General features: G+C 67.8%; 38 protein-coding genes. 27 read left to right on the top strand and 11 right to left on the bottom strand.

What is annotated here, in order from left to right:
* Positions 1 to 194 precede the first annotated feature (194 nt).
* Complete coding sequence (locus tag GORHZ_RS04555) at positions 195 to 1,796, bottom strand: flavin-containing monooxygenase (RefSeq protein ID WP_006330785.1); 1,602 nt, start codon at positions 1,794 to 1,796, stop codon at positions 195 to 197.
* Between the two features lie 580 nt (positions 1,797 to 2,376).
* Between GORHZ_RS04555 and GORHZ_RS04560 the strand changes: the two genes are divergently transcribed.
* The 14 genes from GORHZ_RS04560 (at position 2,377) to GORHZ_RS04625 (ending at position 23,547) form a co-directional block, all read left to right on the top strand.
* Positions 2,377 to 3,627 (top strand): ABC transporter ATP-binding protein, encoded by a 1,251-nt coding sequence (locus GORHZ_RS04560; RefSeq protein WP_040530198.1) that lies wholly within the window; start codon positions 2,377 to 2,379, stop codon positions 3,625 to 3,627.
* A 2-nt stretch (positions 3,628 to 3,629) separates the two neighbouring features.
* The gene (locus tag GORHZ_RS04565; RefSeq protein WP_006330787.1) at positions 3,630 to 4,436 is read left to right on the top strand and encodes an MlaE family ABC transporter permease; all 807 of its coding nucleotides are present in this window, start codon (positions 3,630 to 3,632) and stop codon (positions 4,434 to 4,436) included.
* Positions 4,437 to 4,438: 2 nt separating this feature from the next.
* On the top strand, positions 4,439 to 5,311 hold the full coding sequence (locus GORHZ_RS04570; RefSeq protein WP_006330788.1) for an MlaE family ABC transporter permease: 873 nt from the start codon (positions 4,439 to 4,441) through the stop codon (positions 5,309 to 5,311).
* A 3-nt stretch (positions 5,312 to 5,314) separates the two neighbouring features.
* Positions 5,315 to 6,643: an MCE family protein gene (locus GORHZ_RS04575; RefSeq protein ID WP_006330789.1), complete on the top strand. Its 1,329-nt coding sequence runs from the start codon at positions 5,315 to 5,317 to the stop codon at positions 6,641 to 6,643.
* On the top strand, positions 6,640 to 7,722 hold the full coding sequence (locus GORHZ_RS04580) for an MCE family protein (protein ID WP_006330790.1): 1,083 nt from the start codon (positions 6,640 to 6,642) through the stop codon (positions 7,720 to 7,722). Before GORHZ_RS04575 ends, GORHZ_RS04580 begins: the two co-directional genes overlap by 4 nt.
* Before the next feature lie 3 nt (positions 7,723 to 7,725).
* The gene (locus GORHZ_RS04585) at positions 7,726 to 8,808 is read left to right on the top strand and encodes an MCE family protein (protein ID WP_006330791.1); all 1,083 of its coding nucleotides are present in this window, start codon (positions 7,726 to 7,728) and stop codon (positions 8,806 to 8,808) included.
* Positions 8,805 to 10,106, top strand: a complete 1,302-nt coding sequence (locus GORHZ_RS04590) for an MCE family protein (RefSeq protein WP_006330793.1) — start codon at positions 8,805 to 8,807, stop codon at positions 10,104 to 10,106. The genes GORHZ_RS04585 and GORHZ_RS04590 overlap by 4 nt, the downstream gene beginning before the upstream one ends.
* Positions 10,106 to 11,488 carry an MCE family protein gene (locus GORHZ_RS04595; protein ID WP_051998755.1) on the top strand — a complete coding sequence of 461 codons (1,383 nt, stop codon included), beginning with the start codon at positions 10,106 to 10,108 and terminating at the stop codon, positions 11,486 to 11,488. Before GORHZ_RS04590 ends, GORHZ_RS04595 begins: the two co-directional genes overlap by 1 nt.
* Before the next feature lie 55 nt (positions 11,489 to 11,543).
* Positions 11,544 to 12,785, top strand: a complete 1,242-nt coding sequence (locus GORHZ_RS04600; RefSeq protein WP_006330795.1) for an MCE family protein — start codon at positions 11,544 to 11,546, stop codon at positions 12,783 to 12,785.
* A 75-nt stretch (positions 12,786 to 12,860) separates the two neighbouring features.
* The gene (locus GORHZ_RS04605) at positions 12,861 to 13,481 is read left to right on the top strand and encodes a hypothetical protein (protein ID WP_006330796.1); all 621 of its coding nucleotides are present in this window, start codon (positions 12,861 to 12,863) and stop codon (positions 13,479 to 13,481) included.
* Positions 13,481 to 14,374, top strand: coding sequence for a hypothetical protein (locus GORHZ_RS04610; protein ID WP_006330797.1), 894 nt, complete (start codon positions 13,481 to 13,483; stop codon positions 14,372 to 14,374). The genes GORHZ_RS04605 and GORHZ_RS04610 overlap by 1 nt, the downstream gene beginning before the upstream one ends.
* A 316-nt stretch (positions 14,375 to 14,690) precedes the next feature.
* Positions 14,691 to 18,179 (top strand): DNA-directed RNA polymerase subunit beta, encoded by a 3,489-nt coding sequence (gene rpoB, locus GORHZ_RS04615; protein WP_006330798.1) that lies wholly within the window; start codon positions 14,691 to 14,693, stop codon positions 18,177 to 18,179.
* A 43-nt stretch (positions 18,180 to 18,222) separates the two neighbouring features.
* Positions 18,223 to 22,179, top strand: coding sequence for a DNA-directed RNA polymerase subunit beta' (locus GORHZ_RS04620; protein WP_006330799.1), 3,957 nt, complete (start codon positions 18,223 to 18,225; stop codon positions 22,177 to 22,179).
* A gap of 249 nt (positions 22,180 to 22,428) precedes the next feature.
* Positions 22,429 to 23,547, top strand: coding sequence for an epoxide hydrolase family protein (locus GORHZ_RS04625; protein WP_006330801.1), 1,119 nt, complete (start codon positions 22,429 to 22,431; stop codon positions 23,545 to 23,547).
* Positions 23,548 to 23,646: 99 nt separating this feature from the next.
* Here the strand turns inward: GORHZ_RS04625 and GORHZ_RS04630 are convergent, their stop codons facing one another.
* The 4 genes from GORHZ_RS04630 to GORHZ_RS04645 form a co-directional block, all read right to left on the bottom strand.
* The gene (locus GORHZ_RS04630; protein WP_245551347.1) at positions 23,647 to 24,564 is read right to left on the bottom strand and encodes an AlbA family DNA-binding domain-containing protein; all 918 of its coding nucleotides are present in this window, start codon (positions 24,562 to 24,564) and stop codon (positions 23,647 to 23,649) included.
* 103 nt (positions 24,565 to 24,667) lie between these two features.
* The gene (locus tag GORHZ_RS04635) at positions 24,668 to 25,792 is read right to left on the bottom strand and encodes an amidohydrolase family protein (RefSeq protein ID WP_006330805.1); all 1,125 of its coding nucleotides are present in this window, start codon (positions 25,790 to 25,792) and stop codon (positions 24,668 to 24,670) included.
* 4 nt (positions 25,793 to 25,796) lie between these two features.
* The gene (locus tag GORHZ_RS04640; protein ID WP_006330807.1) at positions 25,797 to 27,128 is read right to left on the bottom strand and encodes a type I glutamate--ammonia ligase; all 1,332 of its coding nucleotides are present in this window, start codon (positions 27,126 to 27,128) and stop codon (positions 25,797 to 25,799) included.
* 202 nt (positions 27,129 to 27,330) lie between these two features.
* Complete coding sequence (locus GORHZ_RS04645) at positions 27,331 to 27,705, bottom strand: VOC family protein (protein ID WP_006330809.1); 375 nt, start codon at positions 27,703 to 27,705, stop codon at positions 27,331 to 27,333.
* Between the two features lie 142 nt (positions 27,706 to 27,847).
* Here GORHZ_RS04645 and GORHZ_RS04650 point away from each other — a divergent pair, with 142 nt between their 5' ends.
* Genes GORHZ_RS04650 through GORHZ_RS04665 form a run of 4 tightly spaced genes read left to right on the top strand, consistent with a single transcriptional unit; the run spans position 27,848 to position 32,446 of the window.
* The gene (locus tag GORHZ_RS04650) at positions 27,848 to 29,509 is read left to right on the top strand and encodes a flavin monoamine oxidase family protein (RefSeq protein ID WP_040530211.1); all 1,662 of its coding nucleotides are present in this window, start codon (positions 27,848 to 27,850) and stop codon (positions 29,507 to 29,509) included.
* A gap of 5 nt (positions 29,510 to 29,514) precedes the next feature.
* Entirely contained in the window at positions 29,515 to 30,315 is an 801-nt protein-coding gene (locus tag GORHZ_RS04655; RefSeq protein WP_006330813.1) for a carbon-nitrogen hydrolase family protein, read from the top strand.
* 50 nt (positions 30,316 to 30,365) lie between these two features.
* Positions 30,366 to 31,484: a DNA polymerase IV gene (locus GORHZ_RS04660; RefSeq protein WP_006330815.1), complete on the top strand. Its 1,119-nt coding sequence runs from the start codon at positions 30,366 to 30,368 to the stop codon at positions 31,482 to 31,484.
* Positions 31,481 to 32,446: an esterase/lipase family protein gene (locus GORHZ_RS04665; RefSeq protein WP_040530200.1), complete on the top strand. Its 966-nt coding sequence runs from the start codon at positions 31,481 to 31,483 to the stop codon at positions 32,444 to 32,446. Before GORHZ_RS04660 ends, GORHZ_RS04665 begins: the two co-directional genes overlap by 4 nt.
* A gap of 14 nt (positions 32,447 to 32,460) precedes the next feature.
* Here GORHZ_RS04665 and GORHZ_RS04670 read toward each other — a convergent pair whose 3' ends face one another.
* The 3 genes from GORHZ_RS04670 to GORHZ_RS04680 form a co-directional block, all read right to left on the bottom strand.
* On the bottom strand, positions 32,461 to 33,738 hold the full coding sequence (locus GORHZ_RS04670) for an HNH endonuclease signature motif containing protein (protein WP_040530202.1): 1,278 nt from the start codon (positions 33,736 to 33,738) through the stop codon (positions 32,461 to 32,463).
* Positions 33,739 to 34,045: 307 nt separating this feature from the next.
* Positions 34,046 to 34,534 carry a SixA phosphatase family protein gene (locus GORHZ_RS04675; protein ID WP_006330828.1) on the bottom strand — a complete coding sequence of 163 codons (489 nt, stop codon included), beginning with the start codon at positions 34,532 to 34,534 and terminating at the stop codon, positions 34,046 to 34,048.
* A complete protein-coding gene (locus GORHZ_RS04680) occupies positions 34,531 to 34,809 on the bottom strand; it encodes a hypothetical protein (protein ID WP_006330830.1) in 279 nt (92 codons plus the stop codon). The genes GORHZ_RS04675 and GORHZ_RS04680 overlap by 4 nt, the downstream gene beginning before the upstream one ends.
* Positions 34,810 to 34,869: 60 nt before the next feature.
* On the opposite strand from GORHZ_RS04680, the gene GORHZ_RS04685 reads away from it, so the two are divergent.
* Positions 34,870 to 35,919, top strand: coding sequence for a DMT family transporter (locus GORHZ_RS04685; RefSeq protein ID WP_006330832.1), 1,050 nt, complete (start codon positions 34,870 to 34,872; stop codon positions 35,917 to 35,919).
* Here GORHZ_RS04685 and GORHZ_RS04690 read toward each other — a convergent pair.
* A complete protein-coding gene (locus GORHZ_RS04690; protein WP_006330834.1) occupies positions 35,894 to 36,355 on the bottom strand; it encodes a flavodoxin family protein in 462 nt (153 codons plus the stop codon). The two genes, GORHZ_RS04685 and GORHZ_RS04690, sit on opposite strands and share 26 nt — an antisense overlap.
* A 193-nt stretch (positions 36,356 to 36,548) precedes the next feature.
* Between GORHZ_RS04690 and GORHZ_RS04695 the strand changes: the two genes are divergently transcribed.
* From GORHZ_RS04695 to mmsB, 3 genes are read left to right on the top strand one after another with little or no spacing between them, the layout of a single operon-like run.
* Positions 36,549 to 38,081 carry a CoA-acylating methylmalonate-semialdehyde dehydrogenase gene (locus GORHZ_RS04695; RefSeq protein WP_006330836.1) on the top strand — a complete coding sequence of 511 codons (1,533 nt, stop codon included), beginning with the start codon at positions 36,549 to 36,551 and terminating at the stop codon, positions 38,079 to 38,081.
* A gap of 7 nt (positions 38,082 to 38,088) precedes the next feature.
* The gene (locus GORHZ_RS04700) at positions 38,089 to 39,255 is read left to right on the top strand and encodes an acyl-CoA dehydrogenase family protein (RefSeq protein WP_006330838.1); all 1,167 of its coding nucleotides are present in this window, start codon (positions 38,089 to 38,091) and stop codon (positions 39,253 to 39,255) included.
* Between the two features lie 22 nt (positions 39,256 to 39,277).
* A complete protein-coding gene (gene mmsB / locus GORHZ_RS04705; RefSeq protein ID WP_006330839.1) occupies positions 39,278 to 40,147 on the top strand; it encodes a 3-hydroxyisobutyrate dehydrogenase in 870 nt (289 codons plus the stop codon).
* 72 nt (positions 40,148 to 40,219) lie between these two features.
* Here the strand turns inward: mmsB and GORHZ_RS04710 are convergent, their stop codons facing one another.
* Complete coding sequence (locus GORHZ_RS04710) at positions 40,220 to 40,723, bottom strand: MarR family transcriptional regulator (protein WP_040530205.1); 504 nt, start codon at positions 40,721 to 40,723, stop codon at positions 40,220 to 40,222.
* An 82-nt stretch (positions 40,724 to 40,805) separates the two neighbouring features.
* Complete coding sequence (locus tag GORHZ_RS04715; protein WP_006330841.1) at positions 40,806 to 41,453, bottom strand: TetR/AcrR family transcriptional regulator; 648 nt, start codon at positions 41,451 to 41,453, stop codon at positions 40,806 to 40,808.
* Positions 41,454 to 41,686: 233 nt separating this feature from the next.
* Between GORHZ_RS04715 and GORHZ_RS04720 the strand changes: the two genes are divergently transcribed.
* From GORHZ_RS04720 to atzF, 5 genes are all read left to right on the top strand, one after another.
* A complete protein-coding gene (locus GORHZ_RS04720; protein WP_040530216.1) occupies positions 41,687 to 43,228 on the top strand; it encodes an amino acid permease in 1,542 nt (513 codons plus the stop codon).
* Between the two features lie 125 nt (positions 43,229 to 43,353).
* Positions 43,354 to 44,193: an urea amidolyase associated protein UAAP1 gene (locus GORHZ_RS04725; protein WP_006330843.1), complete on the top strand. Its 840-nt coding sequence runs from the start codon at positions 43,354 to 43,356 to the stop codon at positions 44,191 to 44,193.
* A gap of 30 nt (positions 44,194 to 44,223) precedes the next feature.
* On the top strand, positions 44,224 to 44,895 hold the full coding sequence (locus GORHZ_RS04730) for an urea amidolyase associated protein UAAP2 (protein WP_006330844.1): 672 nt from the start codon (positions 44,224 to 44,226) through the stop codon (positions 44,893 to 44,895).
* A 40-nt stretch (positions 44,896 to 44,935) separates the two neighbouring features.
* A complete protein-coding gene (locus GORHZ_RS04735; protein ID WP_006330846.1) occupies positions 44,936 to 46,999 on the top strand; it encodes a 5-oxoprolinase/urea amidolyase family protein in 2,064 nt (687 codons plus the stop codon).
* Positions 46,996 to 48,657, top strand: coding sequence for an allophanate hydrolase (gene atzF, locus GORHZ_RS04740; protein ID WP_006330848.1), 1,662 nt, complete (start codon positions 46,996 to 46,998; stop codon positions 48,655 to 48,657). The genes GORHZ_RS04735 and atzF overlap by 4 nt, the downstream gene beginning before the upstream one ends.
* The last annotated feature ends 220 nt before the right edge of the window (positions 48,658 to 48,877 follow it).

The following is a 48,877-nucleotide window of genomic DNA, read 5'->3' on the forward strand; positions in this document are numbered from 1 at the left end:
GATCGGTGGTCCGACGGCCGCGACCCAGAGCGTTCCGCGGAACGCTCTGGGTCGCACTTGCCGAGTCCCAACCTCAAACCACGCCCGGGTGCGCACGCTCGACGCTGTGGTGCGCACGGTCGACGCTGTGGTGCGCACGGTCGACGCTGTGGTGCGCACGCTCGACGGTCTGGTGCGCGCGGTCGACGCTGAGGCTAGGTGGCGATGGTGAAGCCCTCGTACCCCTTGGCGGCGACGTCGTCGCAGATCTCCCGGTAGAGGTTGAGTCCGCCCACGTAGGACATGATCACGCGCGGTTTGCCGGGGATGTTGGCGCCGGTGTACCAGGAGTTGCCCTCGGGGTAGAGGGTGCCGTCGGCCAGCTTGATCGCCTGCTCGGTCCATTCCTTGGCCGCCGACTCCCGGGGTTCGAAGGCCGTCGCGCCGACCGCTTCGAGGTGTGCGATGGCCTCGGAGGTCCACTCGACGTGCTGCTCGATGGCGCACACCACGTTGGTCAGGACGTTGGGGCTACCCGGGCCGGTGAGGGTGAACAGGTTGGGGAACCCGTGCACACCGACGCCGAGGTAGGTGACCGGGCCGTCGGCCCATGCCTCGCGTAGCGACTGCCCGTCGCGACCCCGGATGTCGATGCTGAGCAGAGGTCCGGTCACCGCGTCGAAGCCGGTCGCGAAGACGATGGCGTCGAGCGCGTACTCGGCGTCGGCGGTCTTGATGCCGTCCGGGGTGATCGCCTCGATCGGGGCGTTCTTGACGCTGACGAGGGACACGTTGTCGCGGTTGTAGGTCTGGAAGTACCCGGTGTCCAGCGTGATCCGCTTGGCGCCGAGCGGGTAGTCGCGCGGCGACAATTGCTCGGCGAGTTCCGGATCGGTCACCACGTCGCGGATCTTGCCGCGGAAGAACTCGGCGATCGTGTCGTTGGCCGCACGGTCGGTGAACAGGTCGGGATAGGAGGCGATCAGGTCGATGGCGCGATGACGATTCCACCGTTCCTCGTAGACCGCGTTGCGCTGCTCCTCGGTGTGATCGAGGGCGTTGACCTCGAGGGTGTCGGTGAACTGGCCGCTCCCGGACTGCCGCGAGAGCACCTTGAACTCCTCGATGTTCTCCTTGAAGTCGAGCTTTTCGTCCTCGGTCAGCGGACGATTGCCGCAGTCAAGACTGAACGCAGGGGTGCGCTGGAAGACAGTGAGATGCTCGGCCTGATCGGCGACCTTCGGGATCACCTGTACGCCGGAGGACCCCGTACCGATGACGCCGACGCGCATGCCGGAGAAATCGATGCCCTCGCGGGGCCAGGCGCTGGTGTGGATGGTCTGTCCTCGGAACGAACCGATGCCCGGGAAGTCGGGTGTGGACGACGTCGACAGGCACCCGGCCGCGGTGATCAGGTACTTGGCGGTGACCGTTTCACCGGTGTCGGTGACCACCGACCACAGGCCGGTCGCATCGTCGAAGTGGGCGGAAACCACCCGGGTGTTGAACGAGAAATGACGCTTGACGTCGAGCTTGTCCGCGACGAACTCGATGTAGCGCAGGATGTCCGGCTGGGCCGGATAGCGTTCGGTCCACTCCCACTCGGCGATGATCTCGGGATCGAAGGTGAACGCGTACTCCATGCTGATGCAGTCGCAGCGCGCGCCGGGGTAGATGTTCCAGTACCACGTGCCGCCGACCGTCGGGGCGGCCTCGAAACCCTTTGTGGTCAGACCTTGTTCGCGAAGCTTGTGCGTCATGTAGACGCCGGAGAAACCGGCGCCGATGACGACGGAGTCATAGTCGGGAGCTGTCATCGACCTGTCCTTTCGGGCATGGGGATACCGCGGCGCGAGGGTCGTCGCGCCGGTGAGGGTGGGTGGGAGCGGGTCCTGGGCCGCGTGATCCGGGGTGATCCACCTCACCATAATTCGTGATAATCATTCGGCGCAACTTGATTGTGAGATCTGCATCGCTTCGACTACTCGAAATGCGGTAGGTCACTGCATTCCGGGCTGGCCGCTTCGGGCCGAAGCCGGCGGGCGGCCACACTCGGGGGTGCCGTCGGCGGGGAACCGGGTGCTGTCGGCGAGATCCTGGGTGCTGTCGGCGGGATTTCGGGTGCTGTCGGCGGGGAGCGGGGGTGGGTGGTGTGACCGCCTGGTCGTCTTTCATCCCGGAGTGGGATGGGCTACGCTCATCGTCGAACAAAGTTACCGGCGGGTAAGAAGCCGGACGCGCGGTCTCGGGGGAGGCCGGTGGAGCGTCCAGGTTGCTGGTGAGGTGGCGGTGGTGGCAGGTGAGGGTCGGCTAGAGTGACCCCTACCACAAATGCCACCGGTTCGTGTGTGGTCACACCGACCGCCGCAGGGGGCAGCGACTGTCTGGGAGGAAACAGTGGGTGTAGAAGTCAGCGTGGAGGGGCTCACCAAATCGTTCGGTTCGCAGAACATTTGGCGCGACGTGACCTTGACCCTGCCGGCCGGTGAGGTGTCGGCGCTGCTCGGACCGTCGGGTACCGGTAAGTCGGTGTTCCTCAAGACCCTGATCGGCCTGCTGCATCCCGAGCAGGGTTCGGTGATCATCGACGGCACCGACATCACCAAATGCTCGGCCAAGGAACTCTACGAGATCCGCAAACTCTTCGGTGTGCTGTTCCAGGACGGTGCGCTGTTCGGCTCGATGAGCCTGTATGACAACATCGCGTTCCCGCTTCGTGAGCACACGAAGAAAAAGGAGAACGAGATCCGCGAGATCGTGATGGAGAAGATCGACCTCGTCGGTCTGGCCGGTGCCGAGGACAAACTGCCCGGCGAGATCTCGGGCGGTATGCGCAAGCGCGCCGGCCTGGCACGGGCGCTGGTGCTCGACCCGCAGATCATCCTGTGCGACGAGCCGGACTCCGGTCTGGACCCGGTGCGCACCGCCTACATCAGCCAGCTGCTGATCGACATCAACGCGCAGATCGACGCGACGATCCTCATCGTCACCCACAACATCAACATCGCCCGCACCATCCCCGACAACATCGGCATGCTGTTCCGCAAGGAGTTGGTGATGTTCGGGCCGCGTGAGCAATTGCTCACCTCCGAACAACCGGTGGTCAAGCAGTTCCTCTCCGGTGACCGGTTCGGTCCGATCGGGATGTCCGAGGAGAAGGACGAGGCCGTCGCCGCCGCGGAGGCGGCGATGCAGGCCGCCGGCATCTCCGGCGGCGGCACCAAGGACGACTTCTCCGAGATCATCCCGCAGGTGCAGCCCAATCCCGGGATGCCCGAACGCAAGGCGGTCGCCCGCCATCGGGCGCGGGTGATGGAGATGCTGCACACCCTGCCGCCCAACGCGCAGGAGGCCATCCGCCGCAGCATGGAAGAAGAGGACAGGCTGCGCGCCGAGGCCCACGCACACGCCCAGGAGACCGTCGCGGTCGGTGCCGGCGCGGTGGCGGCGGGCGGTCGAGGTGGGGACGAGTGGACCTCGGCCGAGGCCCCGGGCGGCGACTACGATGCCAACGCCTTCGACGGCAACGAATACACCGGCAGCGACGCCCCCACGCAGAACTGGTCGGCGCCGCAGGCCGACAACGCGGCCACCGAGCCGATCCACACCGGTGACTACGCCCCGCCCCACGACGGTCGGGGCCGGTAGGGATGGCCGGTGCCACCTCGCGTGGCGTTGATCGGATAGCTCAGGCCGGTACGGGTGCACTCGCACAGACCGGCAACATCGTGCAGCTTTTCGTCGATGTCGCCCGTCAGTCCTTCGTGCGCCCGTTCCAGTGGCGGGAGTTCATCCACCAGGCCTGGTTCATCGCGAGCGTTACCATCCTGCCGACGGCGCTGATCGCGATCCCGTTCGGCGCGATCGTGTCGCTGCAGACCGGGTCGCTGATCAGACAGCTCGGCGCCGAGTCCTACACGGGCGCGGCGAGCGTGCTCGTCGTGATCCAGCAGGGCTCACCGCTGGTCACGTCGTTGCTGGTGGCCGGGGCCGCCGGGTCGGCGGTGGCCGCCGACCTCGGTTCGCGCACGATCCGCGAGGAGATCGACGCGATGGAGGTGCTCGGCATCAACCCGATCCAGCGTCTGGTGGTGCCGCGGGTGCTGGCGATGGTGCTGGTGGCGATGCTGCTCAACGGGCTCGTCGCTGTCGTCGGCATCGGCGGCGGGTACTTCTTCAACGTGGTCGTGCAGGGCGGCACCCCCGGCGCGTATCTGGCGTCCTTCGGGGCGCTGGCCCACTTGCCCGACCTCTACATCTCCACAGTCAAGGCGGCCATCTTCGGTGTGATCGCCGGGGTGGTCGCCGCCTACAAGGGTCTGAACCCGAAGGGGGGTCCGAAGGGTGTCGGTGACGCGGTCAACCAGAGCGTGGTCATCACCTTCCTGCTGCTGTTCTTGGCCAACCTGATCATCACCGCGGTCTACCTGCAGATCGTTCCGCCGAAGGGAAGCTAGCGATGGCCGGTGGAGTGACGATTTCCAAGTCGCGGCCCGAGTACTACCGCTACCAGGCTCGCAGGTGGGCGGCCAAGCCGCTCAAGGTGCTCGACGGCGCCGGCGAGCAGATGTCCTTCTACGGGCGCACTCTCGCCTGGATTCCGCGGACGGTCGTGCACTACACGCGTGAGGTACTGCGCCTGCTCGCCGAGGTCGCGTTCGGGTCCGGTGGCCTTGCCGTCATCGGCGGCACCATCGGCGTGATGGTGCTGATGTCGGGGTTCACCGGCGTCGTCGTCGGTCTACAGGGCTACGCCGCGCTCGATCAGATCGGGTCGCAGGCGCTGACCGGATTCCTGTCGGCGTATGTGAACACCCGCGAGGTTGCGCCGCTGGTCGCCGGGCTCGCGCTGTCGGCGACGGTGGGCTGCGGGTTCACCGCCCAGCTCGGCGCCATGCGGATCTCCGAGGAGATCGACGCGCTGGAGTCGATGGCGGTGCCGTCGATTCCGTTCCTCGTCTCCACCCGGGTGATCGCCGGCTTCGTCGCGGTGATCCCGCTCTATGTGCTCGGTCTGCTGTCGGCGTACCTGGCGTCGCGTGTCATCACGACCGTGTTCAACGGCCAGTCCGGCGGCTCGTATGACCACTACTTCAACCTGTTCCTGCCGCCGGGCGACGTCCTGTGGTCCTTCGGCAAGGTGCTGGTCTTCGCGTTCGTGATCATCCTGGTGCACTGCTACTACGGCTACTACGCCACCGGCGGTCCGGCCGGTGTCGGCGTTGCCGTGGGACATGCCGTCCGTGCCGCGCTGGTGCTGATCGCGGTGCTCGACTTCTTCCTGGGTCTCGCGATCTGGGGCACCACCACGACCGTGAAGATCGCGGGTTAGCCGATGGATGTGATTCGTCGTCGCCTGCTCGGGCTGGTGTTCTTCGTGGTGGTCGGGCTGTTCTTCGCCGTCACCATCATGAAGTTCAACCAGACCTTCACCACGTTCACCGACGTCACCCTGAAGACCGACTCCGTCGGTAACGATCTGCCCGAGCATGCGGAGGTCAAGGCCCGCGGCGTCGTCGTCGGGGAGGTGCGATCGGTGGAGCCCACCGCCGACAACACGGTCGACGTGACGCTCGGACTCGACCCGTCGATGGCCGAGGAGCTGCCCGACACCACCACCGCGCGGATCCTGCCCAAGACCCTGTTCGGGGAGAAATACGTCGACCTGCAGGTGCCGACCAACGCCGCGGGCCCGACCCTGACCGACGGATCGGTCATCCTCACCGACAAGAGCGGCAACGCGAAGGAACTGCAGGAGCTGTTCGACGACCTGCTGCCGGTACTCGACGCGATCCCGCCGCAGGACCTCAACGTCACCCTGACCTCGTTGTCGCAGGCCCTGTCGGGGCGCGGTGAGCAGCTCGGCGTCACCTTCGATCAGCTCAACACCATCTTCGCGCGGATCAACCAGAACATGCCCGAGTTGCAGGGCACGCTGCGTGGCCTGGCGAGCTTCTCGCAGACCTACTCCGAGGCGCTGCCCGACGTCATCGACGCGCTCGACAACTTCCGCACCACCAACGCGACGATCGTGCAACGGCAGGGCGATTTGCGCACCCTGATCGCGACGGTGGGCGTGGCCGCGACCGACACCACGAAGTTCCTCCAGGCCAACCGTGCCGACCTGATCGACCTGTCGGTCGAGTCGGAGCCGTTCCTGGTCGGGTTGGCCAAGCAGTCGCCGACCTTCGTCTGTACCTTCCACAATTTCGCCACCCTGATCCCGGATTCCCGCACCATCGTCGGTGAGGGCACCGCGAATCCCGGTGTGCGGGTGAACCTGCAGTTCGTGAACCCGCGCGGCCGCTACCTGCCCAACCAGGACGAGCCGCGTCTGCTCGACCTCGATCCGCCGGCGGTCTGTTACGAGCCGGCGACCGATGGGCGCCCGTTCCCGCAGTATCCCGGCGGCGGCCTGGCCGACGGTTCGTATCAGCCGCCGTCGCGTAACGCCGGTCCGCGCACCGTGCCGACGCTGCCGCAACCCCAGTTCTCCGCGACGCCGGCGGGGACGATCCGCAATCCCTTCGACGACCCCGACTACGTCAAGCAGCTGAAGGTCATCTACGGCGGCGCCAACGGCACCGACCCGGCCGAGGTGCCCACCTGGGTCACCACCATCGGCGGTACGTCGCTGCAGGGAGCGCAGGTCACCATCCGATGAAATCGCTCACCGGACCGCTGATCAAGCTGATCGTGTTCGCGGTCGTCACCGTGCTCGCGACCAGCCTGCTGGCGCTGACCATCGCCAACGCCGGAGGCGGCGGCGACCACGACTACCGGGCGGTGTTCACCGACGCCGCCATGCTCAACGCCGGCGACGACGTGCGGATCGCCGGTGTGCGCGTCGGCCAGGTGACCGACGTGAAGGTCTACGACCGCGACCAGGCGATGGTGTCGTTCAACGTCAACCGCGACCGCCTCCCGGACGGCACTCAGCTCTACATCCGCTACCGCAACCTCACCGGACTGCGCTACCTGGCGCTGGAGAAGGGGGCCGGCGACCCCGACGAGACGGTCGGCCCGGGCTTCACCTTCGGCACCGACCGCGAGCATCCGGACACCCATCCGGCGGTCAACCTGACCGAGTTGTTCAACGGGTTCAAACCGCTGTTCCGCGAACTGTCCGCCGACGACGTGAACACGCTGTCCGAACAGATCATCAAGGTGTTCCAGGGCGAGAGCGGCACCATGTCGGCGCTGATCAGTTCGACGGCGGACCTGACGAACGCGATCGCCGACAAGGACGCGGTGATCGGAGAGCTGATCGGCAACCTGACGAAGGTCCTCGATACCGTCAACCGCAACGACGCGCAGTTCACCGCGCTGCTCGACAACACCGAACAGCTGGTGACCGGGCTGGCGTCCCAACGTGAATCGGTCGGGTCGGCGATCACCTCGGTGTCGAACCTGACCGCGGTGACCGCGTCGATCCTGCAGCCGACCCGTCCCGCGATCCAGGGCGACATCGCCGGGCTCCAGGCCCTGGCCGACCAGATCAACGCCCGTGACGACGACGTCGCGACGATCCTGACGAACCTGCCGGTCAAACTGCAGAAGATCGGGCGCGCCGCGACCTTCGGATCGTGGTTCCAGTTCTATCTGTGCGGCATCGATGTGGTCGCCGGCGACGGCAAGTCGACGCTGCTGACCCAGCCGCTCGTCTCGCTGCCCGACATCAACCATGTGCTCTACACCAGCGCGGCCACCCGTTGCTGGAAAGACCAGAAGCCGGGAGGGTGACCGGTGGCCGACGAACTCGAAGACGCGCGGGACGCACCGCCCGCGCCGCCGGGGCAGCATCCGCACCGGCGATTCGCCGGTCACCGCAGCCCGGTCAGCATCGGCGCGATCGGTGTCCTGGTGATCTTCATGGTGTCGGTGTCGGCGTTCTATCTGACCTCGCTGCCACTGATCGGTGCCGGCGCCCGCTACACCGCGAAGTTCACCGAGGCCGCCGGACTCAAGCCGGGCGCCGAGGTCCGCGTGGCCGGTGTCAAGGTCGGTCAGGTCGACGGGGTGAGCCTCGACGGCGACCGCGTCGACGTCACGTTCAAGGTGTCCAACACCTGGATCGGCGACCAGACCCAGGCGTCGATCCAGATCAAGACCATCCTCGGACAGAAGTACCTCGCGCTGATCCCCAGCGGTGACAAGCTCGCCGACCCCGATGTGCCGCTCACCGACACGATCGCCCCCTACGACGTGATCGAGGCGTTCTCCGACGCCGCGGATCAGATCGAGGCGCTCGACACCGACCAGCTCGCGACATCGATGCAGACCCTCTCGGACGCGTTCTCCGGCACCGCCGGGGACATCGGGCCGTCGCTCGACGGCATCCGGCGGCTGTCGGACACCATCGCCAGCCGCGACCAGCAGGTGCAGCGGCTGCTCGCCGCCACCCGCTCGACGTCGAAGATCCTCGCCGACCGCAACGAGGAGTTCGTCCGGCTCATCGCCGGTGCCGGTCAGCTGCTCGACGAACTGAACAACCGCCAGCAGGCCATCTCGACGTTGCTGGCCAGCACCACGGCGCTCTCGGACGCGTTGTCGGGGATCGTGGCCGACAATCAGGCGCAGATCGGCCCCACCCTCGACGCGCTCGAGCAGGTCAACCAGTTGCTGATCAGCCAGAACTCCAACCTGCGTCAGACCATCACCTACATGGCGCCGTTCTACCGCCTTTACGCCAACGTGCTGGGCAACGGCCGCTGGTTCGAGTCGGTGGTGACCAATCTGCTGCCGCCGGGTCTGCCGCAGCAGAACACCACCCGTCCGCCCAACAAGACCGCGAATCTCAACAACGGTGGAACGGAGGCCGGCGGATGACCGCTCCCGACCTCACCGCGACCTCGGGTCCCGGACGGTGGTTCACGCCGCGCCACATCGTGATGCTGGTGCTCGGGCTGATCGTGGCGCTGATCGCGGCGACGGTGCTGTGGTGGGCGTTCTCGCTCATCGGCACCACCACGATCACCGCCACCTTCGCGCGCAGCGTCGGCATCTACCCGGATTCCGACGTGCGGATCCTGGGGGTCCGCGTCGGCAAGGTCGACTCGGTCACCCCCGAGGGAGACCATGTCGTGGTCACCATGACCGTCGACCGCGGCGTGGACCTGCCGGCGGATGTGCGTGCGGTGCAGGTGGTCCCGTCGGTTGTCGCGGACCGCTACGTGCAGCTGACGCCCGCCTACAGCGGCGGCCCGACCGCGCCCAGCGACATCACCCTGACCCTCGACCAGACCAGGGTGCCCGTCGAGGTCGACGCGGTCTACGCCTCGGTGAAGAAACTGTCCGACGCGCTCGGTCCGGAGGGCGCCAACAAGAACGGTGCGGTCAGCGATCTGATCACCGTCGGCGCCGACAACCTAGAGGGCAACGGCGCCAAACTCGGCGCAGCGATCGAGGAGCTGTCCAAGGCGGCGACGACCCTCGACAATTCACGTGGCGACATCGTCGACACCGTCCGCAATCTGAACACCTTCGTCGGCGCGCTGCGCGAGAACGACGCGCAGGTGCGCCAGTTCAACACCCAGATGGCGTCGTTCAACGCGTTCCTCGCCGGTGAACGCACCCAGCTGGCCGCGGCGCTGAACAAGCTGTCGGTCGCGCTCGGCGATGTCGCGACCTTCGTGCAGGACAACCGTGAGCAGCTCGGTCGGGTCGTCGAGGGTCTCGAACCGACCACCCAGGCACTGCTGGACACCAAGGATCACCTCAAGGAGATCCTCACGGTACTGCCGGTGACCATCAACAACCTGATCAACGCCTACGACGCGGAGTCGGGCACTCTGGCGATGCGGCTCACGATCCCGGATCTGCAGGATCTGATCGGGGCGCAGTGCCGGCTGCTCGACCTCGGCAAACTGCTGCCGGGCAACCCGGCGGCCGTGCAGTTCAGCACCACGCTGAGCCCGCTGATCACCAAGTGTGAGGACCTCGGCCAGCAGATCACCAACGGGGTGCTCGAGCCGCTGTTGCCGGTGCTGCCGTTCGGGATCATGAGCAACAACAAGCTGCAGCGTTACCCGGCGCCCGGTACGACTCCGGGCAACCCGGATCCGAACCTGGAGCCCGGCCCGGCCACCGCGACGCCGACGACCGTACGACCCGGGGGAGGTGGCTGATGCGTCGAGAGTTGTTGTTCCGACGACGGTTCCGTGCTGGTGCCGCGGGTGCGGTGGCAGCGGTGATGCTTACCGTCTCGGGTTGCGGTGCCAACGGCATCCAGTCCATCCCGCTGCCCGGCGGCGTGAACACCGGCGACGATCCGCGGACCTACGCGATCCAGTTCGACGATGTCCTCGACCTCGTCCCGCAGTCGATGGTGAAGATGAACGGCATCGCGGTCGGGCGCGTGGAGACGGTGCAGGTGCCCGACGACGCGTGGTACGCGCAGGTCACCATCGAGGTCAAGAACTCCGTCGACCTGTCCGATGAGGCGCGCGCGGCGGTGCAGCAGACCTCGCTGCTCGGCGAGAAATACATCGCGCTCGCCGAGCCGCAAGACAGCGCGTCTTTGCCCCGGCAGAACCCGTCGGAGCCGATCGGGGTGGACCGCACACGCACCGCCACCGACGTCGAACAGGTGCTCGGCGCGTTGTCGATGCTGCTCAACGGCGGCGGCATCAACCAGCTCCAACCGATCGTGACCGAATTCAACAAGGCGCTCGCCGGGTCCACCGACCAGCCGTGCGAGGTGCCGCCGACGGGGACGTCGTGCCCGGTGTTCCGCAGCCTGCTCGAGCAGGCCGACACGCTGATCACCGGCCTGAACCGCCAACGCGACGACATCGTGAAGGCGATCGACGGACTCGCGGCGCTGTCGACGCGCACCGCTGCGCAGACGCTGCAGATCGAACGGATCCTCGACGAACTGCCGGCCGGTGTGGCGGTGCTCGAGGAGCAGCGCCCACAGTTCGTCGACCTGCTGACCAAGCTCGACGAACTCGGTCAGGTCGGCACCGACGTGCTCGGCAAGTCCCGCGACGCCCTGGTCACCGACCTGAAGGCGTTGCGTCCGGTGCTGACCGAATTGGCCAAGGCCACACCCGATCTCATCACCGCGGCGCCGCTGATGCTGACCCACCCGTTCCCGGACTGGCTGCTGCCGGCCGTGCACGGCGACTCGACCAACCTGTTCATGACCCTCGACCTACGGCTGCTCAACCAGCTCGAGGCGCTCGGTGTCGGGCAGGGCACCCCGCGGTATTCGCCGCCGGAACGGGTCACCGTCCCGATCGATCCGAGCAACCCGTACGTCGGGTCGAACGGGCCACGGTACGGCTGGCCGACCGTCTCGCTGCTGCCGCCGCCGCCGAACGCGACGCCGGGCCCCAACACCCCGCCGTCGGGTGGCACCTATCCGATGAATCCGGCATCGGCCGGCGCGTCCGGGTCGGGGACGGCGGGCGCGCAGGGGACCGGCGGGTTCACGTTGCCGCCGCCGGCCGCGGCCGGGCAGCGGTTCATCGACGGACCGCTCAGCCTGATCGGAGCCCAGCCGTGAACGCCGCGTCGTCCGCTACCGGACGCGCCACCGAGTCGTCGAGGGGAGTGAGCTGATGCTGTCGAGGACCGTGCGGATCCAGCTGATCGTGTTCGTCGTCGTCGGCGTCCTCGCGCTCGTGTACGTCGGCGCCAAGTACGCCCGACTCGACCGTCTCGTCGGGTGGGGGCAGTACACGGTGGTCGTGTCGATGCCCGATTCCGGCGGCATCTTCACCAACGCCGAGGTGACCTATCAGGGTGTCCCCGTCGGCCGGGTGGGGGAGCTGACGCTGACCGACACCGGGGTCGACGTGAATCTCGACCTCGACTCCGGCGGCCCGCCGATCCCCGAGTCTGCCGTCGCGGTGGTCGCGAACCGGTCGGCGATCGGCGAGCAGTACGTGGATTTGCAGCCGAGGTCGGCGGCGGGCCCGTACCTGGAGAACGGGTCGGTGATCACCAAGTCGTCGGTGCCCCCGCCGCTGCAGGACGTGCTGGCGTCGGCGATCGACTTCACCTCGTCGATCCCGATCGACGACCTGCACACGGTGATCACCGAGCTGGGCAAGGCGTTCAACGGTCAGGCCGACAACCTGACGCGGCTGGTCGACGCGCTGTCGTCGCTGGCGCAGGCGGGCTATGACAACCTCGGCGACACCATCGCACTCATCCAGAACTCGAATGTGGTGCTCTCGACGCAGGCCGAGCAGTCCGACGCGATCCTGACCTGGTCGCGCAACCTGGACCTGATCACCGCGACGTTGGCGTCGTCGGACCCGGATCTGCGGCGGCTGCTGACGACGGGCACCGCGTCGGCGTCGCAGATCTCGGCGTTTCTGCAGCAGAGCGGCGGCGACCTGACGACGGTGATCCACCAGCTGGCGGAGACGGTTCGTACCATCGCCCCCACGTCGTTCGCCACGTCGGCGACGTTCGCGATGCTCTCGGCGTTGTCGGCGGGCAGCCACAGTCCCGCTCCGGGTGACGGACAGATCCACTTCGGCATCGTGCTGGAGACGAACAATCCGCCGGCCTGCACCCGCGGCTACGAGAGCACCAGCGCGATGGTGCAGGAGATGAAACGCAAGGACCCGTCGTTCGACATCCGCTACGACGACTTCCCGTTCAACACCGACGCCCGCTGCAGTGTGCCGGTCGGCAACCCGACCAGCGTCCGCGGCGGCGCACGCGCGGTGTACGCCAACCCGGCCTATCCCCAGCCGTGGGACGACATCCCCAAGAAAGATCCGGACAAACTCAACCTCAACCCGCTCGCCCGACAGCTCGCGCTGTTGATGGGAGTCCGCCCGCAGTGACCATGCCCGGGACAGGTCCGACGAGGCGACTCGTTTGTCCTTCTCTCAGGCGCCGACGAATTCAGTGAACGGCCGATGACGACAAGCAAGACACCCGCGACCCGTGCCGAGCGCACCGGGTCGACCCCCCGACTGATCGCCGGCGTGGCGGCACTGGTCGCGCTCCTCGCGGCGCTGGCCTGCGCCGTGTGGTTCGGCTACCAGGGCTACCAGGCGTACTTCGTGCAGAAGCCGATCCAGGCCGCCCGCGACGGTGCCGTCGACGGCGCCGAGCAGGCCATCCTCAACGTGACCACGGTGGACCCCAACGACACGGCCGGCTGGAAGCGCCGCGTCGACGCGTCGTTGACCGGCAAGGCGAAAGAACAGATCACCAGCCAGGACGTCAGCAACCTGGACTCGATGATCTCGCAAGCCGGTCCGCAGGCCGCGGCGCTGTCGTCGCGACTGATCCGCAGCGCCCCGACCGAGGTCGACGCCGACGAGAACAAGGCGACCGTGCTGGTTTACGTCGCCGCGACGTCGAAGCGGGCCAACGAGGCAGGCGTCACCCAGACGATGGGCTTCTCGGTGTCGATGACCAAGGAGGGTGAGGACTGGAAGGCCGACAACATCGTGCCGCTGGACTCGCTGGCCTACGAGGATCCGGGCACCGCGGCCACCGCGCCGTCCGCCGCACCCCGGGGAGGCAACTGATGGCCAACCCACGTCCTCCGCGTCGTCGTCCCACGCCCCGCGTCGCCGGCCGTCCCCGCCCGACGTCCACACCCACCGACGGCACCCCAAATCCAGCCGACAGCACCCCGAATCCCGCCGACGGCACCCTGGATCTCGCCGACGGCACCCCGGATCTTGCCGACGGCACCCAAGTTCCCGCCGACAGCACCCTGGATCCCGCCGACAGCACACAGAAGACCGCTGATGGCAACCACAATCCGGCCGACGACACGCAGGCCCGCAAACCCGCCGGCAAGACCCGCCCGGTCGCCCGGGTCTCCACTCTGCGGCCCGCCGCGGACGCCTCGACGACCCGCCCGGCCGCGTCCGCGGAGGGCCGAGCGAGGACCCCCGAACCCACCGGGCCGTTGCGATTCCGCCGACGGACCCTCGTCGTCCTGGTCGCCGTCGCTGCAGCTCTCGGGGTCTTCGCGCTGATCGCGGCCCTGCATCCGGGCGCGACGATCGGCCCCAACAAGGCCTTCGTCGACCGCGCCGCGACCACCGAACTCACCTCGCAGGTGAGCAGCAAGGCGTGCGCGCTGACCGTCGACACCGTCGACGTGGACAAATGGGCCAACAAGGCCCGCACGGTGCTGACCGGCAAGGCCCTCGACGAGTTCGACAAGTACCTGCCCCAGCAGCGGGAGATCCTCAACCAGACCAAGGCCGTCGCCGACTGCCGGGTCGAATCGGTCGGCGTCGTCGACCTGTCCGGCGGCGACGACGGCTCGACGGCGCGGGTCGTCGTCAACATGATCGTCAGCCAACAGCAGGCCGGACTGGCCGGGCAGAGCGCCGCCCCGCGCTACCAATTCGGGATGACCAAGCACGGCGACGACTGGCTCATCAGCGAGGTCGAAGCCTTCTGATCTGGCGAGACTTCGACAAAATTCGCGCGTAGCGCTTGACGAACGGGCGTCTTGGGGCCACGCTGTCAGCAACGAATGACGTGTGGGCAGCCACTTGCGCGAACTCGTTAATAGACGCGACTTGACAAAGTGCGTCTATTTTCTGCTACAGTTGGACGTTGCGCTGGCTGCCTCCTGTCCATTTACGATCCTTCCTCTGGCCACCTTGCTGTGTGTGCTCGTGGTGATCGCCGAATCTTGTCAGGTGTCACCAGCGAACGGCCCACCAAGCCACACACCGAGCTAGGCAGAACACTTCGTGTTGGAAGGACGCATCTTGGCACTCGACCGCCAGTCCACCTCAACCATCCCCGGCGCACCGAAACGCGCATCTTTTGCAAAAATCAGCGAACCTCTCGAGGTTCCCGGTCTCCTCGACGTCCAACTCGATTCGTTCGAGTGGCTCGTCGGCTCGCCCGAATGGCGGGCCAAGGCCATTTCCCGGGGTGAGGAGAACCCCACCGGCGGCCTCGAGGACATCCTCCACGAGCTTTCGCCGATCGAGGACTTCTCCGGCTCGATGTCGCTGTCCTTCTCCGACCCGCACTTCGACGAGGTCAAGGCCTCCGTCGAGGAGTGCAAGGACAAGGACATGACCTACGCGGCGCCGCTGTTCGTCACCGCGGAGTTCATCAACAACAACACCGGTGAGATCAAGTCGCAGACCGTCTTCATGGGCGACTTCCCGATCATGACCGACAAGGGCAGCTTCATCATCAACGGCACCGAGCGTGTCGTGGTCAGCCAGCTGGTGCGTAGCCCCGGCGTCTACTTCGACGCCGCGATCGACAAGGCCACCGAGAAGACCCTGCACACCGTCAAGGTGATCCCGGGCCGCGGCGCGTGGCTCGAGTTCGACGTCGACAAGCGCGACACCGTCGGTGTGCGTATCGACCGCAAGCGCCGCCAGCCGGTCACCGTGCTGCTCAAGGCGCTGGGCTGGACCACCGAGGAGATCACCGAGCGTTTCGGTTTCTCCGAGATCATGATGTCCACCCTGGAGAAGGACAACACCTCCAACCAGGACGAGGCGCTGCTCGAGGTCTACCGCAAGCTGCGTCCGGGTGAGCCGCCGACCAAGGAGTCCGCGGAGAACCTGCTGGAGAACCTCTTCTTCAAGGAGAAGCGCTACGACCTGGCCCGTGTCGGCCGCTACAAGGTCAACAAGAAGCTCGGCCTGTCGGCCAATCCGATGACCGGTGAGTCGGTGCTGACCCGCGAGGACATCGTCGCGACGGTCGAGTACCTGGTGCGTCTGCACGAGGCCGACCCGCACACCACCACCTTCATGACGGTGCCCGGCGGTGTCGAGGTCCCGGTCGAGGTCGACGACATCGACCACTTCGGCAACCGTCGTCTGCGGACCGTCGGCGAGCTGATCCAGAACCAGATCCGGGTGGGTCTGTCGCGTATGGAGCGTGTCGTGCGCGAGCGCATGACGACCCAGGACGTCGAGGCGATCACCCCGCAGACCCTGATCAACATCCGACCCGTCGTGGCCGCGATCAAGGAGTTCTTCGGGACCAGCCAGCTGTCGCAGTTCATGGACCAGAACAACCCGCTGTCGGGTCTGACCCACAAGCGTCGTCTGTCGGCGCTGGGCCCGGGTGGTCTGAGCCGTGAGCGCGCGGGCCTCGAGGTCCGCGACGTGCACCCGTCGCACTACGGCCGGATGTGCCCGATCGAGACCCCTGAGGGTCCGAACATCGGTCTGATCGGTTCGCTGTCGGTGTACGCGCGGGTCAACCCGTTCGGCTTCATCGAGACCCCGTACCGCAAGGTCGTCGACGGTGTCGTCTCCGACGACGTCGTGTACCTGACCGCCGACGAAGAGGACCGCTACCTCGTCGGCCAGGCGAAGACCAACTACGACCTCGACGGCCGCATCACCGACGAGCGTGTGCTGGTCCGGAAGAAGGGCTCCGAGGTCGAGTTCGTCAGCGCACACGACGTGGACTACCTCGACGTGTCGCCGCGTCAGATGGTGTCGGTCGCGACCGCGATGATCCCGTTCCTCGAGCACGACGACGCCAACCGTGCCCTGATGGGTGCCAACATGCAGCGTCAGGCCGTGCCGCTGGTCCGCAACGAGTCGCCCCTGGTCGGCACCGGCATGGAACTGCGTGCCGCCGTCGACGCCGGCGACGTGATCGTCTCCGGCAAGACCGGCGTGGTCGAGGAGGTCTCCGCCGACTACATCACCGTGATGTCCGACGACGGCAGCCGCGACACCTACCGGATGCGCAAGTTCGCCCGCTCCAACCACGGCACGTGCGCCAACCAGCGTCCGATCGTGGACGAGGGCGATCGTGTCGAGGCCGGTCAGGTCCTCGCCGACGGTCCGTGCACCGAGAACGGTGAGATGGCGCTGGGCAAGAACCTGCTCGTGGCGATCATGCCGTGGGAGGGCCACAACTACGAGGACGCGATCATCCTGTCGCAGCGCCTCGTGGAGGAGGACGTACTCACCTCGATCCACATCGAGGAGCACGAGATCGACGCCCGCGACACCAAGCTCGGTGCCGAGGAGATCACCCGGGACATCCCGAACGTCTCCGACGAGGTCCTCGCCGACCTCGACGAGCGCGGCATCGTGCGTATCGGCGCGGAGGTCCGCGACGGCGACATCCTGGTCGGCAAGGTCACCCCGAAGGGTGAGACCGAGTTGACCCCTGAGGAGCGTCTGCTGCGTGCCATCTTCGGTGAGAAGGCCCGCGAGGTCCGCGACACCTCGCTGAAGGTTCCGCACGGTGAGACCGGCAAGGTCATCGGCGTGCGCGTCTTCAGCCGCGACGACGACGACGATCTCGCGCCCGGCGTCAACGAACTGGTCCGCGTCTACGTGGCGCAGAAGCGCAAGATCCAGGACGGCGACAAGCTGGCCGGCCGCCACGGCAACAAGGGCGTCATCGGCAAGATCCTGCCCGCCGAGGACATGCCATTCCTGCCCGACGGCACCCCTGTCGACATCATCCTGAACACCCACGGTGTGCCGCGCCGTATGAACATCGGCCAGATCCTGGAGACCCACCTCGGCTGGGTCGCCAAGGCCGGCTGGAACATCAACGTCGCGAACGGTGTGCCGGACTGGGCGTCGAAGCTGCCCGAGGACATGTACTCGGCGGAACCCGACACCAACACCGCGACCCCGGTGTTCGACGGTGCCCGCGAGGAGGAACTGCAGGGACTGCTGTCCTCGACGCTGCCCAACCGCGACGGCGAGGTCATGGTCAACGGCGACGGCAAGGCGACGCTGTTCGACGGCCGCTCCGGCGAGCCGTTCCCGTACCCGGTGTCGGTCGGCTACATGTACATCATCAAGCTGCACCACCTGGTCGACGACAAGATCCACGCGCGTTCGACCGGTCCGTACTCGATGATCACCCAGCAGCCGCTCGGTGGTAAGGCGCAGTTCGGTGGTCAGCGTTTCGGTGAGATGGAGTGCTGGGCCATGCAGGCCTACGGCGCCGCCTACACCCTGCAGGAGCTGTTGACCATCAAGTCCGACGACGTGGTGGGCCGCGTGAAGGTGTACGAGGCGATCGTCAAGGGCGAGAACATCCCCGAGCCGGGTATCCCGGAGTCGTTCAAGGTGCTTCTCAAGGAGCTCCAGTCGCTGTGCCTGAACGTGGAGGTGCTGTCGAGTGACGGTGCCGCCATCGAGATGCGCGACACCGACGACGAGGACCTCGAGCGGGCTGCCGCGAACCTGGGTATCAACCTGTCGCGCAACGAGTCCGCGACGGTCGACGACCTCGCGAACTGACCGACCGACGACCAACTGACAAGAAGAGCCCGAAAGGTAGATAGTGCTCGACGTCAACTATTTCGATGAACTGAAGATCGGTCTCGCCACGGCCGACGACATCCACAACTGGTCGTACGGTGAGGTCAAGAAGCCCGAGACCATCAACTACCGCACGCTCAAGCCGGAGAAGGACGGCCTGTTCTGCGAGAAGATCTTCGGACCGACTCGTGACTGGGAGTGCTACTGCGGCAAGTACAAGCGTGTGCGCTTCAAGGGCATCATCTGCGAGCGCTGCGGCGTCGAGGTGACCCGCGCCAAGGTGCGTCGTGAGCGGATGGGCCACATCGAGCTGGCCGCCCCGGTCACCCACATCTGGTACTTCAAGGGTGTGCCGAGCCGTCTCGGCTACCTGCTCGACCTGGCGCCGAAGGATCTCGAGAAGATCATCTACTTCGCCGCCTACGTCATCACGTCGGTCGACGACGAGCTGCGCCACGCGGAGCTGTCGACGCGCGAGGCCGAGATGGAGGTCGAGAAGAAGGCGGTCGCCGACCAGCGCGACGTCGACCTGAACGAGCGTCAGCAGAAGCTCGAGCAGGATCTGGCCGAGCTGGAGGCCGAGGGCGCCAAGGCCGACGTGCGCCGCAAGGTGCGCGACGGTGCCGAGCGTGAGATGCGGCGCATGCGTGATCAGGCGCAGCGTCAGCTCGACGATCTCGAAGAGATCTGGGACCGCTTCGCCAAGCTGAGCCCCGGCGAGCTGATCATCGACGAGAAGCTCTACCGCCAGCTCGACGAGCGTTTCGGTGAGTACTTCACCGGCGCCATGGGTGCCGAGGCGATCAAGAAGCTCCTCGAGAGCTTCGACATCGAGGCCGAGGCCGAGAACCTGCGCGAGACCATCCGCTCCGGCAAGGGCCAGAAGAAGCTGCGCGCGCTCAAGCGACTCAAGGTCGTGGCCGCGTTCCAGCAGTCCGGTAACTCGCCGCTGGGCATGGTGCTCGACGCGGTGCCGGTGATCCCGCCGGAGCTGCGTCCGATGGTGCAGCTCGACGGTGGTCGCTTCGCGACGAGCGACCTGAACGACCTGTACCGCCGCGTCATCAACCGCAACAACCGCCTCAAGCGACTGATCGACCTCGGTGCTCCCGAGATCATCGTCAACAACGAGAAGCGGATGCTGCAGGAATCGGTCGACGCCCTGTTCGACAACGGCCGCCGCGGTCGTCCGGTCACCGGACCGGGCAACCGGCCGCTGAAGTCGCTGAGCGATCTGCTCAAGGGCAAGCAGGGTCGTTTCCGTCAGAACCTGCTCGGTAAGCGCGTCGACTACTCGGGCCGTTCGGTCATCGTCGTCGGCCCGCAGCTCAAGCTGCACCAGTGCGGTCTACCCAAGCTGATGGCGCTCGAGCTGTTCAAGCCGTTCGTGATGAAGCGTCTCGTCGACCTGAACCAGGCGCAGAACATCAAGTCGGCCAAGCGCATGGTGGAGCGTCAGCGTCCCGCGGTGTGGGACGTCCTCGAAGAGGTCATCGCCGAGCACCCGGTGCTGCTCAACCGTGCTCCGACGCTGCACCGCCTCGGTATCCAGGCGTTCGAGCCGCAGCTCGTCGAGGGCAAGGCCATCCAGCTGCACCCGCTGGTGTGTGAGGCGTTCAACGCCGACTTCGACGGTGACCAGATGGCCGTGCACCTTCCGCTGTCCGCGGAGGCGCAGGCCGAGGCGCGCATTCTCATGCTGTCGTCGAACAACATCCTGTCGCCGGCGTCGGGCCGTCCGCTCGCCATGCCGCGTCTGGACATGGTGACCGGCCTGTTCTACCTGACCACGCTCACCGAAGGCGCGGTCGGCGAGTTCACGGCGTCGACGTCCGAGGACATCGAGCGCGGCGTGTACGCAGGCCCAGCCGAGGCCATCATGGCCGTCGACCGCGGTGCCCTCACCGTGCAGTCGCGGATCAAGGTGCGGCTGACCGATCAGCGTCCGCCGGCCGAGATCGAGGCCGACCAGTTCCCCGACGGCTGGAAGTACGGTCAGGCGTGGGACATCGAGACCACGCTGGGCCGCGTGCTGTTCAACGAGTTGCTCCCGGTGGAGTACCCGTTCGTCAACGAGCAGATGCCGAAGAAGCGTCAGGCCGTCATCATCAACGACCTCGCCGAGCGGTATCCGATGATCGTGGTCGCTCAGACCGTCGACAAGCTCAAGGACGTCGGCTTCTACTGGGCCACCCGTTCGGGTGTGACCGTGTCCATGGCCGACGTGCTGGTGCCGCCGGACAAGGCGGAGATCCTCGACAAGTACGAGGAGCGCGCCGACGGTCTGGAGCGCAAGTTCCAGCGCGGTGCGTTGACCCCGGACGAGCGTCGTGACGCCCTCGTCGAGATCTGGAAGCAGGCCACCGAAGAGGTCGGTCAGGCGATGGAGGCCCACTACCCGGCCGACAACCCGATCCCGATGATCGTGAAGTCGGGTGCGGCGGGCAACATGACCCAGATCCGCTCGCTGGCGGGCATGAAGGGTCTGGTGACCAACCCGAAGGGTGAGTTCATCCCGCGTCCGATCAAGTCCTCGTTCCGTGAGGGCCTGACGGTGCTGGAGTACTTCATCAACACCCACGGTGCGCGTAAGGGTCTGGCCGACACCGCGCTGCGTACCGCCGACTCGGGTTACCTGACCCGTCGTCTGGTGGACGTGAGCCAGGACGTCATCGTCCGCGAGACCGACTGCAACACCGAGCGCGGCATCATCACGACCATCGCCGAGCGTCAGCCCGACGGCACCCTGATCCGCGATGCGCACGTGGAGACCTCCACCTACGCGCGGACGCTGGCCGCCGACGCGGTCGACGAGAACGGCACCGTCATCGTCGAGCGTGGTCACGACCTGGGCGATCCGGCGATCGAGGCGCTCTTGGCGGCCGGCGTCACCGAGGTCAAGGTCCGGTCGGTGCTCACCTGTGCCACCGGCACCGGTGTGTGCGCGCACTGCTACGGACGGTCGATGGCCACCGGCAAGCTCGTCGACATCGGCGAGGCCGTCGGTATCATCGCCGCCCAGTCGATCGGTGAGCCCGGTACCCAGCTGACCATGCGCACCTTCCACCAGGGTGGTGTCGGTGAGGACATCACGGGTGGTCTGCCGCGAGTCCAGGAGCTGTTCGAGGCACGTGTCCCCAAGGGCAAGGCCCCGATCGCCGAGGTCTCCGGCCGGGTGCGTCTCGAGGACGACGACCGCTTCTACAAGATCACGATCATCCCGGATGACGGATCGGAAGAGGTTGTCTACGACAAGATCTCGAAGCGTCAGCGTCTGCGCGTGTTCAAGCACGACGACGGCACCGAGCGCCTGCTCGCCGACGGCGACCACGTCGAGGTCGGCCAGCAGCTCATGGAAGGTGCTGCCGATCCGCACGAGGTGCTGCGCGTGATGGGCCCGCGTCAGGTGCAGATCCACCTGGTCAACGAGGTCCAGGAGGTCTACCGCAGCCAGGGCGTGTCGATCCACGACAAGCACATCGAGACCATCGTGCGTCAGATGCTGCGTCGTGTGACGATCATCGACTCGGGTTCGACGGAGTTCCTGCCCGGTTCGCTCACCGAGCGTTCCGAGTTCGAGTCGGAGAACCGTCGCGTGGTGTCCGAGGGTGGCGAGCCCGCCGCCGGACGCCCGGTGCTGATGGGTATCACGAAGGCCTCGCTCGCGACCGAGTCGTGGCTGTCGGCGGCGTCGTTCCAGGAGACCACGCGTGTCCTGACCGATGCGGCCATCAACAGCCGCAGCGACAAGCTGATCGGTCTGAAGGAGAACGTGATCATCGGTAAGTTGATCCCGGCCGGTACCGGCATCAACCGGTACCGCAACATCCAGGTTCAGCCGACCGAGGAGGCGCGTGCCGCGGCGTACGCGGTGCCGTCCTACGACGACACCTACTACACCCCGGACGGTACCTTCGGTGCCCCGGCCGGTGCCGCGGTGCCGCTGGACGACTACGGATTCGGTGGCGACTACCGGTAGCCGGTAGCTCTACGACGAACGGCCCCCGCCCGAAAGGTGCGGGGGCCGTTCGCATGTGGCCCAGGTTCGGTCGCTGCGGTGCGCGTGCGCTGCCAGTTGGGTCAGCAGCCGGCTGGTTTCGTGGCCGGCCGCTCGGGAGTGTCCTCCATGGGCGTCACCCTACAACGTTGGCGCGGCCAACGAATCGAGGTTATGGTTGGTTTCACCAACGTTGGTGAGACCAATTAAATCCCGTGATTGGACGCGACAGTGATCTCTCCGTTCCGTATCGACATCCCACAGGCCGACCTCGACGATCTGACCGACCGGCTCTCCCGTACCCGATGGCCCAACGAGGTCGAGGGCGCCGGCTGGGACTACGGCTTCCCGCTCACCCGGCTGCGAGAACTCGCCGAGTACTGGCGCACCGGGTACGACTGGCGTGTACACGAAGCCGAGCTCAACGAACTCGACCACTTCGTCACCGAGATCGATGGCCATTCAATACATTTCGTGCACGTGCGGTCCTCAAGACCCGATGCGATGCCACTGATCCTGACGCATGGCTGGCCCGGGTCCTTTCTGGACTTCCTCGATGTCATCGAACCGCTCGCGCGCGACTTCCACCTGGTCATCCCATCCATCCCGGGATACGGCTTCTCCGGCCCTACTCACGAGCGTGGCTGGGACATCAACAGGATTGCGCGGGCCTGGGCCGAACTGATGCGCCGGCTTGGCTACGAACGCTATGGGGCACAGGGCGGGGACTTCGGCTCGGGAATCTCGCTGGCACTCGGTGCCTTTGCACCGGAGCGGGTGGTCGGGGTGCATGTCAACTACTTGCCAACGCGGCCCGACCCGGACGCCGACCTCGAACTGTCCGAGAAGGACAAGGCCCGGCTGGACACGGTGCGCACGTTGATGGCGAATCGTCCACCGTTTCAGGCGCTGCAGGCGCTCACGCCGCAGACCATCGGTTATGCATTGACGGACTCGCCCGTCGGTCAGCTGGCGTGGATCGCCGAGCGCTTCGCAGAGTGGACGGACCCGCGTACACCGGTCAGTGACGAGCGGATGCTCACCGACATCACGCTATACTGGCTGACCGCGACCGCGGCGTCGTCGGCGCGGCTGCACCATGACGCGCCACGTCGGGTGGAGCCGTGCCCGGTCCCGATCGGCGTCGCGGTGTTCGCCCACGACATCACGCAATCCATCCGCCCACTGGCGCAGCGGCGCTATGACATCCGGCGCTGGTCGGAGTTCGACCGCGGCGGCCATTTCGCCGCGATGGAGGTACCGGACGTCTTCGCCGAGGACGTTCGCGACTTCTTCCTCGTCGATGTTCCGATGGCCACCAACGACGACCGCGCGGTGGCGACTGCGTAGATCCCTCGGCTGCTCTGCCCAGATCATGATGACGGAAACGTCTGCGTCGCCGAGGGGCGCGCAGGGAGCCTCCAAGGGGCTCGGGATCGGCGTTGCAGGTCAGCGATCCGTGGAGAACCGCACCGCCGCCCGGACCTGGGCGGCGGCCGCCGAACCGATGCCGAGCGGCCAGCGGTGCATGATGTATTCCGCGGCCTGGTCGACCGACAACTGGCGGGTGGAATTGCCGGTGCGCAACCAGAATTCGGGTGGTGTGCTCTTGCCGGTGCGCAAATACACCGGACGCGGCGATGGCGAGCAGGTGACGCGGCAGACCGGTGCCGGGCCGCCGGCGGCGCGCACGGTCTCGACGGCGACCCCGATCGCCGCGGCGGCGTTCTGGCCGAGGGCCGTGGTGAACAGGTCGCGCAGCCACAGCTCGAAGCGGTCGGCGTCGGGGACCTTGAGCGTGGCGAAGTCGGCGTCGAGACCCAGCGGGGTGCCGGCGTCGTCGACGCCGATGAGCAGGGTGCCGCCGTCGGCGTTGAGGAACGCCGACACCGTCTTCACGATGATCAGTTCCATCCGGGGGTCCTTCTCGCCGGAACGCATGTTGATCCGGGCGGTGGACTTGAACTCGACCCGATCGGATTCGCCGGCGGCGAGCAGCTCGGCGACCGACGCGCGTTCGGTGTGCTGGAAGCGTGCGGCGACGAGCCCGTACACCGCGACCGCCGAGACCGCGCTGACCACGCCGAGCGCCACGGACACGCCGCTCCACACGTGCAGGGTCGGGTCGATGATGCCGGCGAGGATGAAGCCGACCGCCGTGCCCAGGATTGCGACGACCATCGACGTGGTGGTGTTCAGGCGGGCCCGCCCGCGCAGCATCATCCGCGCCGCGCCGCCGAACAGCCAGGACAGCACCAGCACGCTCACCAGAGCGCCGGCGGTGATCCACACCGGGACTGCGCCTTCGAGGGCCGACTGCAGAGGACTCGCGGTCACATACCCGGTTGCTGACACTGATGCGTACACGGTGACCAGTATGTCGAAGCCGTTGCGAGTGGCTGGAGCGGGTGGATGGGGTGGGCTGTCGGACGGGATCGTAGCGTGCCCACCGGCCGGATCAGCCGGCGTGTCAGGCGGGCACCGGCAGACCGTACACCCGGCAGGCGGTGCGGAACCCGATCAGCTCGGACACCCGCAGCGCGTCGTCGAGGCTCCAGGCGTCGGCATCGACGACGCGGCGCATCGTGGTGGCCAGTGCGTGCCGCCACAGGCATGCGCCGAGGTAGTGCAGTTCCGCCGGCCCGAATCCGTCGGATGAGTACAGCACCTTTCGGAACGGGGCCAGCTCGAGGATGCGCGCGATCAGCTCGGGCGCCCGCGCCCCGAGATGATGCACGGCCAACCCGACGTCGACGTAGACGTTGCTGAACGCCTGCGCCAGGTAACCGGCCTCGCGTTCGAAGGGGTAACAGTGCAGCAGCATCACCGGAGTGGAACCGCTGTCGCGCAGGAAATCCAGCAGCAGCAGGGGATTGGTGCGGTGCAGATCCGCGTCGCGGTCACCGAGCCCCACGTGCACCTGCAGTGGTTTCCCGAGCCGCAGCCCCCGGTGCAGCCCGAACCGCAGCAGGGTGCGGTCGGTCAGCCGGCGGCCGCCTGCGTCCCGCCACCGTCGGGCGGCCTCCTCCACCTCCCGCGGGTCCGGGTCGGACAGATCGCCGTCGAAGCCGCCCCGGTAGGCGAGGATCGTCTTCGTGCCCACCGCCGTCCGCGCGCGGTCGGCGAGGAGCTCGTCGAACGCCGCCACATACCGGCCGTCACGCGCGGCCGCGTCCTCGGCAAGCGCCTCCAGACGCACCACCTCGTGGGTCGCCGACCCCGACAGTGCCGCCAGCGTCGCGGAGTCGGCCACGCCGGGCAGGCCGGTATCGACGATCCAGTCGCTCACCCCGGCCGCACGCAGAAACGTGCGCGCGAGCTCGGGTTCGGCGATGCCGTGGCGGCGCTGCCAGTAGTCGTCGGCGGGGGCGTGCGGGTCCAGTCCCAGCAGCGGCGCGCACCATCGTCGGACCGCGAAACCGAGCTGCGAATCGAACGGGGCGTCGTCGCCCGCCACCGGCGCCGTGTTGGCCTCGTTCAGCGCGTTCTCGAACCGCGCCCGGTCGGGTGCGTCGGTCCAGCAGCCGTGCACGTGATGATCGACGAGGGACAGGCCGGCGATGTGCTCCTCGATCCGCCCGTCGGCCGCAGGCATCCCCTCACACGCTCCACGCGAGCCGGAACCGGTCGGCGATCGTCGTCGGGGTGTGATCGGGGAACGTGGTGATCTCGTAGCGACGTACCGCGACCAGGGCGTCCACCGCCGGGTCGCCGAGGGTCTCGCGGAGCCGGGCCGACGCGTCCATCGCCTCGACGATCGCCCGCTGATCGTGCGACAGCGGCCGGATGCGCGCGTCGGCGCGCTGCTCGGGGCTGAGGTTCGCCGGGTCGACGGTGACCTCGGGGGGCAACGACGCCGCCCGGTCGATACCCGCCACCGCCGAACCGAGGATGGCCGCGGTCGCGAAGTAGACGTTCGCCGACGGGTCGATCGCCTTCACCTCGACGTTGGCGCCGCGCGGGCTCGCCGGGCCGGCGGCGATCAGCCGCACCGCCGCCTCACGGTTCTCCACCCCCCAGCAGGCGAACGCACCGGCCCACTGGCCGGGCAGCATCCGCAACCCCGACACCACCGACCCGCACAGCACGCCCTGCAGGTCGACCATGTCCTCGACGATCCCCGCAACCGCATGCTCGCCGTCGACGGTCATCCCGGCGGTGCCCGCACCCCCGGAGAACAACGGTTCGTCGTCGCGGAACAACGAGAGGTGCTGATGGGCCCCGCAACCGACACCGTCGGCGAACGGCTTGGGGGAGAACGAGACCCGGATCCCGTGCCGGCGCGCCACCCGGCCGATGATGATCCGTGCCACCACCAGCTGGTCGGCGGCCGCGATCGGGTCGCGCGGCTCCAGCGACATCTCGAACTGGTTGCGGCCGTACTCCGGGTGGAGTTGTTCGACGGAGACCCCGGCGGTCCGGCAGTCCGCCAGCACCTCACGCACGAACTCCTCGTGCTCGAACGCGCCGGCCGCGCCGTAGGGAGCCCACAGATCCGACGGAAGCCGCCCGCCGTCGGGACCGACCAGCACGAACTCGAGTTCGTGACCGACCAGCGCCCGCAGCCCTGCCTCGGCCAGCCGGTCGACCACCCGGCGCAGCGTGCCGCGCGCACATTGCGGCACGGGCTGTCCGGTCTGGTCGAAGAACTCGCCCGGCGCCCACACCAGCGTCGGGTCGAGGGTCGCCATGGCGTCGAGGTCCACCCTGATGCGCTGGTCGCCGACCACGCCGATCGCATCGGTGAACGCAATACCGCCCTGGTCGATGGTGAACGCATGCCACGTCGGACTGGCCCCCAGCCCCGACGACGCGAACACCGGAACGCGTGTCTGCGGCACCACCTTCGCCAGGGTCAGACCCGCCGGATTGACGATCGTGCCGATCAGTACGGTTGGTTCGACCCCGGGAAACCCTGACTGCGACGACATACCTCTCAGTCTCGTGCATCGGCGCGTCCGGTGCGGGCGAACCCGCCGACACCGCCGGTCGTCGGTGGCGGGTGGCCGTGTCCGTGGTCATGCTCCGATCATCCGCGCCGAACGGGCCGTCGACCGGGGTGCGGCTCGATCTGTGGATGACCGAACCAGATCGTGGCGGCTGTGGACAACCGGCACGATCGCGCGACGATGCTCAGTTCTCGAAGCGGTACGGCAGGTACTGCACGTTCCAGTGGTTGCCGTCGGGGTCGTCGAAGTAGACGAAGTGACCCCACTGCTGGACGTCGACCTCACTGACGTCGACGCCGGCGTCGACGAGATGCTGCCGGGCGGCGCGGATGTCGGAGACACACAGCATCAACGCGCCGACGTTCGACGGTGGGCCATCGACGATGCCGGTCCCGAACGCGATCGAGCATCCCGAGCCCGGCGGCGTCATCTGCACGAAGCGGACACCGTCGCCTGGCGACGCGTCGTGGTCGGGATGGAAGCCGACGCGGGTGTAGAACTCCTTGGCGCGGTCCACGTCGGTGACGGGCAGGAACGCGACCTCCAGTGTCCAGTCCATCGGGATCACCTCTCCGTGCGTGGCGGTTCTGGTACCGATCAGTCTTCGCGCCATCGCGGACAGCCGATGTCCGCGATGGTGGGCCGGGGTGGCCGAATCGAAGTTCCGCGCGTGGGCCGCGGGCAGGCAATACGCTCATCTCGTGTACACCGACCGGCCCGTGACGATCTTCGGTCCCGACTTCCCGTTCGCCTACGACGACTGGATCACCCATCCGGCGGGCATCGGGTCGGTGCCCGCCGATGCGCTCGGGTCCGAGGTCGCGATCATTGGTGCCGGGATGGCCGGCATGGTCGCCGCCTACGAGCTGATGAAGATCGGATTGCGGCCGGTGGTCTATGAACCCGAACGGATCGGCGGCCGGTTGCGGTCGGAGCATTTCGTGCCGGGCGAGCCGGAGGTGGCCGAACTCGGCGGGATGCGGTTCCCGATCTCGTCGTCGACGTTCTTCCACTACGTCGACACCTTCGGGCTGCGGTCACGTCCGTTCCCGAATCCGCTCACCGACGCGGCCGGCAGCACGGTCATCGATCTCGGCGGCGAAACCCTCTACGCCCGCACCCTCGAGGATCTGCCGCCGATCTACACCGAGATCGAGAAGGCGTGGGACAGCGCCCTCGAACGCATCGCCGGGTTCTCGGCCCTGCAGGAGGCGATCCGCGCCCGCGACGTCCCGCGGCTCAAGGAGTTGTGGAACCGGATCGTCGTCGACTGGGACGACCGCAGCTTCTACGACTTCCTGGCCACCTCCGCCGAGTTCGGCTCGCTGTCGTTCCGGCACCGAGAGCTGTTCGGGCAGGTGGGATTCGGCACCGGCGGATGGGACTCCGACTTCGCCAACTCGATGCTGGAGATCCTGCGCGTGGTGGTCACCAACTGCGACACCGAACAGCATCTGATCGTCGGTGGGGTCGAGCAGGTGCCGCGCCGGCTGTGGTCGGACAGCCCGGCCCGCATCCGGCACTGGCCGGTCGGGACGAGTCTGTCGTCGCTGCACAGCGGCGTGCCGCGGGCCGGGGCGGCGGCGATCCGCCGGGTCGGACCCGGCCGCATCGAGGTCGTCGACCGGTGGGGGGATGCCCGCGAGTTCCCGGCGGTCGTGGCGACGTGTCAGGCATGGCTGTTGTCGACCGAGATCGACTGCGACGAAAGCCTGTTCAGCCAGGACCTGTGGATGGCGCTGGACCGGACCCGCTACATGCAGTCGTCGAAGACGTTCGTGATGGTCGACCGGCCGTTCTGGACCGACCGCGACCCGGTCACGGGTCGCGACGTGCTCAGCATGACGCTGACCGACCGCCTCACCCGCGGCACCTACCTGTTCGACAACGGACCCGACCGGCCCGGCGTCATCTGCCTCAGCTACAGCTGGATGAGCGACGCGCTCAAGGTGCTGCCCCATCCGGTGGAGAAGCGGGTGTCGTTGATGCTCGACGCGCTGCGCAAGATCTACCCCGACGTCGACATCGCCGAGCACATCGTCGGGCGGCCGCTGACGGTGTCCTGGGAGAACGAGCCGCACTTCCTGGGGGCGTTCAAGGGGGCACTGCCCGGGCACTACCGCTACAACACCCGCATGTACGGCCACTTCCACGGGCAGGAGCGGCTGCCGGATGCCGAGCGCGGCATCTTCATTGCCGGTGACGACGTGTCGTTCATGCCGGCCTGGGTAGAGGGTGCGGTGCAGACCGCGCTCAACGCGGTGTGGGGTGTGCTCCACCATTTCGGCGGGGCCAGCCATCCCGACAATCCCGGCCCGGGTGACCGATTCGCCGAGCTCGGGCCGATCGACATCGGGGCCTAGCCGAGATGTCCGAATCTGAGCAGCTGCGGATCGCGCTGTGGCAGTGCGAGTCACGACCCGGACAGGTCGAGCAGAACCTGGCGCGGCTGGCCGCCACCGCCGCCGACGCGGCGTCCGCCGCGGCCGATCTGCTGATCACCCCGGAGATGGTGGTGACCGGCTACGACATCGGTGCCGACGCCACCCGCCGGTTGGCCGACCCGGTCGACGGCCCCGTCGCGCGCAGGGTCGCTGCGATCGCGCGCGAGCACGCCATCGCGGTGCTCTACGGGTGTCCGGAGTCGTCGGCCGATGGGACCGTGTACAACGCGATCCGTCTCGTCGACCGTAGCGGCGACCCGGTGGTGACCCACCACAAGACGCACCTGTTCGGCGACCTGGACCGCCGCATGGTGGCCGCCGGGGACACCGCCCCGCCGGTCGCAGACCTCGCGGGGTGGCGGCTGGGGCTCTTGACCTGCTACGAGGTCGAGTTCCCGGAGATGGTGCGGTCGCTGGCGGTGCACGGCGCCGAGGTGGTGTGTGTGCCGACCGCCAACATGATCGACTACGACGCCGTGCAGCAGGTCCTGCTGCCGGCCCGCGCGTTGGAGAGTCAGACGTTTGTGGCATACGCGAATTACTGTGGCACCGAAGGCGATCTGGAGTATGGGGGGCTCAGTGAAGTCGTCGGGCCCAGCGGCGCAGTGCTCGCCGCCGCCGGCCGGCGACCGGAGTTGCTCATCGTCGAGGTCGATCGTGCGGTGCTGGCGCGGTCACGTTCGGACTACCCGTACCTCGCGGACCGGCGGCCCGAGCTGTACTGACGTCGTCCAGCCGGCCGGTCCGGGGGTGGCCGCGCAGTACGCTGAATGCTGTGGCCGACTCGCCGCCACGGTACCGGTGGCTACTGCATGTGGACCTCGACCAGTTCCAGGTCTCGGTGGAGCGGCTGCGCAGTCCCGAACTCGCCGACGTCACGGTGATCGTCGGCGGCAACGGCGATCCCACCGAGGCCCGCAAGGTGGTCACCTGCGCGTCCTATGAGGCCCGCGACGCGGGCGTACGCGCCGGGATGCCGTTGCGCAGCGCGTACCGCAAGCTGCCCGACGCCGTCTATCTGCCGCTGGACATCCCGGCCTACGACGTCGCCTCTGGTGAGGTGATGGCGGTGCTGCGTGGCTTCGGTCATCCGGTGGAGGTGTGGGGTTGGGACGAGGCCTACGTCGGGGTGCAACGGATCTCCGGCGACAATGGTGCTGAGGTCGGCGACGACGAGGTGTGTCGGATCGCCCGCGCCATCCGGTCGGCGATCGCCGCGCGCACCGGGCTGTCGTGTTCGATCGGGATCAGCGACAACAAACAGCGAGCCAAGATGGCGACCGGTTTCGCCAAGCGGGCGGTGGGGGACAGGGTGTTCGTCCTCGACGCCCGCAACTGGCTCGAGCTGATGGGTGAACGTCCGTGCCGTGATCTGTGGAGCGTCGGACCGAAGACCGCCGCCAAACTGGCCGACCGCGCCATCACCACCGTCAACGAGCTGATCGCGACCCCGCGCGAGACGTTGGTCGACATCTTCGGCCCGCACCAGGGGAACTGGTTGTACGTGCTGTGCCGCGGCGGCGGGGATTCGACCATCACCGAAGAGCCCTGGCTGGCCAGATCGCACTCCAAATCCCGGACCTTCCCGGTTGACCTCACCGATCCCGGCGAGATGCGGGTAGCGGCGCGGGGTCTGACCCGCGAGGTCCTCGACCAGGTACTCGGCGAACACCGCGTGGTGTTCCGGGTGGCGGTGACACTGCGGACCTCGACTTTCTTCACCCGCACCAAGTCACGCAAACTCGCCGAACCGACCACGGTGTACGACGACATCGAGCCGGTCGTCGTGGCGTTGCTCGACGACTTCGAGCGGGACCGGCCGGTCCGCTTGCTCGGCGTGCGACTGGACCTGGTGACCGACGACGATGTGGCCCAGGCGGGGAACGACCCATGATCGGGTGGAGGGTGGTTCGCGCGCTGCTGGTCGTGGTGTCGGTGGGGATAGTGGTGGGTGCGCTGGCGCCGGGCCGCGCCCAGGGAAACCCCGTGCCCTTGCCGGTGTCCTACAACTTCCTCGCCGGCATCGACGCGGAGTTGCGTCACCCCGGTGGGTCGCTGCCGGGCACCAACGACTTCCGGTGTCGTCCGACGGCGCAGCATCCGCGGCCGGTGATCCTGGTTCACGGCAGCGGTGGTGGGCGACAGACCAATTGGGCGACGCTGGCGCCGGTGCTGGCCAACGCGGGGTACTGCGTCTTCGCGCTGACCTACGGCGCGTTGTCGGACGTGTGGCCGGTCTCGGCGCTGGGCGGGTTGGGCGTCAAACAGGACAGCGCCTGGCAGGTGAAGGTCTTCGCCGACCTGGTCCTCGCCGCCACCGGAGCGCACCAGGTCGACATCGTCGGTCACTCGTTGGGCACCGAGATCCCCACCTACTGGATGAAGTACCTGGGCGGGCAAGGTAAGGTCGCCCACTACGTCTCCCTGGCCCCGTACTGGCGGCAAGGCCCCGACGAGGACGATGCGCGCAGCGACATGGTGGCCATCGTTCAGCGGGCACTGGGCATCCCACCGCGCACACCGGACCGGTGTGCGGGATGTGTTGCGCCACCGGCCGACTCCAACTTCAACCGCGCGGTGCGCCAACCGACGCCCTACCTGCCCGGTGTCCGCTACACGAACATCACCACCAGCCACGACGAGATCGTGACGCCCTACACCGACGGGCTCCTCGCCGGCCCGCCAGGCACACACGTTGTGAACATCGTTGTGCAGCAGGGCTGCTCACTCGATCGCTCCGATCACCTGTCGATTGTCTCGAACCGCCGGACCGCAGCAATGGTGCTCAACGCGCTGGATGCGGCTCATCGACGGCCGGTGCCGTGTGTGGCGGTCGCTCCCGTCACGGGCGGATAGCCGCCCACGACCGTTCACGCCGCGTTGGGCAACGATGTCAACGTCCGGCGCGCCTGGGACCGCAGCGGTGTGCGTGACGGATCGATCGACTCGGGCGGAGTGAACCACGGATGGCGGTCATCGCCGATCTTCACCTCCCACTCGGTGTGATGGATCGCCGTGTGGTGTCGCTGGCAGAGCAGCACGCAGTTGTCCAGGCTTGTCGGGCCACCGTCGTCCCACGTCACGATGTGATGCGCTTGCGTCCACCCGGCCGCGGCATGGCATCCGGGGAACGCACAACCCTGGTCACGGACGATCAACGCCTTACGAATGCCCGGTGTGACGAAGCGCTCGTTGCGTTTGACGTCGAGCGGGACCGACTCGCCGTCGGTGATGATCGCGGTGATGATGCTGTCACAGCCGATGAGTTGGGCGGTCGGCCGCGACACCGGCCCGGTCCACGCCAGCGATGCCGGCTCGGCCGTCTGCACCCCGGCAGCGCCGACCGCCGATGCAATCATGGTGAGCGTGACGTGCGGGAGATTGCCGCCGGCGGTCGGCGCGGTGTCGTCGGCCTTCAGATAGCCGTCGAGGATCGTTTCGAGGGCGTCGGCGCGTCGCAGTTCCGGCGATCGTGCGTCCGGAGACCCGTCGTACTCGGGCACCGGCAGCGACAGGGAGTCGATCGCGGCCAGCAACTTCTCGCCGATCACGCTGTCCACGTCGAACCGCCCGGTCACACGGCCGTCTCCGGCCACCTCGACGTGGGCTGAATTGAGCGAGCGATCCTCGGCGACCGGGATCTCACGGTGCACACCGGGCGCGAGTTCGATGGCCACCGCCCGAGCCTTCGACGACACCTGCGCCGGCGTCGCGGTGTGTGCCTGCGCGAGCAGCTGCGAAATCAGTTTCGCCCGTTGCACCTCATCGAGGTTCACCCGCGCTTCGACGTGGCGGACCCCGGCGACCACCGCGTGGACGTGTTCTCCCGACAGCCCACCGTCGGCGGCGTCATCGGCGACCGTGGCCAAGTCCCGCAGGTCGATGCCGTCACGCACCCATCGGTAGACCAAGTGCGGCGCCACCCCGATGCTGACCAACCACTGCCCGGTGGACGCCGCGCCCTGGCGTCTGGCCAGTCCGCGCCGATCGATCTCGGCGGCCAGGCGGCACAGGACCGCATCGACGGCGTTGCGCATCTTCACCATTCGGGTCGTCACCGCAGTCAGTGCGGCGTCGTCGGCGGCGGTGACATCGAAGTCACCCAGTGTATCCAGCAGGTTTGCGCCCAAGGCGTCGAGATCGTTCATGGCGACGACGCTAGGCCGCAGATCCCGTGCCTTTCCGGCTGGCTCGGACATCTGTTGATAAGTTCGCGGAGCCGCATCGAGGGCCGCTGCCTGTGGAGAACCCGGCCCTCGCGTCGTGGTGTTCTGTCGCGACCGAAGTCGGTGGAACCCGGCGGTCGTCTACGACGTCCAAGAATCGATGGATCACACTGTGTCGCCGCCCCAGGCCCGGTCGCGCGCCGCGGCCGGTCACCACCGCAACGGGCTGGTGCTCGGCGCCCAGCGGGCCCACCCCCGCGTGCGATCCGACTCCTCGGTGCCGCCGAGGTTACGGTTCGCGGGGGATGCGTACCCCCAGCAGCCGCGTGTCGGGATCGATGTCGAGGCCGACGCGGTCCCAGTCGCACCCGACGCGGATGACCGCATATGTCGATGTCGGGAAACGGTCGAAGTCACCGCCGGGATCGAGGGTCAACACGGTGTCCGGCAGCCCGGGGGCGTGTCCGACCACGAGCACCGTCGCCGCGTCAGCCGGTGCGTAGATGCGCACCGCCTCGAGGATCTCGTCGGGATATCCGCCGTAGATGTCGTCGACATAGACGGTGGGGGCCGCGATACCGGTGGACTCCAACGTCTGGCGTGTACGGGTGGCGGTGGAGCACACGACCGCGTCGATGCGCAGTCCCTCCTCGGCCATCCACCGGCCGGCGAGGGCCGCCTCGCGCCGACCGCGATCGGCGAGAGGCCGGTCATGATCACCCACACCGGCCGGATAGCCCGACTTGCCGTGCCGCATGAGCACCAGGGTGCGCGTCATGCCGCACCCGCTTCGTGGCCGGCGGTGTGTGCGTCCGCGGCCATCGCCTGCAGCGTTGCCACCGTGGCGCGCCAGGCGGACGCCTCCTGGCGGCACAGAGTGGCCTCGTCGTGGTGGCCGTCGGCGGACTCCTCGTCGGCGCGGTCGTCGAAGGCGATGCAGCGGTCCACGGCATCGGCGATGAGCCCGGGCAGCGATCCGCTCGACGAGCACGCCAGCCGGATCGTCGCCGCATCGAGAGTGGTGAGGCGTTCGAGCTCGGACTGATACCTCATAACCCAAACTTACGTCGGCACGCCGCGGCCATGGTGGACCCACACCGCGGCGGTGGTCGGATGTCTAGCCTGGATCCCGTGCACACCTGGGTTCCCGCATTGTTCGCCCTCGCGGCGGCATTGCTGATCGCGAGTGGCACGGTGATGCGGCAGCGCGCCTCACACGCCAGCGGCGCGATCCGGGCCGGATGGTGGCTGGGTGCCGCGGTCGCGGTGTGCGGGTTTGCTAGCCAGGCCGTTGCCTTGGGCCTCGGGTCGATCCTTCTGGTGCAGCCGCTGGTGGTGCTCGCGGTACTGTTCGCATTGCCGATGGAGGCCTGGGCCGATCACCGCAGACCATTGCGTGTCGAGTGGCTGTGGGGTGGCGTGCTGGTGGCGTGCGTGACGGTGTTCTTGAGCGTCGCACGTCCCGAACCGTCCCCGCGCCGACCCGACAACCTGCTGGTCGGGCTGACCATCGGGGTGGTGATGATCGTGCTGCTGTTCGGTTGCGTACTCGGCGCCGAACGGTGCAACAGCCACTACAAGGCGCTGCTCTACGGGGTGACCGCGGGCGCGTTGTTCGGCGTGTCGGCCCTGCTGGTCAAGACGGTCGCCTACCAGCTCACCCACGACTTCTGGCGTACCTTCACTGAGCCGGGGGTCTACCTGTTCGCCGTCGTCAGTATCGGCGCGGTCATCGCCCAGCAGCGCGCGTTCGGGGCGAACGAGCTGCAGACATCGTTCCCAGCGCTGACCGTGATGGAGCTCGCCGTGTCGATGACGCTGGCGGTGCTGCTGCTCGGTGAGAACCTCAGCGTCTCAGCGCCGACCGCCTTGTTCCTCGGCATCGTGCTGGCCGGGATGGTCCGGGCGGTGCTGGAACTGGCCCGGCTCGCCGCGAAGCGAGCCGAGGAGAGCGGGTTCGAGCCCGCAAATCTCCCGCACCCACATCTCCCGCACCCGCACCTTCCGCACCCGCACCTTCCGCACCCGCATCTCCCGCACTCGCAGCCGCGTTGCGCGGCGGATGAGGACTCAGCGCCGGACCCGGACCCGGCGCCGCAACGCGGGACGGCGGCCACCACCGGCCCGGACGGTCAGGTCAGCCGGCCTCGCCCGGAGCGATGACGGCGGCGATGCCCTCGGCCCACTCCGCGGCCTGCTTGGCGGGCTTGACCGGGGACGAGTTGTCGTGGCGGGCGTGCTCGCCCACCTGCACGGCCCCACGCTTGGTCAGCATCCCCGCGATGATCTCGCCGCCCCGGTTGAACGTCTCGCCGTAGACGGTGTCGCCCAGCCCGAACACCGCGAACCGCAGGCCGGTCAGGTCGGGATCGACCGCGTCGAGTTCCTCGGCGAACGGCTCGGCGCCGGTGGGCAGCTCACCCTCGCCGTAGGTGGAGCACACGATGACCAGGAAGTCCGCGGGGTCGAGGTCCTCCACCGCGAACTCCGTCATGTCGTAGATCGCCGGGTCGTGATCGACCGCGAGCACATCGGAGATCGCGTCGGCGACCAGCTCGCCGTTCCCGGTTTCGGTGCCGTACAGGATGACGACCGACATGACAGTTCTCCTCTCGACGTCGCGCTCGGACAGCCGCGACACAAACCCGACCAAGGTTACCCTAACTCATCGGTAGGGTGTGAATCGGCAGGTCGCAGGCCCTTTGCAAAAATACTTGCATGTCCTACTATTGGAGCCGGAGGGCCGCTTCGACCGGCCATGACCCCGACTCGTGAATCAAGGTGATCTCCCCGTGTCCAGTACCGAAGTCCGCAACATCCCGCATTACCTGAACGGCTCCGCCGTGACCGTCACCGAAGGCCGCTTCGCCGACGTGTTCAACCCGAGCACCGGCGCCGTGGCGGCGAAGGTGCCCCTGGCGTCGACCGCCGAGGTCGACGCGGCGGTGGCAACCGCGGTTCAGGCTCAGAAGGAGTGGGCGGCCTGGAACCCGCAGCGCCGCGCCCGTGTGCTGATGCGTTTCGTCGACCTGGTCAACCAGAACTCCGACGAACTGGCCACCCTGCTCTCGCTCGAGCACGGCAAGACCCACGCCGACGCGCTCGGTGACATCCAGCGCGGCATCGAGGTGATCGAGTTCGCCATCGGTATCCCGCATCTGCTCAAGGGTGAGTTCACCGAGGGCGCCGGCGGTGGCATCGACGTGCACTCGATCCGTCAGCCGCTCGGCGTCGTCGCCGGCATCACCCCGTTCAACTTCCCGGCGATGATCCCGCTGTGGAAGGCCGGCCCCGCACTCGCCTGCGGCAACGCCTTCATCCTCAAGCCCAGCGAGCGGGACCCGTCGGTGCCGGTGCGGCTGGCCGAGCTGTTCAGCCAGGCCGGTCTGCCTGCCGGTGTGTTCCAGGTCGTCCACGGCGACAAGGAGTCCGTCGACGCGCTGCTCAACAACCCGGACGTGCAGGCGCTCGGCTTCGTCGGCAGCTCCGACATCGCCCAGTACATCTACTCGACCGCCGCGGCCAACGGGAAGCGCTCGCAGTGCTTCGGCGGCGCCAAGAATCACATGATCATCCTGCCCGACGCCGACCTCGACCAGGCCGCCGACGCGTTGATCGGCGCGGGCTACGGCAGCGCCGGCGAGCGCTGCATGGCCATCAGTGTCGCGGTGCCGGTCGGCGAGGCGACCGCGGAACGGTTGCGCGCCAAGCTCGTCGACAAGGTCAACGCCCTGCGCGTCGGGCACAGCCTCGACCCGAAGGCCGACTACGGGCCGCTGGTCACCGCCGCCGCCCTCGACCGCGTCAAGGGCTACATCGGCAAGGGTGTCGAGCAGGGCGCCGAACTGGTCATCGACGGCCGGGAACGCACCAGCGATGAACAGTCCTACGGCGACGACGACATCTCGAACGGCTTCTTCATCGGCCCCACTCTGTTCGACCACGTCACCAAGGACATGGTCATCTACACCGACGAGATCTTCGGTCCGGTGCTGTCGATCGTGCGTGCCCACGACTACGAGGAGGCCCTCGCGCTCGCCTCGGATCACCAGTACGGCAACGGCGTCGCCATCTTCACCCGCGACGGCGACACGGCCCGCGACTTCACCGCCCGGGTCAACGTCGGCATGGTCGGCGTGAACGTCCCGATCCCGGTTCCGGTGGCCTACTACACCTTCGGCGGCTGGAAGCGCTCGGGCTTCGGTGATCTCAACCAGCACGGCCCGACGTCGATCCAGTTCTACACCAAGACCAAGACGGTCACGAGCCGCTGGCCCTCGGGCATCAAGGAAGGCGCCGAGTTCGTGATCCCGACGATGGACTGACGCAGACATGACGACACTCACCGACAGCGGTCTCGACGCCGACGAACGCGTCATCGTCGAGACCGCGGCCGGGTTCGCGGCCAAGAAACTGGCGCCGTTCGCGCTGGAATGGGACGAGAGCCATCACTTCCCGGTAGCGGAGCTGCGTGAGGCCGCCGAGCTCGGCATGGGCGCGATCTACTGCTCCGAGGACGTCGGGGGCAGCGGCCTGCGCCGACTCGACGGCGTGCGGATCTTCGAACAGCTCGCCTACGCCGATCCGGCAGTGGCGGCCTTCCTGTCCATCCACAACATGTGCACCTGGATGGTCGACCAGTACGGCACCGACGAACAACGCTCCACCTGGGTGCCGAAGCTGGCGTCGATGGAGACCGTCGCGAGCTACTGCCTGACCGAACCCGGTGCGGGATCGGATGCGGCGGCGCTGGCGACCCGCGCGGTCAAATCCGGCGACGAGTACGTGATCACGGGCGTCAAGCAGTTCATTTCCGGCGCGGGCTCTTCCGACCTGTATGTGCTGATGGCCCGCACCGGCGACAACGGGCCCCGCGGCATCTCCACCTTCCTCATCGAAAAGGGCACGCCGGGGCTGAGTTTCGGCGCGCAGGAACGCAAGATGGGCTGGCATGCCCAGCCCACCGCGCAGGTCATCCTCGACGAGGTGCGGGTGCCGGCGGCCAACCTGCTCGGCGGGCAGGAGGGCATCGGTTTCGGTATCGCGATGAACGGGCTCAACGGCGGGCGGCTCAACATCGCCGCGTCGTCGCTCGGCGGTGCGCAGGCGGCATTCGACAAGGCGGCGAGCTACGTCGCCTCCCGAAAGGCCTTCGGCAACGCCCTGATCGACGAGTCGACCATCCGGTTCACGCTCGCGGACATGGCCACTTCGCTGCAGGCGTCGCGGCTGATGCTGTGGCAGGCGGCCGCCGCGCTCGACGCGGACGCTCCGGACAAGGTCGAGCAGTGTGCGATGGCCAAACGCTTCGTCACCGACAGCTGCTTCACGGTCGCCGACCAGGCGCTTCAGCTGCACGGCGGCTACGGGTATCTGAACGAGTACGGTCTGGAGAAGATCGTCCGCGACCTGCGCGTGCATCGGATACTGGAGGGCACCAACGAGATCATGCGGGTGGTCGTGGGGCGGTCGATCGCCGCACGGTACCGCGAAAGCTGAGAGAGCACAGGAGATTTCGACAATGACGACGATCGCTTTTCTGGGCCTGGGCAACATGGGCGGGCCGATGGCGGCCAACCTGGTCAAGGCCGGCCACACGGTGCACGGCTTCGACCTGGTGGCCGAGGCGGTGAAAACGGCCGAGGCCAACGGTGTGACCACCTTTCCGAGCGCGGTGGAGGCGGTGGCGGCGGCCGAGGTCGTCATCACGATGCTGCCGAGCGGGCCGATCGTGAAGAACGTCTACGCCGAGGTCCTGCCCGTCGCACCCACGGGGGCGCTGTTCATCGACAGTTCCACCATCTCGGTCGACGATGCCCGCGAGATCCACCAGCAGGCCACCGACAACGGTTTCGCACAGCTCGACGCCCCGGTCTCCGGTGGCGTGAAGGGCGCGACGGCCGGCACCCTGGCCTTCATGGTCGGCGGTGAGGACGAGGCCTTCCTCGCGGCGCGGCCGACCCTGGAACCGATGGCGGGCAAGGTGATCCATTGCGGTGACGCCGGTGCCGGGCAGGCCGCCAAGGTCTGCAACAACATGGTGCTCGCCGTGCAGCAGATCGCGGTGGGGGAGGCCTTTGTGCTGGCCCAGAAGCTCGGTCTGTCCGATCAGGCGCTCTTCGACGTGATCACCGGCGCGACCGGGAACTGCTGGGCGGTGCAGACGAACTGCCCGGTACCCGGTCCGGTGCCGACCTCGCCGGCCAACAACGAGTTCAAGCCGGGGTTTGCCACCGCGCTGATGAACAAGGACCTGGGGCTGGCGATGGACGCCATCGCCAGCACCGGATCGCGGGCCCCGCTGGGCACTCATGCGGCCCAGCTCTACAAGGCCTTCGCCGAGCAGCACGCCGATCTCGACTTCAGCGCGATCATCACCTCGCTGCACTGACCGCAGATCACCGTCGGCCACCCACGAACCTCCGCGTTCGTGGGTGGCCGACGCGTTGTGGGGCTGGTCCGGTTAGAAGTCGCCGGCGGCGTGCCGCAACGACTGGATGGCACCGACGAGACCGGTGATCTCCTCGTCGGTCATCCCGACATCGGCGAAGACCTCACGGTTGAGCGTCGCCGTCGCGTCCTCCACGGTGGAGCGGCCGAGATCGGTGATCTCCACCAGGGTGGTGCGCCCATCCGTCGGGTGCGGCAGGCGGCGCACCAGTTTCGCCTCCTCGAGCCGCCGGATCGCATGCGTGACGCTGGTGACGTGCACCTGCAGACGATCGCTGGCCTTGGTGATCGGCAGCGCGCCCTGCCGTGAAAACGCCAGCAGACGAAGCAGTTCGAACCGGGAGAAGGTGAGATCGTAGGGGCGCAATGCCGTTTCGACCCGCCCCAGCAGGATCTGGTGGGCCCGCATCACCGACGTGACCGCGACCATGCCGTCGGCGACATCACCCCAGCCCGCCTCGGCCCAGTTTTCTCGCGCCTGCGCGATCGGGTCGAAACGCATACTGCGGCCTGCCATGTCATTCAGCCTAGAGCAGTCTCACCCGTTGCGCGGCACCGGTGATAGATCATCTACACGAGGTGCGCGTGGGAGCCGCGGTTCATCGAATCGGCGTGCGCTCCAACAACATCTCGATCGCGCCGACGATGGTGTCCACGAGGCCGGCGACCGTGTGCTCGCCGAGCTCACCGCGCTGCTCGTCGGAGCGCATCATGATCACCGACTCCACCAATCGGAACGGCAGCAGACTGCGGGTGTCGGCCCGATCATCGAGCGCCGCGGCGGCCAGGGTCTCATAGGCGCGGGCTAGTTCCTGGCGGGCGGCCCGGAACCCGGCGAACCGCTCGTCGCCCAGCTCCGGCAGCAGGTAGAGCGCACCCAGGTTCCACCGTGCCTCGGCCAGCTGGGTGACGTCGAAGCGGGCGAGATCGAGGAGCCGATGCAGCGGCGAGTCGTCGGCGGAGAGCAGGTTGCGCGCCCGGTCCAGCGACGGGTCGACGGTGGTGGCCAGCAGCGCGGCGAGGATGTCGTCTTTGGTCTTGAAATAGTGATAGAGCGATGCCTGCCGGACCCCGACGGCGTCGGCGATCATCCGCGTCGACGTGCCGGTGTAGCCGTGGCGGGCGAACAGTTCGGCGGAGGCGTCGAGGATCTCGTCGCGCGCGGTGTCGCCGCGGCGTTTCGGCTGCACCAGCCGGGGGCGTCCCGGGCTCGCGGCGCCGCGCGAGGACGCCGATCGCGTCGCCATGTCGTCCCCGTCCTGCAGGTGGTACCGGTCTGTTGACCAATCCACCCTAGCCCACCTCGAGGCCGCCGCCGATGCGCCGACCAGCGGCAGGTAACACAGATGTAGCGCGCGTTTTCCGTCCCGAAACATATCTGTCACTCGACAGAAATAGCCGGCCATTTATCTATCAACTGACAGATAAATGCTCACCGTGGAGCCCCGTGCAGACCCTCAGCAGAGAGACCAACGACCCCATGACCTCCACCGCCATCACGCCGCCCACCGGTCCGTCGCCCACCCCCGGCGGCGACGCGCACGACCTCTCCGAATTCGGCTACGACCAGCAACTGCACCGGTCGTTGGGGAAGTTCGCCTCGTTTGCGGCCGGGTTCTCCTTCGTGTCCATTCTGACCACGATCTTCCAGCTCTTCGGCCTCGGCTTCGGCTTCGGCGGGCCGGCGTTCTTCTGGACGTGGCCGATCGTCTACGCCGGCCAGTTCCTGGTCGCCCTGTGCTTCGCCGAGATCGCGGCGCGCTACCCGCTCTCGGGCGCCATCTACCAGTGGTCGCGCCGCATGGGTGGCGAGGTCATCGGATGGTTCGGCGGCTGGTTCATGATGATCGCGCAGATCGTCACCGCCTCGGCCGCGGCCATCGCGCTGCAGGTCGTCCTGCCGTCGGTCTGGAGTGGATTCCAGGTGATCGGCGACGACCCGACGCTGACGTCGACCTCCGGCGCGGCCAACGCGGTGCTGCTCGGCTCGATCCTGCTGATCGTCGTCACATCCATCAACTGCGTCGGCATCTCCTGGATTAGCCGCATCAACAACATCGGCGTCACCTGTGAACTCGTCGGCGTCACCGCCGTCGTGCTCGCCCTGTTCACCCACGCCCGCCGCGGCCCGGACGTCGTGTTCGACACCGGCATCCCCGGTCAGCAGCCCGGCTACATCTGGGCGTTCATCGTCTCCGGTCTGATGGCGGCCTATGTCATGGTCGGCTTCGGTTCGGCCGGTGAGCTCGCCGAGGAGACCCGGAACCCGCGCCGCGTCGCGCCCCGCACCATCCGCCTGGCGTTGACGGTGTCGGCGATCGGCGGCGGCCTGATGCTGCTCGGCGCGCTGATGGCGGCACCGACCCTCGACGAACAACTCGCCGCCGGCGGCCTGCCCTATGTGCTCGACTCGGTGCTGGGCGGCTTCTGGGGCAAGGTCCTGCTGTGCGACGTCGCCGTCGCGATCTTCATCTGCACCCTGGCGATCCAGACCGCATGCTCGAGGCTGATGTTCTCCATGGCGCGCGACGGACGGCTGCCGTTCTCCAAGACGCTGTCGCATGTCAACGAGCGCACCGGCACCCCGATAGCGCCGGCCATCCTGATCGGGGTGGCGTGTGTCGGCATCCTGCTCGTCAACGTCGGCAACTCGGCGATCTTCGCGACGCTGGCCAGCGTGTGCATCATCCTGATCTATCTCGCCTACCTCGCGGTCACCGCCCCGATGCTCTACCGCCGGCTGCAGGGTTGGCCGAAGGGCCCGGCGACCGTCGACAACGAGGGCAACAAGCTGTTCTCCCTCGGACGATTCGGGATCGTGGTGAATCTGCTCGCGGTCGTCTACGGCGCGCTGATGGTGGTCAACCTGTCCTGGCCGCGGGCCGAGGTCTTCGATCCCACCGGCGAGATGCCCTTCCTGCGGTGGGCGGGCCCGATCTGCATTGCGGCGACGATCCTGGTCGGCATCGCCTGCTTCCCGCGCGGCAGACAACACCCCAAGCCGGTCACGTCCCCGGTCTGACCGCCCCTACCCTTTCCCTGCTGGTCGAGTAGCCGCCGAGCGCGCCAGCGCGAGGAGGCGTATCGAGACCACTCGCCGCAAACGCGGATCCGGATGTACCACAAAGACACTCAAGGAGCTCCATCATGACCACGACCACCGCCGACACCAGTGGCGCCCGCGCACACGCCCGGGCACAGGCCGGGACGACCACCGACTCGATGCCCGTGGTGCCCGCCAGTAGCTGGCCGCACCCGCCCGCCGACGTCGACGCCACCGAATTGACCTGGGCCGAAACGGTTCCCGGAGGCCGCTACACCACCAAGGTGGTGGCCCGGGGCACCCGGCTGCGGCTGCGCGACGTCACCGGAACCGCCTGCGCGCACCTGCTGCTCTGGCGCGCCGACGCCCCGTGGGAGCGGCTCAACGTCGCCGACACCGTCAAGGTGCCGTGGCAGGCCTACCTGAGCACCGGCCATCCGCTGCTCAGCGATCAGGGACGCGTGCTAGCGACCGTCGTCGCCGATACCAGCGCCCATCACGACGCGCTGTGCGGCGCCACCACGCTGGCCGCCAATACCGCCAAATACGGTGACGGGAACGCATATTCGACGAGCCCGGCGGGTCGGGAACTGTTCACCCTGGCCGCCGCCAAGAACGGGCTGACCCCCACCGACGTGGCGCCGTCGCTGTCGTTCTTCCACGGAGTGACCGTCGACGACGACGGCACGCTGCGCTCCACCGGTTCCGCCGGACCCGACACCACGGTCGACCTGATCGTGCACCTGCCCTGCATCGTCGCGATCGCCAACACCGCACACCCGCTCGACCCCGCCCCCAAGTTCACCACCGGACGGCTTGAGGTGCTCGCCTGGCGGGCGCACCGCGATCTCGACGACCTGCTCGCCGGCGTCGCCGACCGCGACCCCGAATACCAGCGCGCGGTCGCCAACAGCGAAGACGCCCACCGCGCGCTCACCTTCTGACACCAGCCAACCGACACCTGAGAGCCCATCATGACCAACACCCTGACCGATCCCGCCACCACACCTGCCGAACAGCTCGCCCTCGTCGCCGGCGAGGTCCTCGACGACACCATCATCGGTGACCGTGCCCCCTGGTCGGGCGTCGTCGCCGCCGGCGACGTTCTCACCATCGTCGACCTCTACGGCAACCAGGCCGTCGACACCCTCTTCTACGGTGGGCACGACCATACGATCCGCTACTCCGCACAGGCGACGATCGCCGCGCAGGGCAACATCTTCCTGACCACCGGATCGGTGATCCGCGACCAGGAATCGGCCCCGATGATGACCATCGTCGCCGACGAGGTCGGCAACCACGACACCCTGGGCGGGGCGTGCTCGCAGGAGTCGAACACGCTGCGCTACGGCCACCACACCAAACATCAACACGCATGCGTGGAGAACTTCCTCATCGGCGGGGCGAAACACGGTCTCGGGAAACGGGATCTGGTCGGCAACGTGAACTTCTTCATGAACGTGCCCGTCGACGCCGACGGATCGCTCGGCATCGTCGACGGCCTCTCCGCACCCGGCAAGCGCCTGGCGTTGCGCGCCGAGGTCGACACGCTCGTCCTGATCTCCAACTGCCCGCAGATCAACAACCCCTGCAACGGATTCGACCCCACCGCGGTCCGGGTCATCGTCACCCGCCCCGACCGATAATCACCCGACACCCACGACAACCCCGAGGAGATTCGACATCATGGCCATCACCGTCCTGCGCGCAGGACCCCTCACCACGATCCAGGACTGGCCGGGCCGGATCGGCTACTGGAAGGTCGGCGTCCCGCCGTCGGGCCCGATGGACGATCTGTCGTTCCGGCTGGCCAACATCGCGGTCGGCAACCCGCAGGAAGCGGCCGGATTTGAGGCGACCATGATCGGGCCGGCGCTGCGCTTCGACGCGCCCGCCACCGTCGCCGTGACCGGCGCACCCGTGTCCGTCAGCGTGTCGGGAACCACCGTGCCGCAATGGGTTCCGATCGAGGTCTCCGCCGGCGACGTCCTCGAGGTGGGTACGGTGGGCGAGATCGGTTTGCGCACCTACATCGCGGTGTCCGGTGGGGTCGACGCCGAGGAGTACCTCGGCAGCCGTGCGACGTTCACGATGGGCCGGTTCGGTGGTCATCACGGACGCACCCTCTCCGACGGCGACGAGATCGCCATCGCATCGTCGTCGGTCCCCGAGGTGCGCGGCGCGGGCGGAGCGCGACGACGGGCGCGGCGCATCCTCGGCGACGAGCAACCCGCGCTGACCAACACCTGGCAACTCGCGGTCACCGTCGGGCCGCACGGGGCGCCGGAGTTCTTCACCGACGAGGACATGGCCGACCTCGTCGGCACCGACTACGAGGTGCACTTCAACTCCGACCGCACCGGCATCCGGCTGATCGGCCCGAAACCCCGGTGGGCGCGCAGTGACGGCGGAGAGGCCGGGCTGCATCCGTCCAACATCCACGACAACGCGTATTCGGTTGGTGCGCTGGACTTCACGGGCGACACTCCGATCCTGCTCGGCCCCGACGGCCCGAGCCTCGGCGGGTTCGTCTGCCCGGTCACCGTGGTGACCGCGCAGCGCTGGAAGCTCGGTCAGCTCAAGCCCGGCGACACGGTCCGTTTCGTGCCGGTGCGCGCCGATCAGACCGCGTCGCCGTCGGTGACCGGGCCCGGCCGCCGCGCAGGATTCGTCGAGGTGCTCTCGGCCGGCGGCGACTCCGACGACGGCGTGCTCGGTGCCACCACCACCGCCGACGGCACCACCACGGTCACCTACCGGCGCAGCGGCGACGACAACATCCTCGTCGAATACGGCGACATGCGTCTGGACCTCGCGTTGCGCGCGCGGGTGCACGCACTGAGCGAACGGATCGAGGCCGACCGTCCTGCCGGGATCGTCGACCTCACCCCGGGCATCCGGTCGCTGCAGGTCAAGGCCGACCCCGATGTGTTCTCGCAGCAGAAGATGCTGTCGTGGCTCGTCGAATGCGAAAGCGAACTGCCCCCCGCTCACGACCTCGTCGTGCCCAGCCGTACGGTGCACCTGCCACTGTCGTGGGACGACCCGGCCACGCGCGAGGCCATCGAGCGCTACATGCTCGGTGTCCGCTCCGACGCGCCGTGGTGCCCGTGGAACATCGAGTTCATTCGCCGGATGAACGGGCTGGACTCCGTCGAGGACGTGCACCGCGTCGTCTTCGACGCGAGCTATCTGGTGCTGGGCCTCGGAGACGTGTATCTCGGTGCTCCGGTGGCGGTTCCGCTGGATCCGAGGCACCGCCTGGTCACCACGAAATACAATCCCGCCCGCACCTGGACACCGGAGAACGCGGTGGGCATCGGCGGGGCCTACCTCTGCATCTACGGTATGGAGGGCCCGGGTGGCTACCAGTTCGTCGGACGCACCACCCAGGTCTGGAACCATCGGCATCCGCTGCCCGCACCGGGTTTCGATCCGCAACACCCGTGGCTCTTGCGGTTCTTCGACCAGATCCGCTGGTATGAGGTGAGCGCCGAGGAACTGCTCGACATGCGTGCCGACGTCGCCACCGGACGCGGCGACAGCGTCCGTATCACCGACGGCGCGTTCTCGCTCGCCGAACACCGGGCCTATCTCGACGCGAACGCCGACCACATCGCGGCGACCCGCGCGACAATGGAGGCGGCACGCGCCGAGGAACGCGAACGATGGACCAGACAGGGCGAGTTCGCGTCGCCGTCCGCACGCCGCGCACTCGACGAGATGTTCGACGAAGGGAAGGTCGCATGAGCGCGATCACCGAGATCTATCGCCGCATCGACGCCGCGGACCGTCCGGAGGTGTTCATCACCCTGCGTCCCCGCGACGACGTGGCGGCCGACCACCGGGAGTCGTTGCGCCGCGGCGGGCCGCTGGCCGGGATCGTCCTCGCCGTCAAGGACAACGTCGACGTCGCGGGGCTGCCGACCACGGCGGCCTGCCCCGGCTACTCCTACGTCCCGACCGTCGACGCACCCGCGGTGGCGGCGCTGCGAGCGGCCGGCGCGGTGGTGATCGGCAAGACCAACCTCGACCAGTTCGCCACCGGGCTCGTCGGAACGCGCAGTCCCTATGGTGCCGTGCGGGATTCACGCCGAACCGACCGCATCTCGGGTGGTTCGAGTTCCGGGTCGGCGGTCGCCGTCGCGCTCGGGTTCGCCGACATCGCGATCGGCACCGACACCGCCGGCTCCGGTCGGGTACCGGCCGGGCTGCAGGGGATCGTCGGCATCAAGCCCACACTCGGGGTGGTGTCCACCGAGGGGGTCGTGCCCGCCTGCGCGAGCTACGACACGGTGACGATCTTCGCCGCCGACCTGGAACTCGCCGATACCGCGATGGCGGCGATGGCAGCCGCGGCCGGGTCCCGCCCGTTCGGTCCGACGACCCGGCTCGCCGCGCCCGCACAGCCGATCGTCGCCGTCCCGGCCGAACTGCCCGAACTCGACGACGCATGGCGGGCCGCCTTCGCCGCGGCGGTGGCCCGGGCACAGGCCGCCGGACTGCGTGTCAAGCCCATCGATCTGACACCGTTCCTGACCGCGGCGAAGCTGCTCTACGACGACGCGCTGGTCGCCGAACGCTACGACGCCGTCGGCGAATTCGTCGACGACGCCGACCCCGTGGCCGCGGGGATCGATCCGGTGGTCTCCGGGATCATCCGTGGCGGAAAACGATTCAGCGCCGTCGACCTCCTCGTGGCGCGCCGCCGGGTCGAGCAGCTACGCGCACAGGCGATGGACGAACTCGGCGACGCGGACGCGCTCTTGGTCCCGACGGCACCCCTGCATCCGACACTCGCGCAGGTTGCCGCAGATCCGGTGGGAGTGAACTCCCGGATGGGCACCTACACGAACTTCTGCAACCTCTTCGACCTGTGCGGGGTGGCGATCCCGGCCGGTGTCGTCGACGAGGCCGACGGGACTCAGGCGCAGTTCGGCATCACGGTGCTCGGGCGTGGGCACGACGACGCCGTCGTCGTCGATCTGGCGCGCCGGTTCGACGGTGACCCCACCCGCGTCCCGGGGCAGGCGTGGCCGGAAACGATCTCGGCGGCAGCGGAACTCGCGGTGTTCGGGGCGCACATGCGCGGCGGCCCGTTGGTGCACGAACTCGCCGACCGCGGTGCGCGCTGGTCGGGGCCGGTGTCGACGGCCCCGAATTACCGGCTCGTCGCGCTGGACACGACACCGGCCAAACCGGGGCTCGTGCGTGACCCCGACGGCCGGCAGATCGACGGCGAACTGTGGACGCTGTCGCCGGCCGCGCTCGGGGAGTTCCTCGCTGCTCTGCCCTCGCCGATGATGCTGGGCCGCGTCGAACTCTCCGATGGCCGCTGGGTGGTCGGGTTCGGCTGTGCCGCCGACGCGGCCGCGCGGGGGGAAGGGCTTGACCGCACCCGCTGGTGACCCTCCCTGCCACACTCCGCATGCTTCTCGGAGTCTCGGATTCGTCTGACCGGACGACACGCGGATCATCGCAATGCCGAAAAGTGTGGCGACCGACCAGCTTTGGGTGTCTTGAACCATTTCTTCGAAATTGTGTATTTGTCGGTGATGTCGTGATTCAATGATCCCGTTTTGTTGGGGTCGAGGCTTGGGCAGCGGGGGAGTTGGACACATGACCGAC

Origin of the sequence: Gordonia rhizosphera NBRC 16068 (assembly GCF_000298195.1) — a bacterium.
In the GTDB taxonomy this organism is placed as follows: Bacteria; Actinomycetota; Actinomycetes; order Mycobacteriales; family Mycobacteriaceae; genus Gordonia; species Gordonia rhizosphera.

What these genes read in the sequence shown, in the direction of transcription:
- GORHZ_RS04555 (WP_006330785.1), bottom strand. Translation starts at nt 1,796, where the DNA reads ATGACAGCTCCCGACTATGACTCCGTCGTCATCGGCGCCGGTTTCTCC.
- GORHZ_RS04565 (WP_006330787.1), top strand. Translation starts at nt 3,630, where the DNA reads ATGGCCGGTGCCACCTCGCGTGGCGTTGATCGGATAGCTCAGGCCGGT.
- GORHZ_RS04570 (WP_006330788.1), top strand. Translation starts at nt 4,439, where the DNA reads ATGGCCGGTGGAGTGACGATTTCCAAGTCGCGGCCCGAGTACTACCGC.
- GORHZ_RS04575 (WP_006330789.1), top strand. Translation starts at nt 5,315, where the DNA reads ATGGATGTGATTCGTCGTCGCCTGCTCGGGCTGGTGTTCTTCGTGGTG.
- GORHZ_RS04580 (WP_006330790.1), top strand. Translation starts at nt 6,640, where the DNA reads ATGAAATCGCTCACCGGACCGCTGATCAAGCTGATCGTGTTCGCGGTC.
- GORHZ_RS04590 (WP_006330793.1), top strand. Translation starts at nt 8,805, where the DNA reads ATGACCGCTCCCGACCTCACCGCGACCTCGGGTCCCGGACGGTGGTTC.
- GORHZ_RS04595 (WP_051998755.1), top strand. Translation starts at nt 10,106, where the DNA reads ATGCGTCGAGAGTTGTTGTTCCGACGACGGTTCCGTGCTGGTGCCGCG.
- GORHZ_RS04600 (WP_006330795.1), top strand. Translation starts at nt 11,544, where the DNA reads ATGCTGTCGAGGACCGTGCGGATCCAGCTGATCGTGTTCGTCGTCGTC.
- GORHZ_RS04605 (WP_006330796.1), top strand. Translation starts at nt 12,861, where the DNA reads ATGACGACAAGCAAGACACCCGCGACCCGTGCCGAGCGCACCGGGTCG.
- GORHZ_RS04610 (WP_006330797.1), top strand. Translation starts at nt 13,481, where the DNA reads ATGGCCAACCCACGTCCTCCGCGTCGTCGTCCCACGCCCCGCGTCGCC.
- GORHZ_RS04635 (WP_006330805.1), bottom strand. Translation starts at nt 25,792, where the DNA reads ATGCCTGCGGCCGACGGGCGGATCGAGGAGCACATCGCCGGCCTGTCC.
- GORHZ_RS04640 (WP_006330807.1), bottom strand. Translation starts at nt 27,128, where the DNA reads ATGTCGTCGCAGTCAGGGTTTCCCGGGGTCGAACCAACCGTACTGATC.
- GORHZ_RS04645 (WP_006330809.1), bottom strand. Translation starts at nt 27,705, where the DNA reads ATGGACTGGACACTGGAGGTCGCGTTCCTGCCCGTCACCGACGTGGAC.
- GORHZ_RS04655 (WP_006330813.1), top strand. Translation starts at nt 29,515, where the DNA reads ATGTCCGAATCTGAGCAGCTGCGGATCGCGCTGTGGCAGTGCGAGTCA.
- GORHZ_RS04665 (WP_040530200.1), top strand. Translation starts at nt 31,481, where the DNA reads ATGATCGGGTGGAGGGTGGTTCGCGCGCTGCTGGTCGTGGTGTCGGTG.
- GORHZ_RS04670 (WP_040530202.1), bottom strand. Translation starts at nt 33,738, where the DNA reads ATGAACGATCTCGACGCCTTGGGCGCAAACCTGCTGGATACACTGGGT.
- GORHZ_RS04675 (WP_006330828.1), bottom strand. Translation starts at nt 34,534, where the DNA reads ATGACGCGCACCCTGGTGCTCATGCGGCACGGCAAGTCGGGCTATCCG.
- GORHZ_RS04680 (WP_006330830.1), bottom strand. Translation starts at nt 34,809, where the DNA reads ATGAGGTATCAGTCCGAGCTCGAACGCCTCACCACTCTCGATGCGGCG.
- GORHZ_RS04685 (WP_006330832.1), top strand. Translation starts at nt 34,870, where the DNA reads ATGTCTAGCCTGGATCCCGTGCACACCTGGGTTCCCGCATTGTTCGCC.
- GORHZ_RS04690 (WP_006330834.1), bottom strand. Translation starts at nt 36,355, where the DNA reads ATGTCGGTCGTCATCCTGTACGGCACCGAAACCGGGAACGGCGAGCTG.
- GORHZ_RS04700 (WP_006330838.1), top strand. Translation starts at nt 38,089, where the DNA reads ATGACGACACTCACCGACAGCGGTCTCGACGCCGACGAACGCGTCATC.
- mmsB (WP_006330839.1), top strand. Translation starts at nt 39,278, where the DNA reads ATGACGACGATCGCTTTTCTGGGCCTGGGCAACATGGGCGGGCCGATG.
- GORHZ_RS04710 (WP_040530205.1), bottom strand. Translation starts at nt 40,723, where the DNA reads ATGGCAGGCCGCAGTATGCGTTTCGACCCGATCGCGCAGGCGCGAGAA.
- GORHZ_RS04715 (WP_006330841.1), bottom strand. Translation starts at nt 41,453, where the DNA reads ATGGCGACGCGATCGGCGTCCTCGCGCGGCGCCGCGAGCCCGGGACGC.
- GORHZ_RS04720 (WP_040530216.1), top strand. Translation starts at nt 41,687, where the DNA reads ATGACCTCCACCGCCATCACGCCGCCCACCGGTCCGTCGCCCACCCCC.
- GORHZ_RS04725 (WP_006330843.1), top strand. Translation starts at nt 43,354, where the DNA reads ATGACCACGACCACCGCCGACACCAGTGGCGCCCGCGCACACGCCCGG.
- GORHZ_RS04730 (WP_006330844.1), top strand. Translation starts at nt 44,224, where the DNA reads ATGACCAACACCCTGACCGATCCCGCCACCACACCTGCCGAACAGCTC.
- GORHZ_RS04735 (WP_006330846.1), top strand. Translation starts at nt 44,936, where the DNA reads ATGGCCATCACCGTCCTGCGCGCAGGACCCCTCACCACGATCCAGGAC.
- atzF (WP_006330848.1), top strand. Translation starts at nt 46,996, where the DNA reads ATGAGCGCGATCACCGAGATCTATCGCCGCATCGACGCCGCGGACCGT.